The organism is Nocardiopsis sp. NPDC055879 (assembly GCF_053615935.1).
Genome location: NZ_JBSHCT010000014.1, coordinates 135,478 through 193,148 on the forward strand (window position 1 = coordinate 135,478; position 57,671 = coordinate 193,148).

General features: G+C 69.7%; 49 protein-coding genes (1 of these 49 running past the window's edge). 29 read left to right on the forward strand and 20 right to left on the reverse strand.

Features of this window, described 5'->3' with window-relative positions:
* Positions 1-151 precede the first annotated feature (151 nt).
* A complete protein-coding gene (locus ACWGKS_RS18385; protein ID WP_358506685.1) occupies positions 152-1,906 on the reverse strand; it encodes an N-acetylmuramoyl-L-alanine amidase in 1,755 nt (584 codons plus the stop codon).
* 158 nt (positions 1,907-2,064) lie between these two features.
* Between ACWGKS_RS18385 and ACWGKS_RS18390 the strand changes: the two genes are divergently transcribed.
* Both ACWGKS_RS18390 and ACWGKS_RS18395 read left to right on the forward strand, forming a co-directional pair.
* A complete protein-coding gene (locus tag ACWGKS_RS18390; RefSeq protein ID WP_358506683.1) occupies positions 2,065-3,567 on the forward strand; it encodes an NAD(P)H-hydrate dehydratase in 1,503 nt (500 codons plus the stop codon).
* Between the two features lie 122 nt (positions 3,568-3,689).
* Complete coding sequence (locus tag ACWGKS_RS18395) at positions 3,690-4,532, forward strand: hypothetical protein (protein WP_452523286.1); 843 nt, start codon at positions 3,690-3,692, stop codon at positions 4,530-4,532.
* A 7-nt stretch (positions 4,533-4,539) separates the two neighbouring features.
* On the opposite strand, the gene ACWGKS_RS18400 is transcribed toward ACWGKS_RS18395, so the two are convergent.
* A complete protein-coding gene (locus ACWGKS_RS18400) occupies positions 4,540-5,025 on the reverse strand; it encodes an NUDIX domain-containing protein (protein ID WP_452523288.1) in 486 nt (161 codons plus the stop codon).
* Complete coding sequence (locus tag ACWGKS_RS18405; RefSeq protein ID WP_452523290.1) at positions 5,022-5,669, reverse strand: TetR/AcrR family transcriptional regulator; 648 nt, start codon at positions 5,667-5,669, stop codon at positions 5,022-5,024. Before ACWGKS_RS18405 ends, ACWGKS_RS18400 begins: the two co-directional genes overlap by 4 nt.
* A 92-nt stretch (positions 5,670-5,761) precedes the next feature.
* Between ACWGKS_RS18405 and ACWGKS_RS18410 the strand changes: the two genes are divergently transcribed.
* The 3 genes from ACWGKS_RS18410 to ACWGKS_RS18420 are packed head-to-tail and all read left to right on the forward strand — an operon-like array spanning position 5,762 to position 10,365.
* Positions 5,762-6,814, forward strand: coding sequence for a hypothetical protein (locus ACWGKS_RS18410; protein WP_452523292.1), 1,053 nt, complete (start codon positions 5,762-5,764; stop codon positions 6,812-6,814).
* A complete protein-coding gene (locus ACWGKS_RS18415) occupies positions 6,811-8,157 on the forward strand; it encodes an isoprenylcysteine carboxylmethyltransferase family protein (protein ID WP_452523294.1) in 1,347 nt (448 codons plus the stop codon). The genes ACWGKS_RS18410 and ACWGKS_RS18415 overlap by 4 nt, the downstream gene beginning before the upstream one ends.
* 27 nt (positions 8,158-8,184) lie before the next feature.
* Positions 8,185-10,365 carry a PrsW family intramembrane metalloprotease gene (locus ACWGKS_RS18420; protein WP_358506665.1) on the forward strand — a complete coding sequence of 727 codons (2,181 nt, stop codon included), beginning with the start codon at positions 8,185-8,187 and terminating at the stop codon, positions 10,363-10,365.
* Between the two features lie 17 nt (positions 10,366-10,382).
* Here ACWGKS_RS18420 and ACWGKS_RS18425 read toward each other — a convergent pair whose 3' ends face one another.
* Genes ACWGKS_RS18425 through ACWGKS_RS18435 form a run of 3 tightly spaced genes read right to left on the reverse strand, consistent with a single transcriptional unit; the run spans position 10,383 to position 13,155 of the window.
* Positions 10,383-10,643, reverse strand: a complete 261-nt coding sequence (locus ACWGKS_RS18425; protein ID WP_358506662.1) for a type II toxin-antitoxin system RelE family toxin — start codon at positions 10,641-10,643, stop codon at positions 10,383-10,385.
* Positions 10,640-10,777: a hypothetical protein gene (locus tag ACWGKS_RS18430; protein WP_358506659.1), complete on the reverse strand. Its 138-nt coding sequence runs from the start codon at positions 10,775-10,777 to the stop codon at positions 10,640-10,642. The genes ACWGKS_RS18425 and ACWGKS_RS18430 overlap by 4 nt, the downstream gene beginning before the upstream one ends.
* Before the next feature lie 26 nt (positions 10,778-10,803).
* Entirely contained in the window at positions 10,804-13,155 is a 2,352-nt protein-coding gene (locus ACWGKS_RS18435; RefSeq protein ID WP_452523297.1) for a molybdopterin-dependent oxidoreductase, read from the reverse strand.
* 153 nt (positions 13,156-13,308) lie between these two features.
* Between ACWGKS_RS18435 and ACWGKS_RS18440 the strand changes: the two genes are divergently transcribed.
* From ACWGKS_RS18440 to ACWGKS_RS18450, 3 genes are all read left to right on the forward strand, one after another.
* Complete coding sequence (locus ACWGKS_RS18440; protein ID WP_358506653.1) at positions 13,309-14,256, forward strand: HpcH/HpaI aldolase/citrate lyase family protein; 948 nt, start codon at positions 13,309-13,311, stop codon at positions 14,254-14,256.
* A gap of 82 nt (positions 14,257-14,338) precedes the next feature.
* Positions 14,339-15,034: a response regulator transcription factor gene (locus ACWGKS_RS18445; RefSeq protein ID WP_358506650.1), complete on the forward strand. Its 696-nt coding sequence runs from the start codon at positions 14,339-14,341 to the stop codon at positions 15,032-15,034.
* A 7-nt stretch (positions 15,035-15,041) separates the two neighbouring features.
* Complete coding sequence (locus ACWGKS_RS18450; RefSeq protein WP_452523299.1) at positions 15,042-16,592, forward strand: sensor histidine kinase; 1,551 nt, start codon at positions 15,042-15,044, stop codon at positions 16,590-16,592.
* On the opposite strand, the gene ACWGKS_RS18455 is transcribed toward ACWGKS_RS18450, so the two are convergent.
* Positions 16,541-17,815: a glycosyltransferase gene (locus ACWGKS_RS18455; RefSeq protein WP_452456340.1), complete on the reverse strand. Its 1,275-nt coding sequence runs from the start codon at positions 17,813-17,815 to the stop codon at positions 16,541-16,543. The two genes, ACWGKS_RS18450 and ACWGKS_RS18455, sit on opposite strands and share 52 nt — an antisense overlap.
* 343 nt (positions 17,816-18,158) lie before the next feature.
* Entirely contained in the window at positions 18,159-19,916 is a 1,758-nt protein-coding gene (locus ACWGKS_RS18460; RefSeq protein WP_452523300.1) for a S1C family serine protease, read from the reverse strand.
* 218 nt (positions 19,917-20,134) lie between these two features.
* Here ACWGKS_RS18460 and ACWGKS_RS18465 point away from each other — a divergent pair, with 218 nt between their 5' ends.
* On the forward strand, positions 20,135-20,740 hold the full coding sequence (locus ACWGKS_RS18465) for a response regulator transcription factor (protein ID WP_358506641.1): 606 nt from the start codon (positions 20,135-20,137) through the stop codon (positions 20,738-20,740).
* Between the two features lie 10 nt (positions 20,741-20,750).
* Here ACWGKS_RS18465 and ACWGKS_RS18470 read toward each other — a convergent pair whose 3' ends face one another.
* Positions 20,751-22,916, reverse strand: a complete 2,166-nt coding sequence (locus ACWGKS_RS18470) for a SpoIIE family protein phosphatase (RefSeq protein ID WP_358506849.1) — start codon at positions 22,914-22,916, stop codon at positions 20,751-20,753.
* A 380-nt stretch (positions 22,917-23,296) separates the two neighbouring features.
* Between ACWGKS_RS18470 and ACWGKS_RS18475 the strand changes: the two genes are divergently transcribed.
* Both ACWGKS_RS18475 and ACWGKS_RS18480 read left to right on the forward strand, forming a co-directional pair.
* Entirely contained in the window at positions 23,297-27,664 is a 4,368-nt protein-coding gene (locus tag ACWGKS_RS18475) for a HAMP domain-containing protein (RefSeq protein ID WP_452523302.1), read from the forward strand.
* Positions 27,665-27,670: 6 nt separating this feature from the next.
* Entirely contained in the window at positions 27,671-28,312 is a 642-nt protein-coding gene (locus ACWGKS_RS18480; RefSeq protein WP_067598031.1) for a response regulator, read from the forward strand.
* A 21-nt stretch (positions 28,313-28,333) separates the two neighbouring features.
* On the opposite strand, the gene ACWGKS_RS18485 is transcribed toward ACWGKS_RS18480, so the two are convergent.
* Positions 28,334-29,494: a PAS domain-containing protein gene (locus tag ACWGKS_RS18485; RefSeq protein WP_358506631.1), complete on the reverse strand. Its 1,161-nt coding sequence runs from the start codon at positions 29,492-29,494 to the stop codon at positions 28,334-28,336.
* Positions 29,495-29,622: 128 nt separating this feature from the next.
* Here ACWGKS_RS18485 and ACWGKS_RS18490 point away from each other — a divergent pair, with 128 nt between their 5' ends.
* Both ACWGKS_RS18490 and ACWGKS_RS18495 read left to right on the forward strand, forming a co-directional pair.
* Positions 29,623-30,393, forward strand: a complete 771-nt coding sequence (locus ACWGKS_RS18490) for an ANTAR domain-containing response regulator (RefSeq protein WP_452523305.1) — start codon at positions 29,623-29,625, stop codon at positions 30,391-30,393.
* A gap of 198 nt (positions 30,394-30,591) precedes the next feature.
* Positions 30,592-30,936 (forward strand): STAS domain-containing protein, encoded by a 345-nt coding sequence (locus ACWGKS_RS18495; protein ID WP_358506625.1) that lies wholly within the window; start codon positions 30,592-30,594, stop codon positions 30,934-30,936.
* A 15-nt stretch (positions 30,937-30,951) separates the two neighbouring features.
* Here ACWGKS_RS18495 and ACWGKS_RS18500 read toward each other — a convergent pair whose 3' ends face one another.
* Together ACWGKS_RS18500 and ACWGKS_RS18505 are read right to left on the reverse strand one after the other, a co-directional pair.
* Positions 30,952-31,938, reverse strand: a complete 987-nt coding sequence (locus ACWGKS_RS18500) for an anti-sigma factor RsbA family regulatory protein (RefSeq protein ID WP_358506622.1) — start codon at positions 31,936-31,938, stop codon at positions 30,952-30,954.
* 17 nt (positions 31,939-31,955) lie between these two features.
* Complete coding sequence (locus ACWGKS_RS18505) at positions 31,956-33,230, reverse strand: glycosyltransferase (RefSeq protein ID WP_358506619.1); 1,275 nt, start codon at positions 33,228-33,230, stop codon at positions 31,956-31,958.
* 844 nt (positions 33,231-34,074) lie between these two features.
* Between ACWGKS_RS18505 and ACWGKS_RS18510 the strand changes: the two genes are divergently transcribed.
* Positions 34,075-34,836: a PP2C family protein-serine/threonine phosphatase gene (locus ACWGKS_RS18510; RefSeq protein WP_358506616.1), complete on the forward strand. Its 762-nt coding sequence runs from the start codon at positions 34,075-34,077 to the stop codon at positions 34,834-34,836.
* A gap of 63 nt (positions 34,837-34,899) precedes the next feature.
* Here ACWGKS_RS18510 and ACWGKS_RS18515 read toward each other — a convergent pair whose 3' ends face one another.
* The 3 genes from ACWGKS_RS18515 to ACWGKS_RS18525 all read right to left on the reverse strand — a co-directional run bounded on the left by ACWGKS_RS18515 (position 34,900) and on the right by ACWGKS_RS18525 (position 36,564).
* Positions 34,900-35,517: a copper resistance CopC family protein gene (locus ACWGKS_RS18515; RefSeq protein ID WP_358506614.1), complete on the reverse strand. Its 618-nt coding sequence runs from the start codon at positions 35,515-35,517 to the stop codon at positions 34,900-34,902.
* A 66-nt stretch (positions 35,518-35,583) separates the two neighbouring features.
* Complete coding sequence (locus ACWGKS_RS18520) at positions 35,584-36,168, reverse strand: copper resistance protein (protein WP_452523308.1); 585 nt, start codon at positions 36,166-36,168, stop codon at positions 35,584-35,586.
* A 132-nt stretch (positions 36,169-36,300) separates the two neighbouring features.
* Complete coding sequence (locus ACWGKS_RS18525) at positions 36,301-36,564, reverse strand: WhiB family transcriptional regulator (protein WP_067608003.1); 264 nt, start codon at positions 36,562-36,564, stop codon at positions 36,301-36,303.
* A gap of 790 nt (positions 36,565-37,354) precedes the next feature.
* On the opposite strand from ACWGKS_RS18525, the gene ectA reads away from it, so the two are divergent.
* From ectA to ACWGKS_RS18585, 12 genes are all read left to right on the forward strand, one after another.
* Entirely contained in the window at positions 37,355-37,864 is a 510-nt protein-coding gene (gene ectA, locus ACWGKS_RS18530; RefSeq protein ID WP_358506847.1) for a diaminobutyrate acetyltransferase, read from the forward strand.
* 93 nt (positions 37,865-37,957) lie between these two features.
* Positions 37,958-39,226 carry a diaminobutyrate--2-oxoglutarate transaminase gene (ectB, locus tag ACWGKS_RS18535; protein WP_358506608.1) on the forward strand — a complete coding sequence of 423 codons (1,269 nt, stop codon included), beginning with the start codon at positions 37,958-37,960 and terminating at the stop codon, positions 39,224-39,226.
* 116 nt (positions 39,227-39,342) lie between these two features.
* Entirely contained in the window at positions 39,343-39,738 is a 396-nt protein-coding gene (locus tag ACWGKS_RS18540) for an ectoine synthase (protein WP_067607943.1), read from the forward strand.
* Positions 39,739-40,201: 463 nt separating this feature from the next.
* Positions 40,202-41,053 (forward strand): ectoine/hydroxyectoine ABC transporter substrate-binding protein EhuB, encoded by an 852-nt coding sequence (ehuB, locus tag ACWGKS_RS18545; RefSeq protein WP_358506605.1) that lies wholly within the window; start codon positions 40,202-40,204, stop codon positions 41,051-41,053.
* Positions 41,054-41,068: 15 nt separating this feature from the next.
* Positions 41,069-41,797, forward strand: a complete 729-nt coding sequence (ehuC, locus tag ACWGKS_RS18550) for an ectoine/hydroxyectoine ABC transporter permease subunit EhuC (RefSeq protein ID WP_358506845.1) — start codon at positions 41,069-41,071, stop codon at positions 41,795-41,797.
* Between the two features lie 32 nt (positions 41,798-41,829).
* Positions 41,830-42,435: an ectoine/hydroxyectoine ABC transporter permease subunit EhuD gene (gene ehuD / locus ACWGKS_RS18555; RefSeq protein WP_358506843.1), complete on the forward strand. Its 606-nt coding sequence runs from the start codon at positions 41,830-41,832 to the stop codon at positions 42,433-42,435.
* Positions 42,422-43,267, forward strand: a complete 846-nt coding sequence (gene ehuA, locus ACWGKS_RS18560; RefSeq protein WP_358506602.1) for an ectoine/hydroxyectoine ABC transporter ATP-binding protein EhuA — start codon at positions 42,422-42,424, stop codon at positions 43,265-43,267. The genes ehuD and ehuA overlap by 14 nt, the downstream gene beginning before the upstream one ends.
* Positions 43,268-43,458: 191 nt before the next feature.
* Positions 43,459-44,367, forward strand: coding sequence for a CPBP family intramembrane glutamic endopeptidase (locus ACWGKS_RS18565; protein WP_358506599.1), 909 nt, complete (start codon positions 43,459-43,461; stop codon positions 44,365-44,367).
* A gap of 170 nt (positions 44,368-44,537) precedes the next feature.
* Positions 44,538-46,574: an RNA degradosome polyphosphate kinase gene (locus ACWGKS_RS18570; protein ID WP_452523322.1), complete on the forward strand. Its 2,037-nt coding sequence runs from the start codon at positions 44,538-44,540 to the stop codon at positions 46,572-46,574.
* Positions 46,571-47,488: an NUDIX hydrolase gene (locus tag ACWGKS_RS18575; protein ID WP_358506596.1), complete on the forward strand. Its 918-nt coding sequence runs from the start codon at positions 46,571-46,573 to the stop codon at positions 47,486-47,488. The genes ACWGKS_RS18570 and ACWGKS_RS18575 overlap by 4 nt, the downstream gene beginning before the upstream one ends.
* Positions 47,489-47,500: 12 nt before the next feature.
* Positions 47,501-47,938: an SRPBCC family protein gene (locus ACWGKS_RS18580; protein WP_358506593.1), complete on the forward strand. Its 438-nt coding sequence runs from the start codon at positions 47,501-47,503 to the stop codon at positions 47,936-47,938.
* Positions 47,939-48,096: 158 nt separating this feature from the next.
* Positions 48,097-48,786, forward strand: coding sequence for a M50 family metallopeptidase (locus tag ACWGKS_RS18585; protein WP_358506840.1), 690 nt, complete (start codon positions 48,097-48,099; stop codon positions 48,784-48,786).
* 69 nt (positions 48,787-48,855) lie between these two features.
* Here the strand turns inward: ACWGKS_RS18585 and ACWGKS_RS18590 are convergent, their stop codons facing one another.
* The 3 genes from ACWGKS_RS18590 to ACWGKS_RS18600 form a co-directional block, all read right to left on the reverse strand.
* Complete coding sequence (locus ACWGKS_RS18590; RefSeq protein ID WP_358506590.1) at positions 48,856-49,209, reverse strand: STAS domain-containing protein; 354 nt, start codon at positions 49,207-49,209, stop codon at positions 48,856-48,858.
* Between the two features lie 521 nt (positions 49,210-49,730).
* Entirely contained in the window at positions 49,731-51,980 is a 2,250-nt protein-coding gene (locus ACWGKS_RS18595; protein WP_452456336.1) for a hypothetical protein, read from the reverse strand.
* A 91-nt stretch (positions 51,981-52,071) separates the two neighbouring features.
* Complete coding sequence (locus ACWGKS_RS18600; RefSeq protein WP_358506587.1) at positions 52,072-53,187, reverse strand: CaiB/BaiF CoA transferase family protein; 1,116 nt, start codon at positions 53,185-53,187, stop codon at positions 52,072-52,074.
* A gap of 160 nt (positions 53,188-53,347) precedes the next feature.
* On the opposite strand from ACWGKS_RS18600, the gene ACWGKS_RS18605 reads away from it, so the two are divergent.
* Both ACWGKS_RS18605 and rsmA read left to right on the forward strand, forming a co-directional pair.
* Complete coding sequence (locus ACWGKS_RS18605; RefSeq protein WP_452523313.1) at positions 53,348-54,508, forward strand: ubiquitin-like domain-containing protein; 1,161 nt, start codon at positions 53,348-53,350, stop codon at positions 54,506-54,508.
* Between the two features lie 33 nt (positions 54,509-54,541).
* A complete protein-coding gene (gene rsmA, locus ACWGKS_RS18610) occupies positions 54,542-55,453 on the forward strand; it encodes a 16S rRNA (adenine(1518)-N(6)/adenine(1519)-N(6))-dimethyltransferase RsmA (protein WP_358516063.1) in 912 nt (303 codons plus the stop codon).
* On the opposite strand, the gene ACWGKS_RS18615 is transcribed toward rsmA, so the two are convergent.
* The gene (locus ACWGKS_RS18615; protein ID WP_358516061.1) at positions 55,423-55,659 is read right to left on the reverse strand and encodes a hypothetical protein; all 237 of its coding nucleotides are present in this window, start codon (positions 55,657-55,659) and stop codon (positions 55,423-55,425) included. The two genes, rsmA and ACWGKS_RS18615, sit on opposite strands and share 31 nt — an antisense overlap.
* Positions 55,640-57,031: a PspC domain-containing protein gene (locus tag ACWGKS_RS18620; protein WP_358516059.1), complete on the reverse strand. Its 1,392-nt coding sequence runs from the start codon at positions 57,029-57,031 to the stop codon at positions 55,640-55,642. Before ACWGKS_RS18620 ends, ACWGKS_RS18615 begins: the two co-directional genes overlap by 20 nt.
* Positions 57,032-57,219: 188 nt before the next feature.
* Here ACWGKS_RS18620 and ACWGKS_RS18625 point away from each other — a divergent pair, with 188 nt between their 5' ends.
* Positions 57,220-57,671, forward strand: partial view of an ATP-binding protein gene (locus tag ACWGKS_RS18625; protein WP_358516057.1) — the beginning only. The gene runs 751 nt beyond the window's last position; 452 of the gene's 1,203 nt are visible here — the first part of the coding sequence; it begins with the start codon at positions 57,220-57,222; its stop codon lies off the right edge, out of view.

The following is a 57,671-nucleotide window of genomic DNA, read 5'->3' on the forward strand; positions in this document are numbered from 1 at the left end:
GTTCGTGGACGGTGTCGTTCTCCCGGGGGGGGGTGGACGGGCGCCCGGGCAGGTCGGGCGGGCCCGGGGGGGGCCGGGGGGGGAACCGGCATGGCGGCGCCCCGGGGGGCGGGCCGGGGGCGACGCCATGGTCGAAGAAGTCGGTGCCGGGTCAGCGGGGCCAGTAGAAGACGTCGGTGGTCGCCGAGACCACCTGCGCCGTACTGTCACCGAACTGCGCCAGCCGGACGCGGACCCGTCGACCCTCCGCCAGGTTGCCCTTCCACGAGTAGGTGAAGTGGCCTTGGCCACTCTTGTGCATGGGGCTGTGCTGGGGGCGGTTGCGGGCGATCTTCCAGCCGCCGTCACCGTCGGACTCGTACTCGGTGGCGCGGATCTGCACCTCGGCGCCGGGGGTGACGCCCTCCAGGACCACCCCGACGGAGATGTCGTAGTGGGCGCCGTCGGTCTCCTCGACCCCCACGAGCGAGTAGAACTCGCCGGTCTCGCCGTCGTGCCGCCGGTCGAACGCCAGACTCACCCAGTCGCCGGGCTCCATGGACTGGGCGTCGTCCTTCTCGAACCTGCGGTGTCGGGGCATGTCGTCGTCTCCCTCTGTGTCGTCGGGGTCCTTGGCGAAGGTGCCGTCCTGTACGAGCTTGTAGGCCTTGTCTCCGGGGCAGGACGTGGAGATGAAGTCGCGGTGCCCCGAGACACTGCCCGCGATGGAGGTGTCGGGCTCCATGAGCCACTGCCGAAGGGCCCGGACGGCGTTGATCTGCTCGGGGGTGATGGGGTCCTTGGGGCCGGTGGCGAGCGTGCACGAGTAGTGGCTGGTGTTGCCGCCGGGCTGGGCGGCCTGGGCGCGGTACAGCCCTCGCCCCTCGATCACGTACCCGTGCGGGCAGGCCATGAAGGAGTTCCCGGTGAAGTACACCGTTCCCTTTCGACGGGCCAGCCACGTCCCGTCGGGGGTGGTGGGACACCAGACGGGACCGTCGTGGTCCTCCCGGGTGACGGTGACGTCCTCGGGGGCGAAGCGGTCCCGGTCGAGCAGGTCCACCCGGTTCGCGTCCCCTCCTTCGTGCCGGACGGCCGCCCTCCCGGCGAGGACGGCGGCGAACAACAAGGATTCGGCCACCGCAGGTGAGGGAGCGAGCAGCATGCCCGTCCCCTCACCGCCGCTACCGGAGGCGGACCGCAGGAACAGGTCGAGTTGCGGGCCGGTCAGGGCGGACAGGAACCCGTGCGAGGGCACCCCGTCCGGGGCGTGTTCGGTGATCTCCTCGGGGAGGGGGTCGTCGTGGCCGTCACCCGTGCGCGGTTCTCCGGCTACGCAGGCGCGCGCGAGCCGTTCCACCAGGGCATCGGGCCACTTGGCTTCGGTGGGTGGCGCCTGGCAGGGCGCGGACAGCGTGATCAGGTCCCCCGCACGCAGGGTCGCGCTGGTCGCCCACGCCCGCTCGGGTTCGCCGGCGGCGGAGGGGCGTTCGACCGGCCAGCGGTGTCGGCCGGTGGTGAGGGAGGAGTGGCCGAACCCCTCCATCCGGAGCAGCTCGCGAGGCATGGCGGGGAAGACGTTGACCGCGGTCAGCGGCTGCCAACGGGAGGTGCCACTCGTGTGGTCGAGGGTGAGGACGAGGTCGCCCATGGCGATCTCGCGGAAGGTCCGCCACCCGTTCTCGGTGAGGATCTCGGTCTCGGCGTCGACGCAGTACCCGATGTCGGCCCAGCCGCGGGAGGGGCCGGTGTGGAAGTCGCGGGTGCTGCGCCAGTAGGACAGGCAGGCGGAGTGGTCCTTGCCCGCCAGGTTCTGGTCGGCTGAGTCGTAGTGGATGACCAGGCCGGAACGGGGGTTGGCCTGGTCGGCCGGGGACGAACCCCAGCCCAGATCGGACCTGGACACGTATTTGCTCGGTCGAGGCATACCTCCATTGTCCCCATTAACGGCTTCTCTACGTGGTGAACCCGTAACAACGGGCGATATGTGCCAAAAGTCGATCGCTAGTGGGTGTGGTGGGACGGGTGTTATCCGGCTCCGGTGCGTCACGATGAGAGATCCGACCCGTCCCTCGGAGGTGCCCGGTGCTTTCAGCCCACAACGTCGACGCCGTCCGCGAGGCCGAACAGACGCTCATGGACCGTCTGCCCGAAGGCGTCCTCATGCGTCGCGCCGCCACCGGGCTGGCCGTGCACTGCTCCCGGGCGCTGCCCCGGGTGTACGGCTCCCGCGTCACCCTCCTGGTGGGCGGCGGCGACAACGGCGGCGACGCCCTGTACGCGGGGGCGGACCTGGCCGCCCGGGGTTCCCACGTGCGCGCGGTGGCCGCCGGGTCCCGACTCCACCCGGGCGGTGCGACCGCGCTGCGGCGCGCGGGCGGTCGCGTCCTGACCGTGGCGAAGGAGGGGACCCTCTCCGACGACGTGCAGACCGCGCTCTTCGACACCGACCTGATCGTCGACGGGCTCGTCGGCATCGGCGGGCGCGGGGGTCTGCGCGAACCCCACGGCGCGTTGGCCGCCCTGGCCGTGAACTCGCCGGCCCCGGTGCTCGCGGTGGACCTGCCCAGCGGTGTGGACGCCGACACTGGTGAGGTCGCCGGGCCCGCGATCGCCGCCGACGCCACGATCACCTTCGGCACGTACAAGCCGGGGCTGTTCGTCGACCCCGGCGCCGAACGGGCCGGGAGCGTCCACCTCGTCGACATCGGACTCGGACCGGAACTGCCCGGCTCCGACCTCCTCCGTCCACAGGCTGTGGACATCGCGCGGCTGTTGCCCACGCCGGGGGCGGAGTCCGACAAGTACCGCCGGGGCGTGCTCGCGGTGCGCGCCGGCTCCGACCGCTTTCCGGGCGCCGCCGTCCTGTGCGTGGGCGGGGCACTGCGCACAGGCGTGGGGATGGTCCGGTACGGCGGCGGGGAACAGGTGCTCTCCCAGGTGATCTCCCGCTGGCCGGAGACGGTCGGCGAGCGCCTGGACCCGGGAAGCGACGCCGACCTGGGCCCGGGGCGCGTCGCGGCCGTCGTGGTCGGCTCCGGGCGAGGCACCGACCCCACCGAGGTGGACGAGGTGAAGGCGTTGCTGGAGAGCGATCGGCCGGTGCTGCTCGACGCGGACGCCCTAACGTTGGTCGGCGCCGAGGAACACCTCGCCGAACTGGTCCGAGACCGTTCGGCGCACACCCTGCTGACCCCGCACGCGGGTGAGCTGGCGCGGCTGTTGCCCGACGCCGAACGTTCCGACATCGAGGCGCGCCGGCTGGAACACGTGTCGCGCGCGGCGTCGCGGTATCGGGCGACCGTGCTGTTGAAGGGTTCGACGACGCTGATCGCCCACCCGGGCGCACCGGTCGTCGCCAACCCGACGGGGACCCCGCTGCTCGCGACGGCGGGTTCGGGGGACGTGCTCTCGGGGATGGCCGGCGCGTTCCTGGCGTCGGGGCAGCACCCGCAGGAGGCCGCCCTGTGCGCCGCCTACCTGCACGGACGCGCGGCCGTGTTGGCGCGGGACGGCGCCCCGATCAGCACCTCGGACCTGTTGGACGCGCTCCCCCTCGCCCTGAGGGAGGTCCTGGAACAGAAGTGACCGCGGGGCCGGGCTTGCCGGGATCGTCCGCTGTTGTCCTGGACGTGACCCGGGATCCCTAAGGTGGGTGGCCGAAGGATCCCCCACCGGCACGGCAGTGCCCCGACCGGACAGGTCTCCCCGTGTCCTGGACCCTCCCCGTGGTGCTGTTCCTGTTCTGGGCCGTCGTCATCGCGATGGCGCTGCGCTCCGAACACCGGCGTTTCGTCGCGGCCAGAGTGCGCGTCCACGGCCCACCGCCGACCCGGGGCGATCTGCTGCGGGTGGCGTTCCTGCCCCACTCCCGGATGCGCTGGTGGGGCACGATCAGCGGACTCTTCTGCCTGTTCACCTTGTCGATAGTGACCGCTGTCGAATTCCACCACGAGGGGATACTCGCCCTGCTCTATGGGTTGGTCGGACTCGGTGGACAGACGGGGGAGGGGCGGGCGCTGCGGTCCGGGAACGGGCCGGACGGTCGCCGTGACCCGGCACGGTTCCACCCGGTGCCGGAGAGCGGAACCCTGTGGAACCCGGGGCGGGCATTCCTGGGAATCGTCATCGCGACGGTCGTATTCGGCATGACGCTGTGGTGTCTACCGAATCCGCTGTCGTCGGAGTCGCTTCACCCGGGGTGGTCGCTCGTCGCGTTCCTCGCCGCCCTGACCGTCGCGATCCTGGGCGTTTACGCGCTGCACCTGTCCCTGTCCCGGGTGCGATTGGTGGGCACGTGGATCCAGGTGGTACACCGAATCCACGTGACCTCCGTCCCCGTCGAAGCGCTGGACAGGGTCGAGGGCCGGCGGCTGCGCCTGAGGGATGGGACGGTCATCCACACCGGGGTCGACCTGGACGCCGAGCGGGTGTCCCGGTTCGCCGCCCGGCGGGCACCGGAAGGGGAACCCCGCGAGATCGAACGCAGGCGGGACATCCTGGGTGACCTGGCGCTCATCTGGGCGGGCCTCTTCGTTGCCCTGCCTCTCTGATCTTCGGTCAGGTGAGGGCGCGGGCGGCGGCCAGACCCTTCTGGACGATGTCGGCGATGAAGTAGTCGCCGGGGTCGCGTGCGTCGTGCAGCAGGTGCACCTTGGACTCGTCCACCCACATGAACTCGGTGTGCTTTCCGACCTCCAGGGTGGGACGGTTCAGGTCGCCCTCGACGCGGACCAGGTAGTCGATCTCGCGGCGGACGAGCCCGTCACCCGGGTCCCAGTCCAGGAGGCACAGCTCGGCGAGCACCTCGCTCAACCGCCATCCGGTCTCCTCGTGGACCTCGCGGGTCAGGGCGTCGAGCATGCCCTCGCCCTCCTCCACGTGCCCGCCGACCACGTCCCAACAGTGCGGGAACACCTTGCGGGTGGCCGACCTGCGCTGGGCGAAGACGTTGCCCCGCTCGTCGATGATCGCGGCCGCGGCCACCCAACGGTGACCATCGGCGGTGTCGGGGAATTCGATCCCCTCGGCGACGCGAACGCTCACTCGTGCTCCTTCTTCTCGGCGCGCCTGGGCAGGCGCAGGGTCAGTAGTCGGGCGCGGGGCGCCAGGGTTCCGGCCAGCTCGAACACGGCTTCACTGCGGGAGTGGTCCTCGTCGAGCACGGAGAACAGGTTGACCCCCAAGTAGTAGGTGATCGCGGCGTGGGCGACCTCCCGCGCGGGCAGCAACCGTCCCAGGGGGGAACCGCCCACCACACGCTCCCACTGCCCGGCGATGAAGTCGATCCATGGTTCCGAACGCCGTCGGATCTCCTCGCGCAGCTCGGGTTTGCCGACGGCGGCGGCTACCAGCTGGGTGAACTCCGTGATGTAGCCGCGCTCCAGGTCGGTCCGATAGATCCTGGTGGCGACCTCCACCAGTTCTTCGAGCGTGCGGGCGTTCGACGCGAGCTCTTCGTACATGGTCATGCGCTCGGCGCTGGAGCGATCCAACGCGGCCAGGAGCAGTTGGTCGACCCCGCCGTAGTGGTAGAAGACCAGGGCCGAGTTGGCCTCGGCGCGCGTGGCGATGGCCCGGGCCGAGGCCCCGGAGTACCCCTCTTCGCGCAGGACCTCTCCCGCCGCCGTGAGCAGGCGTTCCTTGGTCTCCTCGCTGCTTCTGCGGCCTCCGCCGCCACCTTTGGCCATGACCCTCCCTTTCGACGAGCTTCATCATACGGTTTAATCAAGTGATTAAATCGAGTGATTCAATCAGTTGGACAACCGAGAGGAGCTCCCCCATGCCGGAACCGCACGAGCCCGACGACCACCCCTCCGACGAGGAGACCGCCGCACGCTACGCCGCCGGCCATCGCGCCGTCCCCGGAACCCCGCCCAGCACGTGGTTCGAGGGGGAGGAGCGCGTGCCCGCACGCAGACCCTCCACCGCCCGCTGGATCCTCGCGGGGATCTTTGCGCTGGGCGTCTTCCCCCTCCTGGTGCTCCTACGGGTGACGAGCCTCGGTGGCCTGGACCAGACCGCCCTGTTCTACGTCGGTCTCCCCGTCGTCCTCGCCCTGATCGTGGTGCTCTCGGCCCGCCCTCAGAGCGCCGTCGGGGTGGCCATGGCCATCACCACCGTCATGCTGCTGCTCTCCGGTCCACTGCTCGGGGAAGGTCTGGTCTGCCTGGTCATCGCGGCCCCGCTGATCTACGGGCTGGTCGCCCTGATCACCTGGCTGGGCGTCGCCGTGTCCGGCCGGGATCGGTACGGCCCACATGCCTTCGTCGCCGTCCCGGTCCTGTTCGCCCTCACCCTGGAGGGGGTCACCGGGCTGTCCCTGCTGCCGAGGGACGACACCGGCACGGGTTCGGCCCTGGTCGACGCGACCCCCGAACAGGTGGCCGCCGCACTCGCCGCCCCGCCCGCCTATGAGGCCCCCGAGGCGTTCTTCCTGAGCGCGGTCCCCTTCCCCGAACCGGTCGAGGCGGTGGGGGAGGGCCTGGAGGTGGGCGAGGGCCGCCTGATCCACTTCACCCCGCGCACCACCCTGGCCCTGGACGACGAACCCACCCCGCGCACCATGGAGTTGGAGGTCACCGAGAGCCGGATCGACGACGATGGCGGTCGCGTGGTCTTCGACGTCACCGAGGACACCACCCTCGCCCGTTGGCTGGACCTGCGCACCGCCACCGCAATCTGGGAACGGGAGGGTGACGACACCAGGCTGACCTGGGAGTTCGACTACTCCCGCACCTACGACCCCTCCTGGTACTTCGGCCCGATCCAGGCCTACGCCACCGACCTGGCCGCCGCCTACCTCGCCGACACCTTCGCGGAGGCCGCCCGGTGACCCCCGAACTCCCCGCCCTGCTCGTGCGCGGCCTGGGCCTGTTCCTACCGCTCGCGGCGCTGATCGCGCTGTGCCTGTGGCGTGCCCCGACCCACCGCGAGACGGCGTCGATAATCGTGGCCTCCGCCTGGGCCCTGCTCACCCTCATCCCGCTGAACCTGTACGCGGTGCGTGCCGGCTGGTGGTCCTTCCACGCTGAAGGCGCCGTGTGGCAGGGACTGCCGGTGGACCTGACGCTGGCGTGGGTCCTGTTGTGGGGCGCCCTGCCCGCGCTGCTGCTGCGCCTGCTCCCCGTCCCCCTGATCACCGGGCTGCTGGTCTGGCTGGACATGATCCTCATGCCGCTCGCGGAACCCGTGGTGGTGCTGGGGTCGTGGTGGTTGCTCGGTGAGATCCTGGGCGCGGCGCTGTGCCTGATCCCCGCTTCGCTGCTGGCCTACTGGACCCGGCACAAGCAACTGCTCACCGCGCGGATGTGGGCCCAGTCGCTGCTCGCGTTCGGGCTGACGGTGGTCCTGCCGGTCTGCGTGTCGGCCGCTCTGGTCCGGATCGAGCCGCCCACGCCCGAGACCGCGTCCGTCCTGGTCCAACTGCTGGCCCTGGCCTGCCTGCCCGGGCTGGCCGCCGCCCGGGAGTTCGCCGCCGTGGGACGTGGCACCCCGTTGCCCTACGACCCACCCGAACGCCTGGTCACCAGCGGCCCCTACGCCTACGTGCGCAACCCGATGCAGCTCTCCATGGCGCTGGTGTACCTGGTGCTCGGCCTGCTGCATCCCGCGCTGATGATCGGAGCGGTGATCTGCTTCGCCTACGGGGCAGGGTTCGCCTCCTGGCACGAGGGCGGCCGGCTCCGCGCGGACCTCGGCTCCGCCTGGGCCGGTTACCGGGCCGGTGTGCGCCCCTGGCTGCCCCGATGGCGCCCCTGGTCGGGGCGGACCAAGGGCACCCTGTACGTGGCGATGGACTGCGGAATGTGCCGCGGGGTGGGCAATTGGGTGGCGGCCCGTCGACCCACGGCGCTGCGCATGCGCCCGGCCGCGGACCACCCGGAGGTGTTGTACCGGCTCACCTACGAAACCGCCGACGGCGCGCGCTGGAGCGGCCTCGCGGCGTTGGCCCGGGCGATGGAACATCTGCACCTGGGGTGGGCCCTGACCGGTTGGGCCCTGTCCCTGCCGGTGGTGCGGCACTTCCTGCAACTGTGCGCGGACGCCTTCGGAGCCGGACCACGCCCTTCGCGCGAGGGACCCACCGCGCATGGTCCGACCGAACCCTTCGCCGTTATGCTCGTGCCTGGCCGCCCCCGTACCGGACCACCGCCGGACTCCGGCGGCCCCACGTGATCCCCACCCCCCGGTACGAGGACACCCATGCAAGAACAGGCCATGCTCGCGCGCGATCTCGTGCTGCGCGTCTGTGCCGGACCGACCGAGTTCGACCCGCAGTGGGTCCGGGCCGGAGGCAAGGTCACCACGCCCTTCTCGGTGCCCCGGGACCGCAACCTCATCCGTGGGATCGTCGACGCGGGCCGGGCCCTGGGCGTGGAACGGCTCCTGGTCTGCCGTACCCGGGGCGAGTTCTCCTACGAACCGGTCACCGAGGTGCCGCCGCACACCGAGACCCTCGTCGACCTCATCCGGGGTTGGGGGAACGAACCCACCGACTTCCTCGTCTGCGTGGAGGACTTCTCCGCCGCCGTCCTGGTCGCCGCCAACGAACTCACCATCGCCTCCGGACCGGCCGACTTCGTCCGCGAGATCGTGGGCTCCGACATCCCCGGTGTGCGGGAGGAGTTCGCGGCCAAGGCGCAGCGCACCAAGCGCCCCGAGCTCTTGAACGCCGCCCAGCGGTACCACTGCATCGAACCCGGCGCCCGGCACGCACGGAATCGCGGGCCCGGTCCCGACCCGCACGAACGTCTGTCGCGGCGGGCCGAGCGCGCCCGCGTGCGATCCCCTCGGGCCGTACGCTCACTGCGCGCGGCGCGCGGCGGCTGGAACTGGCTCATGGTCGTGCTGCTGTTGGTGGCGCCGCTGAGCGCACCGGAGCTCGGGCCGGCCCTGCCCGCCCTGCTCCTGACCTTCGTCCTGCTGTTCCAACTGGCGTTCCTGGCGCGTTCGCGCACCGTGTCCTTCGCGACCCTGGCGCGCATGGTGGCCCTCGGGGCGCTCCTGCTGTGGCCGGTGGCCCTGCTGGAGGGGGCGATCGTGGGGCTGGTCGGTCTGGAACCGTACGACGCCCTCGGCTACACCTACGTGGCGGTCACCGTCGAGGAAGTGGCGAAGCTGTCGCCGCTGTTGGTCGTCGCCTTCCTGGCCCGTCGACGCACTCGTCGCCTGGCCTCCGTCGACTTCCTGCTGTTGGGCGCCGCCTCGGGGGCCGGGTTCCAGCTGGCCGAGCGGCTGTTCACCGAGTTCTCCGTGCCGAACACGGGCTCCACGGGCCTGTTCCTGCCCGGGGGCAGCACCATCTCCGGACCCGAGGGCGAGGTGCTGGCGATCTTCTCCGGGCACGCCGTCGTCACCGGGCTGATCGCCGGTGCCCTGGGCCTGGCCATCGTGGGGCGTCGACGTTACGGGAACTGGACGTGGCTGCTGCCGCTCCTGGCCGCCGGGCTCGTGTATCTGGAGCACCTGCACTTCAACGCGCTGCTGGCCGCCGCCACCCTGGACCCGGTCTCGACCTTCCTGCACCGCGTGCTGGGCGGCGGCGCGCTCACTCCGTGGCTGTTGTTGCTGGTCCTGGTGTTCGCGGTGGGCATGGACCACCGGCTGATCGCCTCCGCCGCCGAGACCACGCCCCCGCTGCCGGGTCGGGCTCCGCTGGCCCGGCTGCGCCGGTGGGCGCATGGACGTTCGATCTCCACGCGGGTGCGGGTGCCCGCCGACATCGCCCCGACGTTCCGGCGCACGGCCCTGGTCGGAGCGGATCTGCCGATCACCCTGGCCACCACCGTGACCGCCATCGTGCACGAGTTCGCCGCCGCCACCCGGGCCGCCCGGCGTGGTCCGGGCGCGCTCTGCGACACCCTGCGCTTCCTGCGCCGACGCCGGGCCAACGCCATGGGGGAGGCCCGGTCCCAGGGGCGGCCGTGGCGCCGTCACCCCTCCCAGGAGGAACTGGCCGGCCAGGCCCGTGAGCTGTCCTACCGTCTGGGGCTGGCGGGTACCGCCACCGGAGCCGTCGCCGTGGCGGCCGCCGCCCTGGCGGTCCTGGCCGGTGCGATGCAGTGGGGTGCCTGGAGCGCGCCGGGCCAGGCCGAACCCGCGTACGCGGTGGCGGCCTTGGACCACCTGCAGAACTGGCTGGCCCGCGCCGGCACCGGCGGGATGGTGTGGACCGCCCTGGTCGGTGTGGCCGTGCTCAGTCTGCTGTCCATGGGGAACGCGGTGCCCTACGCGCATCCCCGGATGCGCGAGTTCCTGCGCGCCCCCACCGCCAACACCGGTGTGATCCTCGGGATGCTGGCCCCCGGACAGGTGGGTTACGCGCTACCGGCCCTGGTCGGTCTGGTGCTGCCCCGCCGCGCCGACCGCCTCCTCACCCGCTGACCGCCCACGACCCGAACTTAGGCTCGGTAGGCGTCTCTGCGGTGGCGGATCGAGTGGATCTCGATCAGGTCCTTGTCCGGTCGGATCCGATAGATGACCCGGTAGGTTCCCCGCCTGGCGGCGTGCAGACCGGTAAAGGGGTCTTCGAAGGGCTTCCCCACACGCCAAGGGTTGTCCTTCAAAGGGCCGGAGATGAACTCATGGGCGGCGGACGCGACGGATTCCGGGAGCTCTTCCGTCAGTGCCCGCCGCGCGGGACTTTTGTAAGCGACCCTCACGCGGCGGAGCCCCTGTCCAAACGATGGCGCATCAGAGCGGCCATGTCCTCCTCGGTGGTGAACTCCTCGGAATCGATCGACTCGGCCAGGTCCGCTCGGGCTTCGGGATCGGAGAGGATACTCAACGTTTCCATCAGTGACTCGTACTGGGCCACGGACATCATGACGACGGCGGGCCGACGTCGGTGACGCCCACCGGAGGCTGGAAGACCCGGACCGGGGGCGGGTCGCCCTCGTAGGGCTCCACCCGGACCCTGATCAACTGCCCCGTGCAGCCCTGTCCCAGCGACGAGGTCCCCTCGTCCCGGGCCAGCGCGTTGGGGTTGCCGTGCACGCAGGTCACGTCCGCACCCGACGGGTCGTACCAAACGCCGGTGGACAGCTGCACCACGCCGGGGCGCGGAGCGTCGTCGACCACCACCCCGGCCAGACAGGAACCGCTCGGCCCCGTCACCCGCACCACGTCGCCCTCGGCGACCCCCGCGGCCTCGGCGTCCTCGGGGCGCATCCGCAGCGGAGCCCTGCCGTGGACCTTCTGCGAGGCGCTGTACCGTCCCATGTCCTGCTGGCTGTGGAAACGCTCGCGCGGCTGGTTGGCCACCAGCACCAGCGGCCACCCCGTCCCGTCCTCACCCGTGTCGGTCACGGCCGGCCCCGGCAGCCACACCGGGTGACCAGGGCAGTCCTCGTAGCCGAACGACGCGATGGTCTCCGAGTACAGCTCGATGCGCCCGCTCGGTGTCCGCAGCGGCCTGCCCTCGGGGTCCTCCCGGAAGTCGCCCATGAGCGTCTCGTCCTCGACCCGGCCCGGAATCTCGATCCGGCCCCGCTCCCAGAACCCGTCGAAGTCGGGGACCTCCAGGTCGCGGCGGGCCAGCATGGAACGCCACCGTTGGTAGGCCAGGCGCATCCACTCGCCGGAGGTGCGCCCCTCGGTGAACTCCTCCCGCACACCCAGTCGCTCGGCCAGGTCGGTGTAGGTGTCGTACTCGTCGCGTGCCCGCCCGTGTGGTGAGACCACCCGCGGCATCGCCCGCAATGCCAGGTCGCCCTGGCTGGCCGCCATGTCGTCGCGCTCCAACACGGTGGTCGCCGGGATGACGATGTCGGCGTGCCGGGCCGTGGCCGTCCAGTGCGTCTCGTGCACCACCACGGTCTCCGGCCGACCGAACGCCCGGGTCAGCCGGTTCAGGTCCTGGTGGTGGTGGAAGGGATTGCCGCCCGCCCAGTACACGAGCCGGATGTCGGGGAAGTGCTTGCGCTCTCCGTCGTAGTCGTAGGGCTCGCCCGGGTGCAACAGCATGTCCGAGACCTTGGCCACCGGGATCAGCGAGTCCACCGCGTTCGTGCCCTGTGGAAACCGAGGCAGCCCCACCGGGGTCGCGCCACCGCCGTAGTTGCCCATCGAGCCGTACCCCGAAGCGAACCCGCCGCCGGGCAGCCCCACCTGTCCCAGGCAGCACGCCAACGCGAGCCCCGCCCACAGCGGCTGTTCGCCGTACCTGGCGCGCTGCACCGACCAGCCCACGTTGATCAGGGTGCGCTTCTGCGCCATCCGGTGCGCCAACGCTCGAACGTCCTCGGCGGGCACCCCGCTCACCCGCTGCGCCCATTCGGGGGAACGCTCCACCCCGCCCGGCGCACCGTACTCGTCGCGCTCGCCCATCACGTAGGCGCGCAGCCGGTCGGCGCCGACGGTGTACCGGTCCAGGAACGCGGTGTCGGCCGACCCCTCGTCGAACAGGACGTGCATGAGCGCCAGCAGCACGGCGGTGTCGGTCCCGGGCTCCAGCGACATCCACGTGCACTTGAGGTCGGCGGAGGTGTCGTCGCGCAAGGGGGACACCGACACGAACTCCACACCGGCGTCCGAGGCCGCGCGCATCGCCGGACCCGCCGTCTGCGCCGCCCGCCCGCCGGAGGCGATCCAGGTGTTGGACACCCGCAGCCCACCGAAGCTCACCAGGAGTTCGGTGTGCTCGCGGATCCGTTCCCAGGACGGTGCGCGATGCAGCAGCCGGTTGGCGGCCGGAACGCCGATGATCCTCGGGAACAGCACCTCCACGGCCCCGTGGCTGTAGGTGGTGCGCGACCGCGTGTACCCGCCGATGGTGTTGAGGAACCGGTGCAGCTGGCTCTGCGCGTGGTGGATCCGCCCCGCGCTGCCCCACCCGTAGGAGCCGCCGAAGATCGCGGCGTTGCCGTGGCGGGTGCGTACCCGGTCCAGTTCGCCGGCGAGCAGGTCCAAAACCCTGGACCACTCCACCTCCACGTACTCGTCGTCGGGGTCGCCGCGTCGCGCGTCCGGGCCCGGGCCGTTCTCCAACCAACGGCGTCGCACCGCCGGCCGGGCCACCCGGGTGCGGTGGTGTTGGGCGTCCGGTGTGTTGGCCATCAGCGGGGACGGAGCGGGATCACGAGGATCGGGGTGCACCCCCACCACTCGGTCGTTCTCCACATCGACCCGGTAGGCACCCCAATGGGTACTGGTCGGGTACGGCTGCACGGCCATGTCGCATTCCCCCGTGTGATCCCCGGACCCGCCCTCACCGGGCCCGGCCACACTCTACGCATCACACGGTGCGATGATGAGGCCCGCGGGCCCGTACGGGATCCGTCTCACACCACGGGCCGCAGCGCACGGACGGAACGGGGAGGACACGCCATGGCAGAACCGAGGTCGCGACGGTCGGTGCTCGCGGTACCGGGGTCCAACCCCCGGTTCGTCGAGAAGGCGCGGGGGCTGGACGTCGACGCCTTCTTCCTCGACCTGGAGGACGCGGTCGCGCCCCTGGAGAAGGAGACGGCGCGCGCCACCGTGGTCGAGGCGCTCACCGAAGGTGGATGGGACGGCAAGGTCCGCTCCGTGCGGGTCAACGACATCTCCACCGAATGGGCCTACCGCGACGTCATCACCGTGGTCGAGAACGCCGGCGCGCATTTGGACACCCTGGTCCTGCCCAAGGTGACCGCCGCCCGCGACGTCCACTGGCTCGACACGCTGCTCACCCAGATCGAACGCGCCGTGCGCCTGCCCATCGGTCGGATCGGTATCGAGGCGCAGATCGAGGACGCCAAGGGCCTGGTGAACGTGGACGAGATCGCGGCCGCCTCCCCACGGTTGGAGAGCCTCGTCTACGGGCCCGCCGACTTCATGGCCTCCCTCAACATGAAGAGCCTCGTGGTCGGTGAGCAGCCGCCCGGGTACGACACCGGCGACGCCTACCACCACGTTCTCATGCGCATCCTGGTGGCCGCTCGGGCCAACGGGGTCCAGGCCATCGACGGTCCCTACCTGCAAATTCGTGACGTGGACGCGTTCCGCCGCGCCGCCGGGCGCACCTCCGCGCTCGGTTTCGACGGCAAGTGGGTGCTGCACCCGCTCCAGGTGACGGCCGCCAACGAGGTGTTCGCTCCCTCCCAGGAGGACTACGACCACGCCGAACTCATCCTCGACGCCTACGAGCACGCCACCACCGTGGACCGGCGCGGCGCCGTCATGCTGGGCGAGGAGATGCTCGACGAGGCCTCTCGGAAGATGGCGCTGGTGGTGGCCGGCAAGGGCCGCGCCGCCGGGCTGGAGCGCACCCGCGTCTTCGACCCGAACGCCTGACCAGGGCACTCGACCAGGACACCACACCCCGTTCCCGATCGCTTCTTACCGCTCTCTCACCCTGGTGCGAGAGCATGGGGGCATGGAAAGCACCGCCACCGTCCTGGTCGCCGACGACGACCGTGCCATCAGGGAGTCCCTGGAACGCGCCCTCCAACTGGAGGGGTACACGGTGCGCACCGTCGCCGACGGAGTCCAGGCCCTGGCCGCGGTCCACGCGGAACCCGTCGACCTGCTGGTCCTGGACGTCATGATGCCCGGTGTCGACGGCCTCGGGGTGGCCCGCGTACTTCGGGCCGAGCACGATCGCACGCCCATCCTCATGCTCACCGCGCGGGTCGAGACGCCCGATCGGGTGGCGGGCCTGGACGCCGGTGCCGACGACTACCTCGCCAAACCCTTCGAACTCGACGAACTCCTGGCGCGGCTGCGTGCCCTGCTGCGCCGTGCCGCTCCCGTGCCGGAGGGGGCCGACGACGAGGCGCCCCTTCGGGTGGGTGAACTGCGCCTGGACGCCCGCGCCCGGCGCGTGTGGCGCGGCGAACGCGAGGTGGAACTGTCCAAGACCGAGTTCGACCTGCTCGAACTGCTCATGCGCAACTCCGGCATCGTCCTGGACCACGCCACCATCTACGACCGCATCTGGGGTTACGACTTCGGACCGGAGTCGAAGAACCTGGCGGTCTACATCAGCTATCTGCGGCGCAAGTTGGAGGATGGCGGACCGCCGCTGATCCAGACGGTCCGAGGTGTCGGATACACGCTGCGCCAGGGGTGATCCAAGGGTGTCCGTTCCCCACAGGGAGTCCGTTCCGGAGTCACGCGTCCAAGAGGCGAGGCGGCGCAGCGTCCTGCTCAACCCGGACGACTGGCGACTGGGAACCCGCTTCGCGGTGATGTTCGCGGCGGTCGCCGCCGTCACCATCGCCCTGATCGGCATGCTCGCCTACGGCACCGCCGCCTCGCTCATCCGCGCCGACGCCGAGGGCGAGTTCGACGACGCGTTGCAGAACCTGTCCCGCCAACTGATCGTGTCCGCGCAGGAGAGCGAGGACGTACAGGAGAACCGGCTCTCCTTCCTGGCCCCGGGCAGCCTGGACGCGCAGATCCTGGGCCCCGACGGAAGCTGGGCGCGACTGCTCGCCAACCAGCACGAGATCTCCTCCTTCCACCCCACCTCCGAGGACTTGGAGCTCGCTCGGGCCGACGAACCCGGGGTGATCAGTCAGCGGGAGCTCCAGGTCCAGGACCAGGCGTATCGGGTCGGCACCGTTTCGTTGGGCGAGGGACGCGGCGCCGTCCAACTCCTCCAACAACTGTCCCCGATCGAACAGATGATCGGCCGATTGGCCACGCAGATCCTGTGGGTGGGCCTGTTCGTCGCCCTGTGCGCGGCCTCGGTCGGCTGGCTGGCGGGACACCGCGTCACCGGCCGGCTGGTCCGCCTGACCGAGGCCGCCGAGTACGTCAGTTCCACCGGCCGACTCGACCCGGTCACCACCACGCGCAACGGTCGCGGCAACGGGGGAGCCACCGACCGAGGCGCCGGTGGTCCGGGCGTGGGCCCCGAGGAACCCGGACACGACGAGGTCGGCCGTCTCACCAGCGCCTTCAACGGCATGCTCGCCCGGTTGGCCCGTTCCAAGGACGAACAGCGCCGCCTGGTGCAGGACGCCGCGCACGAACTGCGCACCCCGCTCACCAGCCTGCGCACCAACGTGCAGGTCCTGGGCCGGGTGGAACGGCTCGGCCCGGACGCGCGTCAACGGCTCTTCGACGACCTCCAAGGCGAGACCAAGGAGCTCACCGCCCTGGTCAACGAACTGGTCGGGTTGGCCACCGGCGACCACGAGGACGAGACCCGCAGCGCGGTGGCGCTCGCAGGGCTCGCCGAGCGCGTCGCCACCCGGACCCGACGCCGGACCGGCCGCGAGATCCTCGTCGATGCCGACGACAGTCTCGTTTGGGGCCGTCCCGGCGCCCTGGAACGGGCGATGTCCAACCCCGTGGAGAACTCGGCCAAGTTCGACCCCGACGGCGACGGGCCCATCGAGATCCGCGTCCGCGAGGGCGTGGTGGAGGTCCTGGACCGGGGCCCGGGCGTGGACCCCGACGAGATCCGCCACCTCTTCGAACGCTTCTACCGGGCCACCGTCGCCCGTGGCCTGCCCGGCTCCGGGCTGGGTCTGTCCATGGTGCACGAGATCGCCCGTGACCACGGGGGAGAGGTGTTCGCCCGAAACCGGGAGGGCGGCGGCACCGTCATCGGGTTCGCCCTGCCGCCCTACCGGCCGCCGGAGAACGAGGCGAGTGCCCCGACCGACGCGTCCACGTAGATGTGCGCGAAGCGGTCCAGCGAATCCTCCAACCGGTGCCGTGACGCCATGAGCCGGCTGTGCGCGCCCATGCGCGGCCGTTCCCGCTCGGTGGCCAGCACCGTTTCCACCCTGTCGGCGAGCGCGTCGGGATCGCCCGGCTCGTACAAGTAGCCGTTGCGGCCCTCCTCCACGAGGTGGGGCAGGGCCATCGCGTCGGCCGCCACCACGGGCAGCCCACTGGCCATGGCCTCCAACGTGGCGATGCTCTGCAACTCGGCGATGCCCGCGATGGTGAACACGTCCGCGCACCGGTAGACGTTCGGGAGGTCCTCGTGCGCGACGAAGCCGAGGAACCGGACCCGGCCGGCGACCCCTTCGGCCCGGGCCAGTTCCTCCGCCCTCTCGCGGTGCGCGCCCTGACCGGCCAGCACCAGCTGGACGTCGGAGGTGCGGGCCACCGCGCGCACCAGTTCGTCGACGCGCTTCTCCTCGTCCAGACGACCCACGAACAGCATCGTCGGACGGTCGGGCAGCCCGAATCGGGCGCGCAGCCGCAGACGTTCGGCGACGACGGAACCCTCCGGTGGCGGTCGGAAGCGGTCCAGGTCGATCCCGCAGGAGACCGCCTCCACCGGATGGATGAACCCCTGTTCGCGTAGCAGCCGGGCCGCGGTCGGCGTCGGTGTGGTCACGTGCTCGACCCGGCCCAGGATCCGGTTCAGGTCCCACCAGGCCAGGCGTGCGGCGTACGGGCGTAGGGACCACGGCATTCGCAGGTGGTCGAAGAGGTTCTCGGGCATGAAGTGGTTGGTGGCCACCACCGGCACGCCGTGGTCGTGTGCGGCGCCGGCCAGCATCCGGCCGACGAGGAAGTGGTTCTGGATGTGCACGGCGTCCGGCCGCAACCGGTCCAGGAGCCGGTTCAGGTGGCCGCGTACACCCGCGGGCAGGGCCAGCCGGACGCTCTCGTGCGCCAAGGAGGGCATGGACCGCAGCCGATGCTCCACCACCCCGTGCCGCTCCACCACGTGCGGCCGCCCGGTGGGCGAGGGGCATAGCAGGTGCACCTCGACACCGCGTTCGGTCAGCCCCCGGGCGAGCCGGGCGGTGAAGTAGGCGGCGCCGTTGACGTCCGGGGGGTAGGTATCGGTACCGATGAGGACCCTGGTCCGGCGGCGTCCACCTCCGGAAGGGGCCGGACGCGTCGCCGCGGGCGGGTGGGGTGCGAAGGACGTGGACATACCGGATTCTCCTGGGGCTGCGCGCGGCCTGCCGTGGTGATCACGAGTGTGGGCCATCCGTATGGCCCGTCGCCGACCTTGCGGTGAACACGGGGGCGATCCCGAAAGTGGCACACGGTCCACGGAACGATACTCTCCGTGTTCACTTCTGTCTCTCAGTTCCCAGGCGTGTGTTCAGGTCATGGCCCGTACCCGATGGCGCGGCCGGCGGTACCGCGACCACCACGAAGGGGCGGTCCGGCGACAGCCGGACCGCCCCTTCGCTTCAGGGTCGGTTTCCCGTCGACCCATGGTCCCGCCGGAGCGACGCCCCCGTCGGCCTCTGGCGGAACCAAGTCCTTCCCTAGTCCTCTTCCTCCTCGACCTCCTCGGTCGCGGACGCGGCGCTCTGCTCGCCCAGGGTGACCGTCACGTCCTCCGGGGTGTCCTCGCCCTTGGGCACCACGCCCAGGGTCACCTCGTCTCCGGGAGCCCGGGCCCGGATCTGCGCGATGAGCTGGTCGGGGGAGTCGACGGCCTCATCGTCCAGCGACACCACCACGTCGCCGGTGGACAGACCGGCGTCGGCGGCGGCCCCGCCGTCGGTGACCTCCATGATCTCCGCGCCACCACTCCGGCTCGGGGCGATGGTCGCCTGGATGGCCGGGTAGCTGGCGCTGCCCTCCTCCACCAGTTGTTCGGCGATCGGCCGGACCTGGTTGATCGGGATGGCGAAGCCCAGACCCACCGAACCGCTCTCCTGGGAGAGCCCGGCGATGGCCGTGTTGACCCCGACCACCTCGCCGGCCATGTTCACCAACGGGCCGCCGGAGTTACCGGGGTTGATCGCCGCGTCCGTCTGGATCGCGTTGATCACCGTGGAGGTCTGGCCGCCACCGCTCTCGGTGGCTCCGGTGTTCACCGGCCGGTTGAGCGCGCTGACCACACCGGTCGTGACCGTGCCGGACAGGCCCAGCGGGGAACCGATGGCGACCACGTCGCCGCCCACGCCGACCTGGTCGGAGTCGCCCAGGGTGGCCGGAGTGAGGTCGTCTCGACCCTCGGCCTGGATCACCGCGATGTCGGACACCGGGTCCACACCGAGGACTTCGGCCTCCGTGGCGCTGCCGTCGTTGAATCGGACCTGTAGGGGCCCGTTCTGGGCCTCCGCCACCACGTGCGCGTTGGTGAGGATCTGTCCGTCCGACGACAGGATCACGCCACTGCCGCCGCCCGAACCGGTCTGGATGGAGACCACGCTCGGCAGGACCTGTTCGGCGACCTCGCCGACGGCACCCTCGGTGGCGGTGCTTCCCTGCTCACCGTCGAGCGCGCTGATGGGGTCCGCCTCGGGCAGCAGGTAGGCGGTGCCCAGCGCGGCCGTGGGTCCGATGACCAGGCTGGTGACCAGGGCGGTCACCGCGGCGATTCCCACGATCTTGCCGGTGCCGCGCTTCTTGCGCTCGGACTCCGGGGGCGGGCCGAAGTGCGGTTGCCCGAACGGTCCCGGGTGCCGGGGCCCACCAGGGTGACCACCGGCCCCGAAGGCGGCGGTCTGGTGCGGCGGGCCGGCCGGGCCGGGCTGCCCCGGTGCGGCGAAGCCCCCGGTGTGCGGTCCGGCGCCGTAGTGGCCCTGCGGCGGCTGCTGTGGGTACGGCTGTTGCTGGTGCGGCTGAGGCGGAGGCATGCCGGGTCCGGGGGGTGGTCCCCCCTGGTGCGGTCCGGTGTGCGGTCCCTGCCCGTGGAAGGCGTAGGAACCATGGCCGGTGCCCTGGGGATCGGTCGCCCACCGGGGTCCCGACTCCTCGGGCGGGGAGAAGCGAGGTGCGCTCGAAGGCTCGGCCTCGGAAGCCTCGGAAGCCTCGGAAGCCTCGGAGGCCGCGGGGACTTCGGGGGCCGCCGGGGTTTCGTGAGCGGAGGGGGTCTCGGAGGCCGCAGCGGCCTCCAGCGCCTCGGAGGTCTCCGGCGCGGTCTCGTTCACCGGGGCGGGGCCGCCCGCGGTGGCGCTCTGGTCCCGGTCTTCGGAGGCGAAGGAGTCCTGGACGGGGTGGTCCTCGGCGCCGGCGGCGTGCTCGGTACCCGCGCCGGGCTCGTGGCCGTCGTTGGTTTCGTGGGGCTGCAACTCATCCTCCGTCAGATGGGACGATGTACTGACAAGCTTCATCATGTGGTGCGTGGGTTAAAAGAGGGTGAGAGCCCGCTACAGCGCGGTTTCGAGTTCTCCCGAGCCGTGACCGAGCGTCCTCGTACTCGGCCGCCTCCGTACCGAATGATCCACAATGTCCGGAACGATACCGTGCTCGCGATCCCTGACGACGCGGGCGACTGGGAAGGTCCCCCGTGATCAATCTGGTTCTCGCCGACGATGAACACCTGGTCCGTGGGGCCATCGCCGCGCTGCTCGGCCTGGAGGACGACATCGAGGTCGTCGCCGAGGTCGGCCGGGGCGACCAGGTGACCGACCTGGTCCTCGAACACGACGCGAACATCGCCGTACTGGACATCGAGATGCCCGGCGCCACCGGCCTGGAGACCGCCGCGGAGCTCAAGGAACGCGCCCCCGGCTGCGGGGTCGTCATCCTCACCAGCTTCGGGCGCCCCGGCTACCTGCGCCGAGCCCTGTCCGCGGGGGCCCGCGGGTTCCTGGCCAAGGACGCACCGGTCGAGCAGCTCGCCGGCGCCATCCGCAAGGTCCACGAGGGCGGACGTTACATCGACACCGACCTGGCCGCCGCCGCGATGGTCGGCGGGGAGAGCCCCCTGACCGACCGGGAGGGCGAGGTGCTGCGAGCCGCCGCCGACGGGGCCACCGTCGCGGCGATCGCCAAGAAGCTCCACCTCACCGAGGGCACCGTTCGCAACTACCTGTCGAACGCCATCGGCAAGACCGGCGCCGAGAACCGCATGGCGGCCATCCGAACCGCCCAGGACATGGGCTGGCTCTGAGCCCCACCGGTCACAGGAACCGCAGCACCAACATGGCGGTGTCGTCGGCGTTGCCGCCCGGGGCGTACTCCTCCAGTTCGCGCTCGATCCGGCTGATCACCGCTTGGGCGGTCAGCCCGGCGGCGTGCGAGAAGATCTCCTCCAACCCCTCGTCGCCGAGCATGTCGTTGCCACTGCGTCGCTCGGTGACGCCGTCGGTCACCGCCAGCACCACCTCGCCCGGGTGGATGTCCACGCTCTCGGTGGTGAAGCCGACGTCCTCGAACGCGCCCAGCAACGGCTGGGAGCTGCCGAACGTCTCCACCCGCCCCTTCTGGTTCAGTCGCATCGGAAGCGGGTGCCCGGCCGAGACCATGCGCACGCGCATGCCGCCGGTTCCGTCGGTGGCCGGGGTCATCTCCCCGTAGAGCATGGTGAGGAACCGGGTCGAGGTGTTCTCGTCCAGGATCGCCATGTTCAACCGCTGCATGATGTGCGCCGGGGTGAATCCCTCCCGGGCCAGGGCGCGCAGCGTGTGCCGGGCCAGACCCGTGACGGCGGCGGCCTCCGGGCCGGTGCCGCACACGTCGCCGATCGCGAAGCACCACCGGCCGCTGGCGGAGAACACGTCGTAGAAGTCGCCGCCCACCTCGCTGCGTTCGTCCGAGGGCCGGTAGTACACCGCGTGGTCGACCCCCGGGATCACCGGCTCCTTGTCCTTGGGCGGCAGCAGGCTGCGCTGCAGGGCGGTGCTCATCGATGTGTGCCGCTCGTGCAGGCGGGCGTTCTCCATCGCCGAGGCGACCCGACGGCTCAGGTCGTCGGCGACGTCCGCCTCCTCACGGGTGAAGTCGTCGCTCTCGTTCTTGCCGATGGTCATCCGACCCAGCTCCCGGCCGTGCGCGATCAGCGGGATGCTGATCGCGGGCCCTCGGGCGGGTACACGTGACCACTGCTCCTCCAGCCCTTCGGCGGCCAACTCCTGCGGGGTCCACAGGGGCTGCGGTTCACGCTGTTCCCGCGGTGGCAACGAGGTGAGCAGGGAACGCAGGATGTCGTTGAGGTTCTCGTCGCTGTGCACCACGTGGGTGAGCTTGGAGATTCCCAGTTCGTTGGTGGTGTGGATGGCGCACCAACGGCCCAGGCGCGAGGTGATGAGCTGCGCGGCCAGGGCGCCGGTCATCTTCTCGTCGAGGGTGCCGGCGAGCAGGTCGCTGGCCTCGGCGAGGAAGCTCAGCGAGGCGCGACGGCTCAACTCGACCTCGGCCAACCGGGCACGCTCGACCGGCAGCGCGATGAGGTCCGCGCCCTCCTGGAGTCGTTTGGCCGCCGCCGGACCGAAGTGGCGTGCCCGGGTGGAGGCGACCGCCAACAGGCCGGTCACCCGACCGTCGACGATCATCGGTGCCGTCACCAGTGACCGCATTCCGGCACGGGCCAGCGCGCCGCGACCGGCTCGGGCGATCATCAGGTCGTCGTTGATCACCGGTCCGGGCTCGGGCGCCGCGGACGGGAAGATCTCCTCGGTGCGCACCCGGAGCGGGCGCCAGTGCGCCCCACCGGTCAGCCCGACCGCGGTACGCACCTCCCACATGGTCTCGTCGGAGGTCGTCAACGCGATGTAGGCGGCGTCACCGCCCAACGTCGACGTGGAGTACTCCACCGTGCGTTCCAGTAGTTGCGGCAGGGTCAGGCGCGAACCCAACGCCGAGTCCAGCGCCGACCACGCGGGTGGGCGCGCGGGACGGACGGTGCCCCGACGCACCGGCGGCGACTCCAGGGACGGCGTCCCGTCGTTCTTGTCCTCTATGCGGAACCACACGGCCTTGTCGTTACGCCCGTAGCTCACGCCCCAACTGGAGGCGATGGCCGAGGCCAACGCCAGTCCCAGGCCACCGCTGCGCTGCTCCTCGGTCGAGGGGGAGGTGTCCACGGCGAGTGGACCCGCCTGCGGGACCGCCCTCTCGGGGGCCGAGTCGGTGACCATCACCTCCGTCGACCCCTCCGAGCGGCGGACGGTGACCTCCAACGCGGAGTCCGCGTGGATGACGGCATTGGTGACCAGTTCGCTGACGAGCAGGATGATGTCGTCGAACGGGTCGGGCAGACCCCAACCGAGCAGGGTGTCGTGCACGAACTCTCGGGCGGCCGCCGCCGTCTCGGGAGCGGGGGGGAACTCCCGTCGAGCTACCTTCAACGCGTCTTGTACTACCAAGCCGTCGGTGTCCTTCGTCACTGGGCGCGAATGCCGGTGCCGGCAACTGCAACGATACGCGGGTTCCACGAAGCCATGGCCGGGCCCCGCCTCACCGGGATCGTGGACGCGAGTTCGTCGACCCACCTGTGCGAAATCTCGGGGCCGGTTAGTGTAAGACGACACATCCGCTTCTTTCGGGTGGTAACTCGCGACGATAGCGTGACGGGGTGTCACCGAGGCGCGCGGCCACGCGCGCGCTCCCCGTGTCCCGTGCCCCGACCTGGTACGGGGCCGGCCCACCGTGCGGTGGGCCGAGTCGGGCCGTCCCCGGCAGGCGGAGGTCGATGACCGAGGTGGCGTGCGGGATAGAGGAGGGGTACATGCCCGAGGCGGTCAAGGAAGTGGCCGACGACCAGCTCGACGAGATTCTCAGCGCTCTGTACCGGATGCGCGACGGCGACTTCAGTGTTCGACTCCGATCGCGCGGCAGTGGCAGGCTCAAGGAGATCACCTCGGTCTTCAACGAGGTCGTCGACCACAGCGAACAGCTCAGCTCGGAACTCCAGAGGGTCGGCGACGTCGTCCGTGAGGAGGGCCGGCTCAACGAGAGGGTCATCGTCCACCCGGCGCGGGGCGCCTGGGGCAACAGCGCCCGGGCGCTGAACATGCTGCTGGACGAGGTCGCCGAACCCGTCACCGACGTGGCCCGGGTCTTGGACTCGGTCGCCGAGGGCGAGCTGAACCGACGGGCCTCCACCGAGTCCCGCAGCGGCGAACTCCGCGGTGACCTGCTGCGTCTGGCCACCACGGTGAACCGGATGGCCGACCAGATGAGCGGCTTCACCCAGGAGGTCACCCGTGTGGCCCGTGAGGTGGGCACCGAGGGCAAGCTGGGCGGCAGCGCCAAGGTCGAGGGTGTCTCCGGTGCCTGGCGCGAGGTCACCGAGTCGGTCAACCAGATGGCCTCCCGCCTCACCCTGCAGGTCCGCGACATCTCCACCGTCACCACCGCGGTCGCCCGCGGTGACCTGACCAAGAAGATCACCATCGACGTCCAGGGCGAGATGCTGGAGCTGAAGGACACCATCAACACGATGGTGGACCAGCTCTCCACGTTCGCCGACGAGGTCACCCGCGTGGCCCGTGAGGTGGGCACCGAGGGCAAGTTGGGCGGTCGCGCCAACGTGCGCGGGGTCCAGGGCACTTGGAAAGACCTGACCGACAACGTCAACTCGATGGCGGACAACCTCACCAACCAGGTCCGCGACATCTCGAAGGTGACCACCGCGGTCGCCAGGGGCGACCTGACGCGCAAGGTCGAGGTGGACGTCCAAGGCGAGATGCTCGCCCTGAAGAACACCGTGAACACCATGGTGGACCAGCTCGACTCCCTCGCCGACGAGGTCACGCGTGTGGCCCGTGAGGTGGGCACCGAGGGCAAGTTGGGTGGTCGTGCCAGCGTCAAGGGCGTGTCGGGCATCTGGAAGGACCTGACCGACAACGTCAACTCGATGGCCAACAGCCTCACCTACCAGGTCCGCAACATCTCGCAGGTCACGACCGCGGTCGCCCGCGGCGACCTGGGCAAGAAGATCACCGTCGACGCCCAGGGCGAGATGTTGGAGATGAAGGACACCATCAACACGATGGTGGACCAGCTCTCCACGTTCGCCGACGAGGTCACGCGTGTGGCCCGCGAGGTGGGCACCGAGGGCAAACTGGCCGGACAGGCCCACGTGCGCGACGTATCCGGGGTCTGGAAGGACCTCACCGACAACGTCAACTCCATGGCCAACAACCTCACCTACCAGGTGCGGCAGATCTCCATGGTGACGCGGGCGGTGGCCGCCGGCGACCTGACCAAGCAGGTCACGGTCAACGCCAAGGGCGAGATGCTGGAGTTGAAGCAGACCATCAACGTGATGGTGGACCAGCTCTCCGCCTTCGCCGACGAGGTCACCCGTGTGGCCCGTGAGGTGGGCACCGAGGGCAAGTTGGGCGGTCGCGCCAGCGTCAAGGGCGTCTCCGGCATCTGGAACGACCTCACCGAGAACGTCAACTCGATGTCGCACAACCTGACCACTCAGGTGCGCAACATCTCCGAGGTGACGACCGCGGTCGCCGCCGGTGACCTAACCAAGAAGATCGACGTCAACGCCCAAGGCGAGATCCTCGAAGTGAAGACCACGGTGAACACCATGGTCGACCAACTGTCGGCCTTCGCCACGGAGGTCACGCGTGTGGCCCACGAGGTGGGCAGCCTGGGTCAGTTGGGCGGTCAGGCCAAGGTCGAGGGCGTCACCGGAACGTGGAAGCAGCTCACCGACAGCGTCAACGAGCTGGCCGGCAACCTCACCACTCAGGTGCGCGCCATCGCCGGAGTCGCCAACGCCGTCGCCAAGGGCGACCTGACCCGCAACATCCAGGTCGACACCCGCGGCGAGATGGAGGAGCTCAAGGCCAACATCAACCTGATGGTGTCCAACCTGCGCGAGACCACCTCGGTGCAGCGCGACGCCGACTGGCTCAAGTCCAACCTCGCCCGCATCTCCGGACACATCCAGGGACACCGGGACCTCGACGAGCTGGCCCGCCTCATCATGAACGAGGTCACGCCGCTCATCGGAGCCCAGCACGGCGCCTGCTACCTGCCCGAGGACCAGGACCACGAGGGCGTCTTCCGGCTCTACGCGGGCTTCGGCTTCCAGCCCACCGAAAAGCGGCGACGCATCGTCAAGGGCCAGGGGCTGGTGGGTGAGGCGCTCGCCCAACAGACCGAACAGCACGTCAGCAACATCCCGGCCGGGTACATCAACATCGAGTCGGGGCTCGGCGACGCCGTCCCCAACCACCTGTACATCGTCCCGATCGTCACCGAGGGACGTTCCCTGGGCGTCGTGGAGTTCGCCTCCTTCGAGGAGTTCCGCGAGATCCACAAGAACTTCCTGCGCCAGCTGGTCTCGCTGCTGGGCACCACGATCAACACGATCCTGGCCAACAACCGCACCGAGCTGCTGCTCGAACAGTCCCAGCAGCTCACCAGCCAGCTGCGCGAACGCTCCAACGAACTCCAGCGCCAGCAGGAGGAGCTGCGCGGCATGAACGCGGAGCTGCGGCAGAAGGCCACCCAGCTGGCCAACCAGAATCGCGCGATCGAGCTGCAGAACCAGCAGATCCAGCGTTCCCGGAACGCGTTGGAGGAGCGCGCGCACCAGCTGCAGGTCTCCTCCAAGTACAAGTCCGAGTTCCTGGCGAACATGTCGCACGAGCTGCGCACGCCACTCAACAGCCTGCTCATCCTGGCCCGCCTGCTCGCCGACAACGCCGAGCAGAACCTCACGCCCAAGCAGGTCGAGTTCGCCCAGACCATCCACAAGGCCGGCAGCGACCTGCTGCTGCTCATCGACGAGATCCTCGACCTGTCGAAGGTGGAGGCGGGCCGCGCCGAGGTGCAGCCCAGCGAGGTGTCCATCGCCCAGCTCGTCGACTACGTGGAGGCCACCTTCCGGCCGGTCACCGGCGAACAGGGGCTGGCCTTCGCGGTGGACGTCTCCCCGGACATCCCCGAGACCCTGTGGACCGACGAGCAGCGGCTCCAGCAGATCCTGCGCAACCTGCTCTCCAACGCCGTCAAGTTCACCTCGCAGGGCGAGGTGCGGCTGCTCATCGAACCGGCCTGGGCGCTGGAGGACGCCGACCTCGACATGTTCGTCGAGAACGAAGAGGTCATCGCCTTCACGGTCGCCGACACCGGCATCGGCATCGCCGAGGACAAGCTCCAGGTGATCTTCGAGGCCTTCCACCAGGGTGACGGCGGGACCTCGCGACGATTCGGCGGCACCGGTCTGGGGTTGTCCATCAGCCGCAACTTCGCCCGTCTGCTCGGCGGCGAGATCCGGGTGCAGAGCATCACCGGCCGGGGCTCCACCTTCACCCTGCTGCTGCCGGTGCGCCTGCCCGAGGACGCAGCGGAGGTCGTGGATCAGCCCCCGGCCCTGACCACGCCCATCGAGCTGGAACAGGGACCGGGTTCCCTCGAACCGATCGGCGACGACGAACTCGATCTGCCCGACGAGGACTTCGACGCCGTGGTGGCGGCCCTGACCGATTCGAGTGAGCCTGAGGAACCGCTGCCCATGGTGCAGGTCCTCAAGAACGCCGAACCCGAGGAACAGGGCAGGGAGGAACAGGTCGAGGCCCGCCCCGACCCCGAGCGCCGGGCGATCCTGGCCGGCCAGCGCGTGCTCATCGTCGACGACGACGTGCGCAACGTGTTCGCACTGACCAGCGCCCTGGAAGCACAGGGACTGGAGGTCCTGTACGCCGACAACGGCCACTCCGGCATCGAGAAGCTGGAGGCCAACGAGGACATCTCACTGGTCCTGATGGACGTGATGATGCCGGAACTGGACGGTAACCAGACCACCCAGCGCATCCGGGAGATGCCCCAGTTCGCCGACCTGCCGATCATCTCGCTGACCGCCAAGGCCATGCAGGGCGACCGGGAGCGCAGTCTGGCGGCCGGTGCCACCGACTACGTCACCAAACCGGTCGACCTGGACCACCTGTTGGACGTGATGCGTCGTTGGCTCACCGCCGACCCGGAGGAGACCCGGGCGGGCGCCGCGGCCGACGATCGCTCCGGTGACACGAACGGTTCCGCCGGCGTGCACAATGGCGACACAGGCCACGACGACGCCGGGGCGACCGGCGATGACGGCAACACCCCACCGCACGACTCGGAGTAAGAAGCAGTGACTCAGAAGGCCAACATCCTTCTCGTCGACGACCGGGACGAGAACCTCATCGCGCTGGAGGCGGCCCTCACCTCCCTCGACCAGAACCTGGTGCGGGCCAACTCCGGCGAGGAGGCGCTGAAGCACCTTCTGGGTACGGACTTCGCCGTGATCCTGCTCGACGTGATCATGCCGGGCATGGATGGTTTCGAGACCGCCGCGCACATCAAGCAGCGGGAGAAGACCAAGGACGTGCCGATCATCTTCCTGACCGCTCAGGAAGTCGATCGGCACCAGGTGTTCCGCGGTTACTCCTCCCGCGCGGTGGACTTCCTCATCAAGCCGTTCGACCCGTGGGTGCTGCGCTCCAAGGTCGAGGTGTTCGTCGAACTGCACCAGCTCAAGGCGCAGATGCGCGAACAGGCCCGCTCGCTGCAACGGGTGCTCGGCCAGGAGAGCGGCGAACCCGGTAAGGCGCTCGTGGAGCAGCTCGCTCAACGTTCCCGTCAGGTCCAGTCGGACCTGGCCGACCTGCGCGAGCACATCGTGGGCAACTACCAGGAGATCGACCAGCCGCTGGTGGACGCCGTCCGTCGGGTGGACCGTTCGGCCTCCCGGCTGTCCACCCTCGTGGACACCCTGCACGGCCCCGAGGACTGACCGTGTTCGCCTCGTGGCCGATCAGAGTCGTCGGGGCGGCAGGGCCAGCCCGATGTGCTCGCCGATCTCCTCGATCAGGCCGAGGTCGGCCAGGCGGAAGCTGCCCCGGTTGCTGCGTCGGATCAGGGTGAGCGCGCCCCGCACACCCCGGCTGCCGCGCAGTGGAACCGAAAGCAGCGAACCGGCGCCCAACACCGCCAGGACGGGAGCGCCCGCGCCCATCTGACCCAGCACCGTCTCGTCCTCGATCAGTGGGAACAGCAGCGACTGACCGCGACCGAGCACCTCTCCGGGGATGTCGGAGTCGCTCGGGGATAGCGCGGCCAGCTCGTCGCGTTGACCCTCCGGGGCGTCGGCCGGGCCGACGACGGCGGCGCGGCGCGCCACCTGGGGGTCCTCGGGCAGGTCGCAGACGTCGATGATCACCCAGTCCGCGTAGGAGTCGGCCAGCAGGTCCGCGGCGTCGGTGAGGGCCAACGCCCTGGTCGGTGTGGTGCCGCGCAACAGCAGGCGGGTCATCCGGGTCAGCACGTCCAGGCGGCGGGCGGCGAGCACGACCACCTGGTCCTCCACCTCCGGCTCCAACGGCGAGGGCCCGTCCTCGTCGGCGCCGTTCATCGGTGGTGACATGGCCACCAGGACCAGGGGGTGGGCCTCTGTGGGCAGTTCCAACCGGGTCAGGGTCAGGTGCACGTCCTCGGCCCACCCGCGCTGCGCCAGCCGCGACTCCAAGGACGCGGGGCCGTCACCGCGCAGCACCGAGGCCAGCCACGACTGCATCGCCGCCCGCTTGCGCAGGTCGACGAAGTGGGCGAAGGGCTTACCGGTGACGTAGCCGGGGGCACCGCCCAGTTGCTCGGCGCCGGCGTTGTTGATCCGACGGATGTAGCCGTCGTGGTCCAGCAACACCACGGGCACACTGAGTTCGTTGAACATCGAGCGCAGCAGGACACGGTCGTTGTCGTCGCCGCTGCGACGGGGTTCGGCGGGTCCGCTGAGCGAGCGGACCAGTTCACCGCCGGCGTCGCCGAGCAGGCGTTCGGCGTACTCCAGCTCGGCGAGGGCGGCCTCAGCGGTACCCCCGGCGTCATCGGGGTAGGTGGTATGCGTGTTGCGCAACGCCGAGACTCGTTCGCTCAGCGCGTTGATCTCGCGTTGCAGATCGGCGAGGTTGTCCGACACGCTCACGGTCTCCCGGTGGTCTTCGAGGGCGGGTGAGGACTTGCCGGAACGCTCCGGCGTCCGGTCGAGGCTTTTTCGAAGGTTACCGTTGGTACGGGAGAGGGGCACGAGTCGAGGAGGTTCGCACGGTGTGGATCGAACACCTCGCCCGTGACATCGGCGCGCTCGGGCAGGAGGAGAACACCACTCCCGAACGAGCGTTGGACCAGATGAGTCGGGCCGCGGCGCTGAGCGTCCCCGGTTGTTCGGCGGCGCTCGTGGTGCTGTGGCGCGAGGTGGTCGGCCCGGACGGTTCCCGACGCCACGTGGTCACCGACTACGGGGCCTCCCACTCCGACCTGTCCGAGGCCCTGGAACACCAGTACACGACCGACCAGGGACCCACGGTCGAGGCGGTCCGCGAGATGAGCCAGGTCCGGGTGTCCGACGTGCTGCGCGAACAGCGCTGGCCCCGGTACACGAGTATGGCCGTCCAGTGCGGCGACCGTTCCTCCATCACCCAGCCCAGCGCCCTGCCCGGGGACGGCGACGAGGACCGGGTGCTGACCTTCGGGGTGCACTCCGGCCGCGCGGACGCCTTCGACAAGGGGGTCGGCCCCGAACTCACCGCGCTGTTGGCCGAGCACTCGGCGATGGCCCTGCACACGGCCTTCCGGCAGACGGACGCCGCCCGGGAGTCCGCGCACATGCGTCGGGCCATGTCGGCGCGTACGGTGATCGACCAGGCCAAGGGGATCATCATGCACGCCCGGGGCTGCGACGCCGACGCCGCCTTCGTGGCCCTGCGGGAGGTCGCCCAGCGCAACCGCAAAAGGGTGGTGGACGTGGCCCGGGACCTCGTCGCGCAGAACACGGGTCCGCAACCGCGGATGCGTCGCGATGGTGCGGACGGCCGGTGAACCGAGACCGCGCGAATGCGCGATGAACATGGTGGGATCCCGGTGAAAGACCTGGCAACAAGACCATGGTGAGTCCGGAGCGTGACCGGAACGCGTCATGATGAGGGTTCGGGACCGTCGTGGCGTGCGACGGCGCTCGGCCCGCCCCACGGCGGGGCCGGAACCCACCCGGCGCAGTGAACGACAAGGAGACCGACCGTGACGTCAGACATCTCGATTCGCCGCGAGGATGGCGTCGCCGTCGTGACACCCGTCGGTGAGATGGACGCGGTCACGTCCCCGGCACTGGCCCAGGCGTTGGACGAGGTCCTCGGCGACACCCCCAAGGGGGTGGTGGTGGACCTGGCCAAGGTCGGGTTCTGTGACTCCCGCTGCATCGGAGTGCTGGTCGCGGCGTTCCGCCAGGCCCGTGACCTGGACGTCGGATTCGTCGTCACCGAGCCACAGCAGCAGGTCAACCGGTTGTTCGTGATAGCGGGGATCGACCAGGTCATCCCGATAGGCGCCAGCACCGGCGACGCGGTCTCCGAACTCGGCGGCTGAACCGGCGCCCGGGGGTCACCGTTCTCGTGGACCGACCGGCGTGGTGCGCGCGTCCTCACCGGTCTCCGCCTCCTCGCCGCCCTCCCCGCCGGTGACGGGGTCCACGAAGTGCAACCGCACCAGCGAACCCGACTCGTCCCCGCAGATCTCCATGAAGTCGCAGATCTGCCGGGTGATCCACAGCCCGTACCCGCGGGGGCGCAGGCCGTCGGCGGGACGATACCCCGTCAAGGGGTCGTAGAGCCCGCCGCGTTCGTCGAAGACGTCGCAGACCCAGCGGTCCGGGCCACGCCACATCTGGACGGTCCCCTTGCCCGCCCCGTGCTCCAGCACGTTGGCCGCGAGTTCGTTCACCGCCACCACCAGGGCGTCCACCCGGTCCCGTGGCAGGCGCAGGGCGCCCGCCAGGGAGCCGAGGTCGTCCCGCAGCCGCGGCAGGGACTGCTCGATCTCCAGACGGTGCACCGGGCCCGTCACCGGTAGCGGCTCCGGCGCCGGGCGCCGACGGCCGAACGCCGCGGTGCCCAGGTAGGCCGGGTTGGCGTACGGTCCCTCGTCGCCCACCAGGACGGGGTGGGTGGCCAGGACGGCCGAACGCGCGCCCGGGGGCAGGCCCCGATCGTCGTGGACGCACAGCAGGCGCATGCGCATCGGCGCGAGCGCGGTGCTCAGCACCGACTCCAACCGGTGCCACTCGCGGTTCTCCATCGTGCCGTCCGTGGGCACGGGTGGTTGGCCCACCACCGTGACCGAGTCGTGCGCCAGGGACATGCGGTGCAGGGCCGCCAGCGTGCGCCCTGGGGCCTCGTAGAGGGTGTCACGGTCGACGACGTGCACCCGACCGCGCTCCTGGGGGGCGAGCCCATCCAGAAGCGCGGCCGGATCCGCTACGGCCAGGACGGTGTGGCCGTCTTCGCGTACCGCGGTGCGAAGTCGTTTCCGTGTCACCTCGTGGAACCGTCTCTCCCTGCGGTAGAGCAGTCCCTGGTGTTCGAAGGTCATCGGTGGGGGTGGACCGCTCAGTGGGAGGAACCGGACAGGAGCAGCTCCGTCTCGTCCTCGTCGGAGTGGTCGCGTTCGGTCTGCTGCGGACGGGAGCGTTCGTAGGCCAGCTCGGTCTCCACCGCGATGCGCTGCCAGGTGAAGCGGGAGCGGGCGCGGTCGACCGCGGCGATCCCGTAGGCGCTGCTCATGGTGGGCGTGTTGAGGACCGCGCGGACCGACCGGGCGACCTCGTCGGGACGGCCGAAGCGCATGAGCACGCCGCTCGTACGGTGCAGTACCGCGCCGGGGACGGCGCCCGTGGCGGTGGCCACGACCGGCAGGCCACAGGACATGGCCTCCAGGACGGCGCCGCCGTAGGGGTCGTAGGAGGCCGCGGAGACGTACACGTCGGCCGAACGCAGCAGGCGGGGCAGTTCCTTGCGCTCCACCGGGCCGGTCAGGTGCACGCGGTCGTCCACGCCGGCCTCCTTCGCCAGGAGTTCGACGCGGCGGGCGTTCTCGTCGAGGGCGACCGTGCGGTCGTCGGCGGTGGACACCAGCAACAGCTCGGCCTCGGGCAACCGGACCATCGCCTCGACCAGACGTTCGGCGCCACCGGCCTCGGTCAGGGAGGTCACCGAGATGAGGCGGGAACGCTCCTCGCGGCGGGAGTTCCAGGGCTCCGCGGAGGCGCTGCCCTCGACGCTGAAGTGGTCGGAGTCCACACCGAACGGCACGACGCTCACGTGGTGACGCGGCACGCCCAGGCGGGCCAGTTCACCCTGCTGGTCGGTGGAGTTGACCAGGACCCGGTCGGCACGGGAGGCCAGGATCGTCTCCATCCGGGCCCGGTCCGGTCGATGGGTGAGGCCGGAACGCTGCTCGCTGGCGTTGAGGGAGTGGAAGGTCTGGACGATGGGGACGCCGCTCTGGTCCTTCTCACTGTGCGCCTGGGCGTGCAGGGCGGCGAGACCGCTGGTCCAGCCGATGGCGTGCAGGACGTCGGGGGTGTCCTCGTCGAGGACGGCGGCCAGCGCGGTCCCGAAGGCGCCGGTGTGCTCGGCGTGGTCGGTCTCGTCGAGGACACGGGCGGGACCGGCGTCGAGGTGGGCGACGGAGACGCCGCGGGCCATCCGCGTGCGGCCCTCGGGCTGCTCGGGGTCGCTGCGGCGGACGTAGACGGTCACCTTGTGACCGCGCTTGGCGAGCTGCCGGGAGACGGCGCACACGTGCAGGCTCACCGGGCAGGCCGGTTCACCGCGGTGCGCGGGGAGGGGGTTGGCGTGTTCGGCGACCATGGCGATCTTCACTGGGCTGAACTCCTTGGACACCGCCGTGGTGTCCGTCGTGGTTGGTCCCGGGGGGACTCCGGAGCGGGGAGTCGGAATCCTTCCGGGGTAGGGGTCGGGCCGCCGTGCCCTATGGCCACCGGTGCTTTCACATGGGGGTGAAAACCACCGGACGCCGTCGAGCACGGATCGGCGTCGGGTCTTCAGGGGAACGCGGTGGGCGCGGGTCCGGGCCCCGTGGCCGAGGAGGGCCGGGCAGCACGAAGAGCCGCGCGCACGGAGTGCGAACGGTGCCGTGGTTCACAAGAGGGAGGGTGAAGGGAGCGACGCATGACAGACCACACCAAACGACCTTGGAGAGAGGTTGAGCGCCACCGGGCGTACCTGTGTTCGAGGCTCGCGCGCGGGGCGGAGGTCGTGTGTGTCTGCGTCTTAGACACCCAACGGACTCCATTGTGCCAGACCCTCGGCAGGCCGACAACGTGCTCTTGCTCCCGTCGGGCGCCCGAAACCTGGTGGAACGACCGGTTCCGGTCGCCCAAGGTCCTTCCGAAACAGGGCCCTGGGCTGCTGCTTCGTCGAACCTCCCGATCGGCACTGTCGGTCGGACCTGAGCAACGCTAGTGTCGGACCGGAACCGGGTCGGGACGACTCAGTGGCCCCCCAGCCCCCCGTCTCCACACTTTTGGCGGTACAAAGGCGGACGGGAACTGCGCTTCCGAGCGTTTTCCGCCATGATGTACACGGATTTTGAGCGACCTCCGTTTCGGTACGGTGACAGAATCCAGACGTTGAACGGGACTCGATCAAGGTCCGGCGGCTGCCGGGCAACCGGCCAAGGCCGACGAAACGGGAGGAAGGGCGTATGGGTGTCGCTGGTGGGGAAGTCATTGTCACGGCCCTCACGCACCGGGGCGCTATTCGCCCCGCCAACGAGGACTCCGTGGTCATGGGTGCTCTCACCGTCGCCAGTGCGAACATGACCTCCCCGGTCCGCTGCGTACTGCCGGTGGCCGAACCGGTCATCCTCGCGGTGGCGGACGGTATCGGTGGCCAGGCCGCCGGTGAGATCGCCTCGGAGCACGCCGTGCACCGCATGGCCGAGATGGGCCCTCGGCTCAACAACCCCGAGGAGGTGGCCCAACTCCTCACCCACATCGATGAGGAGATCAAGGACCACGCCTCCCAACACCCGGAGTTCTCCGGGATGGGCACCACGGTCGCCGGGGTCCTGCTCAACAACGACGGCAACTTCTGGTTCAACGTGGGCGACTCGCGGACCTACCGTCTGGAGGGTCGACATCTGCGTCAACTCTCCGAGGACGACTCCCCGGCCCTGCCACCCTCCGAGGACGGTCGCCCCGTCACCACGAACTTCATCACCCAATCCTTGGGCGGCAGCTCCGGCGGCTCGATGGTCCCGCACGTGGGCCGTGACGAGTCCGCGGACCCCAGCGCCTGGCTCATGTGCAGCGACGGGCTCTCCGACCTGGTGCTGCTGGAGGAGATGGAACGCATCATCGCGGAGGCCGGCAGCGACGAGGCCGCCGTGCACGCCCTTTGGCAGGCGGCCATGGGGGCGGGCGGCAAGGACAACATCAGCATCCTCCTCGCCCGGCGCCGCTGAGGCGCACGAACCGACGACGAAGGGGCTCGCACGCCGACGCGTACGAGCCCCTTCGAGTGTCTTCTACCGGTTCTCGCCGGCACCGGGGCGCTTGCGCATGCGCACCACCAGGACCGCGATCAGGCCGATGACGGCGAGGGCGGCGATGCCGCCGACCAACAGCAGCGTGGTGGGCGACGAGCCCTCGGCGGCGGGCTCCTCGGCGGCGGCCGGGGACTCCTCGACCTCCTCGGCCGCGGGCTCCTCGGCTTCGGCGGGCTCCTCCTCGGCCGGCTCCTCCGGGGCCGCCTCGGCGACGGCCTCGTCGGTCACCGAGAAGGCGATCGTGTCCTGGATCGGGTGACCGTCGGAGGAGACGACGCGGTAGGCGATGCTGTACTCGCCCGCCTCGTCCAGCGGGGCCAGCCCCACGGACACCTCGGTGTCGCTGAAGGCGAGCGCGCCGTCCTCGTACTGGGTCTCACCGTCGGGACCGGTCACGACGATCGCGCTGCCCTCGCCACCTTCCATCGGCGCGTTGTTGAAGGTCAGCACGACCTCTTCGGGGACGGTCTCCAGGGTGGCGCCGTCCTCCGGGTCGGAGCCGGTGAGCACGTCATGGGCGAGGGCGGGGGAGGGGGCCAATAGCAGGGCCACCGCGGCGAGGGGGGTGATCAGGGCTGCGGTACGGGTTTTCGACATGGGTCTTCTCTCTCGGGCCGTTCGGATGCGATTCGGGGTTGCCCCGTGGCGTCGGGTACCGGGGTACTACGACGACAGGAGGAGGGGCGCGGGTGAACCGGGAGGCCCGCGGGGCCCGTGCGAGGTGAACGCGGATGGAGAGGGCGCGATGATCGGGAACGCGACGTGCGCGCGCCCGGGCACGCGGAATGGGAGGCCGTGGGCGCGCAGGGGCCGTGGCAGGGCCCGGGATACGGTGGCGCCGAGGAACCACAGCGCGGACTCGCCGTGTGCGAGAAGCGCGGCGGCGAGCAGAGCGGCCCACAGATGTGCGAACAACATGCCCGGGGTGAGGCCGAGTGTGTGGGTGAGCAGCCCGTGACCGCCAGGGCCGGCGCCCGCGGAATGGAGTTCGGGACCCGCCGCCATTTGTAGGACCATGTGCAGGACGACCTGTACGAGGGCCATGACGGTGAAGATGTCGCCGAAGCCCCGCATGATCCTGGTGAAGCGCCACAGGAGGCCGACCAGGAACGCCGTGGTCAGGAGGAAGCCCCCGACCCCGGCGGGTGTGTCCGACCAGAGGTTGTGCCCGCCCCAGGCGAGCCCTGTGCACGCCACGGCGAGGAGTGCCGTGCGCGTGAGCCGAAGGGTGCCGTGAGCGGGTCGCACGATTACCGAACCTAGGCCGTGCCCCCGAGGGTCGCAAGACCCACGAGGGGCGGGAGATATGGGGCCGGACACAGGGGAGCCGCCGAACGCGCGTGGCATCCGGCGGCTCCACCCGTTTCCGAGGGACGGGCCCTAGACGGCCGGTGCGAGTTCGCGGCGCATGTAGCGACGCTCCTCGGGGGTGGTCCCACCCCAGACTCCATGAGCCTCTCCGGCACGTAGCGCCCACCGCAGGCATTCCGGGCGAACAGTACAGCTGCGGCAGACGGCGAGGGCCTGTTCCGTGTCGACGCGACCGATCCCGGTGCTGCTCACCGGAAAGAAGATCTCAGGGTCGTACGAGCGGCAGTTACCCTGCTCGACCCAGTCCTCACTGTCGTGATACAGGCGGTTCACGGACGCCTCCGATCCCTGGTCGTTGATCCCCACCGCCGGTGTGGCCGTGGTGAGGTGGGCGAAGTTCGTGTCGTGCGACCCGACCAGGGGCTCTTGACCCGGGCAGGCTGCGACGAAGCGTTGCGACCAATTGTAGTACTACATGAGGTCGTACTACACAGAGTCTGCTCCAAAATCCGCGAATGATCAAGGACGTTCGTCCTTGCCGGGGTCTTGCGGCCACGGGGACACCAGGCGAGCGGGGCGAACGGTGGGAGACGTCGATCGGCGTGTCGCCTGCGCAGTGGGGGTTTCCGCCTGTGTGCAGGGGTCCCCGAGAAGGTGGGCGCGTACTGTGTGAGGTGTGCCGCAGGCCTTTCGGGACGTTATGTCGCGAGGTTCCCACCGAATTGATGTGACTTAACGCACGCTTAATATTGCCTGTTCAGGCTCTATGTTTGACCCCGAGGCATGTGTTCCGCTCGCCGGGAGGCGGGGGGTCGCCCCGCGAGATCCGGGGCCCGCGTGGTCGTCGAATCCCCTGATGGGAGGGGCGTGACCAGGGTTTTCGGTCGGGTTCGCGCCCCACCCGAAAGCGCAGGTCAGGTCGTCTTCATGCTGCTAAATAGACGAGTCATACCCGTTCATGATCAGCTCAAACATCTGCGCGGAATCTCGCTGAAACTTCTTTGAACTTCGTTCGCTAAATTCGGTCGACGTGCCACAACAACGAACGAACCTCCAAGCACGCGACCGAAACGACGACGGGGCCCAGGGTCACCGGACCGCCGAGGGCGCGGGCCACGAGGGCGTGCGCTTGACGCACCCCTCCCCGGAGGACGGGCCGCACATGTGGCGGTTGGCCGGCGAGACGGGGATGGACGTGAACTCCCCGTACGCCTACACGCTGTGGTGCCGGGACTTCGCCGCGACGAGCGTCGTGGCGAGGGACACCGACGGCCGGGTGGCGGCCTACGTCACCGGTTACGTCCGTCCTGACAGCCCGGACACCTACTTCCTCTGGCAGGTCGCCGTCGACTCCGCGTATCGCGGACAGCGGCTGGCCCGCCGGATGCTCGACTTCATCGGCGACACGTTCGCCGATCAGGGTGTGCGTTACCTCGAAGCGACCGTCACCCCGGACAACGCCGCTTCTCGTGCCCTATTTGCGTCATTTGCCCGTAATTGGGGTACTGAGGACGTGTGGAGCCCTCTGTTCACCGAGGAGCACTTCCCGTCGGGTGGCGACGAGTCCCACGAACCCGAGGACCTCGTGCGTATCGGCCCCATCGGGCCTACGAGCGACAACCCAGACGACTGACCGTCCGCAACGGATCGAACGCGATCCTGTCCCACACCCCTCGTCTAAGCCATGAGCCCACGAAGTTGGGGAAAGGAACCAAGGAACATCACGATGGAGACCTTCCAACGCCTCGAATCCGAAGTCCGCGGATACTGCCGTAACTGGCCGGTCGTCTTCGACAAGGCGGTCGGAGCTCACGTATACGACGAGAGTGGCAAGCCCTACCTGGACTTCTTCGCGGGAGCCGGTTCGCTGAACTACGGGCACAACAACCCGGAGCTGAAGAAGCCGCTCATCGACTACCTCATGGACGACCGCATCGTCCACAGCCTCGACGCGTACAGCGTGGCCAAACGGGAGTTCCTCAAAACCTTCGAGGACGTCATCCTCAAACCCAAGGGGCTGGACTACAAGGTCCAGTTCCCCGGCCCCGCCGGCAACAACGCGGTCGAGGCCGCACTGAAGCTGGCCCGTAAGTACACCGGTCGCCAGACCATCATCAACTTCACCAACGGCTTCCACGGCATGACCCTGGGCGCCCTGGCCGTCACCGGTAACTCCATGAAGCGCGGTGGCGCCGGCGTTCCGCTGGACCACGTGGCGACCATGCCGTTCGACAACTACCTCGACGGCAAGACCCCGGACTTCCTGTGGCTGCGCGCCCTGCTCGACGACAGCGGCAGCGGCCTGGACGCCCCGGCCGCCGTGATCGTGGAGTCCATCCAGGGTGAGGGCGGCATCAACGCCGCCAGCGCCGAGTGGCTCCGCGGGCTGTCCGCCCTGTGCAAGGAATACGGCATCCTGCTGATCTTGGACGACATCCAGATGGGCTGTGGCCGTACCGGAGAGTTCTTCAGCTTCGAAGAGGCCGGCATCGTCCCGGACATCGTCACCCTGTCCAAGTCCATCAGCGGCTACGGCCTGCCGATGGCGCTCACGCTGTTCAAGCGCGAGCTGGACGTGTGGGAGCCCGGGGAGCACAACGGCACCTTCCGTGGTTTCAACCCGGCCATGGTCACCGGTACCGAGGCCCTGCGCCGCTACTGGAGCGACGACTCCTTCGCCCAGGCCACCCTGGCCAAGGGCGCCATGGTCGAGGCCCGCCTGTCCGAGATGGCCGCCGAGCACGCCGACTTCGGCGCGCACGTCCGTGGTCGCGGTCTGGCCCGCGGTCTGGCCTTCGACGCCGAGGGTGATATCGCCAAGAAGGTCGCGGCCGAGTCCTTCGAGCGCGGCCTGCTCCTGGAGACCTCCGGCCCCGAGGACGAGGTCGCCAAGCTCCTGCCGCCGCTGACCATGACGGACGAGGAGCTCACCGCCGGCCTGGACATCATGGCCGACGCCGCCCGGGCCGCCGTCAAGGGCGCCAAGACGGCCTGAACCGGAGGCCCCGAGCGAACACGGGCCGGTCGACGTTTCCCGACGGGGGCGTCGACCGGCCCCGTACCGTGTAACCAGCGCATATTCACGCGCCCCAGAACGTTAAGGAGACCCAAGTGATCGTTCGCAGCATGGACGAGGTCAACGACACCGACGCCGACATCAAGACCGAGAACTGGCGGAGTCGTCGGATCGTCCTGGCCAAGGAGAAGGTCGGGTTCTCCTTCCACGAGACCATCCTTTACGCGGGCACCGAGTCGACTTTCTGGTACGCCAACCACATCGAGCTCGTGCACTGCATCGAGGGTGAGGCGGAGCTGACCAACGAGGACACCGGCGAGAAGCACATCATCACGCCGGGCACCCTCTACCTGCTCAACGGCCACGAGAAGCACACGGTCCGCCCCAAGACCGACTTCCGCGTGCTGTGCGTGTTCAACCCGCCCGTCACCGGGCGTGAGGTCCACGACGAGAACGGCGTCTACCCGCTGGTCGTGGAGGAGGACGCCTGATAGGCGTCGCGTAAGACCGCATCGAGGGGCGGGGGCCGGTTTCGGCCCCCGCCCCTCGTCGTTCCGAGGGTAGGAAGCCCAGGGTGACGGGCATAAGAACCCATAGTCACCCCGCACAGGTGACCGGCCTGACTAGGGCTAACGGTCCGGTCACCCGATGTTCCGCAGCTCATAACCAGTGCATAACGGACTAAACATGTTCAGTTACTGCAGGGCGGGCCAGGGGAGAAGAGACTCCGTACCAGCGCCGTACTCCCGTGTACCCGGCTGACGGCCTGGTTCGCGGGCCAGACCCGCGGTATCAGCCACTTGAGGCGATCCACCATCCGAATGTGCGGTGTCCCCGCCCTGTCCTTCGGCGGAGACTCCGCTCTCGAATTTTCGAGGAGCAGTCGTGAAGAATCAGGGACCAGCGCGTCGGCGGGGAACCTGGGGCCGCCGAGACGCACTCCGCTTGGGAGGCGTGGGGCTCGCAACGGCCGGTCTCGCGGCGTGCAGCCGGGTCGATGAGGGCGGCGCCGGCGGCGAGGGAGAGGGTTCCCTCCTGGAACGTCTCCGTGAGCAGGGCTTCGTAGCGGTCGGACTCGCCAACGAGATCCCCTTCGGCTTCGTCGACGACGCCGGTGACCCGGCGGGCCAGTCGCCGGCCGTGGCCCAGGCCGTCTTCGAGGAACTGGGCATCCCCGAGATCCAGGCCTCCCCGGTCAACTGGGACGGTCTCATCCCGGGCCTGAACGCCAACCGCTTCGACGTCCTCGCCGCCGGTGTGTTCATCACGCCCGAGCGCTGCGAGCAGGTCGCGTTCTCCGAACCGACCGCCACCTCCCCGGAGGCCTTCATGGTCGCCGCGGGCAACCCCGAGAACATCCAGCACTTCGAGGACTTCGCGGACAACCCGGACCTCATGCTCGCCGTGCTGAACGGCTCGGTGGAGCAGACCTACGCCGAGTACTTCGGGGTTCCCGAGGAGCAGATGGAGCTCATCGGCAACCAGACCGCCGGCTACGAGCTCCTGGAGAACGGCCGGGTGGACGCCGTCTCCATGCTGAGCGTGTCGCACCACTACCTGTTGCAGGAACGCGGCGGCGACTTCGACGTCAGCGAGCCCTTCTTCCCCGTCATGGACGGGAACGAGGAGAAGGGCTGGGGCGGCCTGTGCGTGCGACAGGACGAGACCGAACTCTTGGAGGAGATCAACCGCGTCATCGCCGAGTTCACCGAGAGCGGTCGCCTGCTCGAACTCGGCGAGGAGTGGGGCTTCACCGAGGACGACCTGCCCGACGGTACGAGCACCGCCGAGCTCTGCGAGGGCTGATCCCCCTTGGAACAGATCAACTTCCTGGTCGAACGGTTGCCCAGGTTCCTGGACGGGGCCTGGATCACCGTTCAACTGACCATCGGCGGCGCCGCCCTGGCGTTCCTCCTCGCCATGGTCTTCGGAATCATGGGTTCGGTGGGGCATTGGCTACCGCGTGCCATCTCCACGGTCTACGTGGAGGTCTTCCGCGGGATCGCGGCCCTGGTGCTGATGTTCTGGATGGCGTACGCGCTGCCCATCGCCACCGGCTTCCAGTTGGAGGACAGGTTCGCGGCCATCCTGGCCTTGGGGCTGAACGTGGGCGCCTACGGCGCGGAGGTCGTGCGTTCGTCCATCAACGCGGTCCCCAAGTCGCAGGTCGAGGCGACCGTCTCGCTCAACTTCAACTGGTTCCAGCGAATGCGCCTGGTCGTGCTCCCACAGGCCTGGGCCCAGATGCTGCCGACCTTCGGCAACCTGATCATCGAGCTGATGAAGGCCACGGCCGTGGCCTACCTCATCGGTGTCGCCGACCTGGCCGCGGTCGCCCAGCAGCTGCGAGAGGCCACGGGTGAGACCGTCGTCGCCTACAGCGGCGCACTCATCCTCTACTACCTGATCGCGCAGGTGCTCATCTTCGGTATGCGACTGCTCGAACGCCGCGCCAACCGGAAGCTGGGACGGCTGCCGTCCGGCGGCCAGGGGATCCTCTCCATGTTGCGACCGCCCACGATCGGAACCAAGGTGGGGGTGGCCAAGTGAACCTCTGGGATCTCGAGTGGATCATCGACGTCATGCCCGACCTGCTCGGTGGCCTGTGGGTCACGGTGCAGATCACGGTCGTCGCCTACCTGATGGCCCTCGCTCTGGGCCTGGTCATCGCGATCGCTCGTCGAGTGCCGGTCTTCGGATCGATCCTGCACTTCGTCATGGAGTTCATCCGTACGACACCGCTGGTCATGCAGCTGGTGTTCGTCTTCCTGTTGGCGCCCTCGACGGTTTCCGGCATGACCGTGGGCATCCTGGTCCTGGGCGTGCACTACTCGGCCTACACGGCCGAGGTGTACCGGTCGGGGATCGAGGGGGTGTCCAAGGGCCAATGGGAGGCGGCGCGGGCGCTCAGCCTGCCGTCCCACCGGACCTGGGGCGCCATCGTCCTCCCACAGGCGATCCGCAAGGTCATCCCCGCACTGGGGAACTACCTCATCGCGATGTTCAAGGACACCCCCCTGCTGTTCGCCATCGGTGTGGCCGAGCTGCTCACCGAGGCCCAGCGCGTCGGTAGCGCCGACTTCCGTATCGTCGAGGCGTTCACGCTGGTCGGGTTCCTGTTCCTGGTCGTGAGCATCCCCTCCGCGATTTTGATTCGACGACTGGAGAAGCGATATGCCGCCGTCTGATACCCCCGAGAACACGATGGCACCGGGTGTCGATGGCGACGGTGCCGGCCTCGCCGCGGAGAACCTGATCGTCTTCGATCAGGTGGTGAAGCGGTTCGGCGACCTCACGGTCCTGGACCACCTCGACTTCGCGGTCGCCCCCGGTGAGCGCGTGACGCTCATCGGACCGAGCGGCTCGGGCAAGACCACCATCCTGCGGCTGCTGATGACGCTGGAGAAGGTCACCGAGGGCAACATCTGGGTCCATGGAGAGCCCTTCAGTCACATGCGCAAGGGCGCCGGAATGACCCGCGCGAGCGAGAAGTACCTGCGGGCCAAGCGCAAGCACATCGGCATGGTGTTCCAGCAGTTCAACCTGTTCCCCAACATGAGCGTTCGCAAGAACATCATGGAGGCGCCGGTCAACGTGCTCGGCCTGGGCAAGGACGAGGCGAGCCACCGCGCGGAGGAACTCCTGGACCTGGTGGGCCTGGGCGACAAGATCGACGCCCACCCGACCCAGCTGTCCGGTGGCCAGCAGCAGCGTGTGGCGATCGCCCGCGCGCTGGCGATGAGACCGGAGATCCTGCTCCTGGACGAGGTCACCTCTGCCCTGGACCCGGAGCTGGTCGCCGGTGTGCTCGACGTGCTGCGCGAGGTGGCCGAGACCACCGACATCACGATGCTGTGCGTGACCCACGAGATGGGCTTCGCCCGTGACGTCTCACACCGTGTCCTGATGTTCGACAAGGGACGGATCGCCGAGGAGGGCCACCCGGACCAGATCTTCGGGGACCCTCAGGAGGAGCGGACCAAGTCCTTCCTCAAGTCGGTCCTGGAGAACGGCCACTAGGTACCTCACCGGTTTCACGGGGAGCCGCCCGGACCATCACGATGGTCCGGGCGGCTCCCTTTTCCATGGTCACACGTGGTAACGACATACCGTAGTCATTAAGTCGCTTTTAGTTTTCCCCGGGGCAGAATGGTGGTTCTGAGGCAGGGGGGACTCTTGTGACCATAGTGCGAAGATGGGGGCTCACATGGATGATCGCGCTCGCGGTGATCCTCGTGGTCGGGCCGCTACTCGCCCATCCGGCCCTTCGGGGCCAGGTCTTCGACGAATCGTCCATCCTGTTACTGATCGCCTGGACGCCGATGCTGTTCGCCGGTCTCCTGTCCTGGGGCCTGGTCTGGTCGTTGGGACGGAGGGACGAGCTGGACCGGCGGGTGCGGGTCGCGATGGAGGGTCATCCGCTCGGCCGGGAGCTGGCCTGGCAGGCACTCCTCCTCGTCTGTTTCGTGCTGTCGATGGTGGTGCTCTCCGGGGTGCTCACCTTCTACGGCACGGAGACCGGAACCGCCCCGGACCTCGCGATGTCGGTGTCCCTGGTGTCCCGGTTGTTGTTCCTCTTCGCGCTCCCCCTGCTGATCATGGACCGCTCCGGCCTCACGGTGGAGGGCAAGGGGACCCTCATGCCCACGGTCGCGCTCAAGGTGAGCCAGCCCTGGCGCTGGCTGGGACTGATCCCGGTCCTCGCGGCGACGGTGGTGATCGGGTACCTGATGGTGCCCTACATCGGCCTGCCGGAGCCGTCGCTCACCCTGTACGCCATGCTGCTCGCGTTCACCTTCATCGCGGTCTGCGAGGAGATCTTCTTCCGCGGGATGATGCAGACCCGGTTGGAGATCCTCCTGGGGCGCTGGGGCGGCATCATCGCCACGTCCGTGGTGTTCGCTCTGACCTACGCGCTGATCCAGCCCTATGACGCGGTGTCCCAGCTCACCGGGACGGACCTGATGCATGACACGGGTATGTCCATGCTGACCTACGCCACCGCGAGCATGCTCTACGGCTACCTGTGGGCCTGCTACCGCAACACCTGGATCAACGTCCTGTTGCGCGTGGCGATCTTCGTGCTCATCCTGCCGCCCGACCTGGACGTCGGCATCTGAATCGCACGTATGGGTACAGATGATGCATAGGGGCCTCATTGCGGTCATTTCCCTCTCATGGGGATGTCACCGCGTGGTCATGAAAGAGGGGGAGTCTGCCACCTGTGAGCACGGAAACAGCGCCGACACCCGCGGAGACCGGCATCGCGGAACCGTCCCCCGACAGATTCATGGACCGTGAGGAAGGGTGGCTCCGCTTCAACCAGCGGGTCCTCGAACTCGCCGAGGACGAGGACATCCCCCTGTTGGAACGGGCGCGGTTCCTCTCCATCTTCTCCAGCAACCTCGACGAGTTCTTCATGGTGCGCGTCGCCGGGCTCAAACGACGCCTGGCCACCGGCCTCTCGGTGCCCTCCGCCAGCGGGCACCACCCCAAGGTCCTGCTGGAGCGGATCTCCCTGTTCACACACGAACTCGTGTCACGACAGACCGCCTGCTTCAAGGAGAGCGTCGCCCCTGCCCTGGCACAGGAGGGCATCGGCATCGTCCGCTGGAACGAGCTGGCCGACGACGAACGCGAGTACCTGCACGGATACTTCCATCGCTCCATCTACCCCTTGGTGACGCCCTTCGCCGTCGACTCGGCGCACCCGTTCCCCTACATCTCCGGTCGCTCACTGAACCTCGCCGTCACCGTCCGGGACCCCGGCGACGACCGGCGCATGTTCGCCCGGGTCAAGGTGCCCGCCTCCCTACCGCGCTTCATCGAACTCACCGAGCACGGGGGCGGCCGCTACGTCCCGGTCGAGGACATCATCGCCGCCCACCTGCCCCGGCTGTTCGAGGGCGTCGAGGTGGTCGAACACCACGCCTTCCGTGTCACCCGCAACGCCGACCTGGAGGTCGACGAGGACGAGACCGACGACCTCGTCCAGTCCCTGGAGAACGAACTCCTGCGTCGCCGCTTCGGGCCCCTCGTACGACTGGAGGTGGAGGAGAGCATCAGCGACGCGGTCCTGACCATCCTCACCGACGAGCTCGGCGCCGAGGACGAGGAGATCTACCGGGTGTCCGGGCCCCTCAACCTCTCCGGGCTCTCCCAGATCGCGGACGCCGACCGACCCGACCTGAGCTACCAACCGATGGTCTCGGTCGAACCGCGCGCGCTGACCTCCGGGGACCTGTTCGCCTCCGTCCTCGAACGCGAGATCGTCGTCCACCACCCCTACGAGTCCTTCGCCACCACCACCGAGCGCTTCCTCGCGCTGGCCGCGACCGACCCGAAGGTCGTGGCGATCAAACAGACCCTGTACCGCACCAGCGGGGACTCCCCCATCGTGGAGTCGCTCATCGAGGCGGCCAGCGAGGGCAAGGAGGTCGTGGTCCTGGTGGAGGTCAAGGCCCGCTTCGACGAGCAGAACAACATCCAGTGGGCCCGCAAGCTGGAGGAGGCGGGCTGCCACGTGGTCTACGGCGTGATCGGCCTCAAGACCCACTGCAAGCTCTCCATGGTCATCCGCCAGGACGACGAAGGCCTGCTGCGCCGCTACTGCCACATCGGCACCGGCAACTACAACCCGAGCACCGCCCGCGTGTACGAGGACCTGGGCCTGTTCAGCGCCGCGGCGGAGGTGGGCGAGGACGTCAGCGACCTGTTCAACAGCCTCACCGGGTTCTCCCGCAAACAGCGCTACCGGAGGCTCATGGTGGCGCCGTCCGGGCTGCGCTCCGGCCTGCTCCGACAGATCGACACCGAGATCGCCAACGCGGAGAAGGGCGAGCCCGCGCGCATCCGCATCAAGGTCAACTCGTTGGTGGACGAAGAGATCATCGACGCCCTCTACAAGGCCTCCCAAGCGGGGGTCGACGTGGACCTGTGGGTGCGCGGCAGTTGCGTCCTGCGCCCCGGTGTGCCCGGGCTGTCGGAGAACATCCGGGTCCGCAGCGTCCTGGGCCGGTTCCTGGAACACTCCCGGGTGTTCGTCTTCGCCAACGGTTGGCGACCCCAGGTGTGGATCGGCAGCGCCGACCTGATGCCGCGCAACCTCGACCGTCGGGTGGAGGCGCTGGTGCGAGTCGCCGACCCCGAACAGTGCGGGCGCCTGGTCGCCCTGATGGACCTGGCGATGGCCGACACCACCTCCACCTGGCACATGCGACCCGACGGGACGTGGGATCGTGCCACCCACGACGAGGAGGGCCGGCGGCTCAACGACCTCCAGGAGGTCCTTCGCGGCGACCGTCACCTGCGGACGGTGGAGGCGTGAACCCGGGCGGCTACCTGGAACCCATCCGGGCCGGCGGTGCCGTCCTGTGGCGTGACGGCGCGAACGACCGTGAGGTCGTACTCATCCGTCGTCCGAACCGCGGCGACTGGACCTTGCCCAAGGGCAAGCTGAAGAACGGCGAGCACCCCATCGGTGGGGCGGTCCGCGAGGTCGAGGAGGAGACCGGTCTGGTCCCCGTGCTCGGTCGCCGGCTGCCGACGCAGCGCTACTTCAAGGACGGTTGGCCCAAACGGGTGGAGTGGTGGGCGGCGACCCCCCGAAACCCGGGCGGGGAGGTCGACTACGAACCCAACGAGGAGATCGAGCGCGTCGAATGGGTGCCGGTGGAGCGGGCCCGCGAACGGCTCACCTACGCACACGACGCCAAGGTCATCGACGACTTCCGGGCCGGCCCCGCCCGGACCTTCCCCATCGTCCTGTTGCGGCACCTGTCCGCGGGGGACAAGCGCTCCTGGGACGGCGGCGACCTGCTGCGTCCACTCGACGAGAGGGGGCGTGCCGACGCCATGTCGCTGCCCCGGGTTCTCGGCGCCTACGGGAACCTGCGCGCGTTGTCGTCGTCGGCGGCACGGTGTACCGAGTCGCTGTTGCCGTACACGGTCGAGTGTGACGCGGGAATGCGCACCGAACCCGCCTTCACGGTGGGCGGGGGCGGCCGGGAGCACGAGGTCGCGCGGGCCCGGGAGGCGTTCGCGCGCGTCCTCGACGAGGGGCTTCCCACAGTGGTGTGCACCCACGGGGAGTTGGTCCCGGAGCTGTTGACCGAGGCGCTCACCCGGTTCGACGCGCCGTTGTCCCAGCAGCGAGGGCTGCGCAAGGGGTCGTTCTGGGTGCTGCACGTGTCCGTCGACGGTGCCCTGGCCGCGGTGGAACGTCACCATGTGCGGGAATGACATGATGCGTGCATGGCTGAACACATGGTGGCGCGGAGCGTCGTGGTCGATGCTCCGGCCAAGAGGATCTTCGATCTGCTCGCCGACCCCGATCGGCACCCCGAACTCGACGGGTCCGGCACGGTGCGCGGGGCGGTCTTCGGGCCGGACCGGCTGGAGTCGGGCTCGGAGTTCGGCATGGACATGCGGATGATGGGGTTGCCCTACCGGATGACCAACCGGGTGGTGGAGTTCGAGGAGGACCGACTCATCGCCTGGAAGCACGTGGGCTCGCACCGCTGGCGCTACGAGCTGGAGGAGGTGGACCCGGGACGGACCCTCGTCACGGAGACCTTCGACTACACGCGGGGACAGACGCTCTTCTACGTCCTGTCCGGGGCCCCGGCCCGCAACGCCCGTGGGATCGAGGAGACCCTGGTCCGTCTCAAACGGGTCGCCGAGCAGGCCTGAGGAGCACGTCCCCGATGGCCCACGAAATGACCTAAAGTTCGGCAAGGGCCCGCGAATCCCCTCGCCCCCCGGCCACCGAGGCGTCGGCAAGTGCGGGTTCGTTGACGACGGTCGATGTGGAAGTCGGGAGACCAGTGGGTGCAACGAGCTTCGGTGACGTGTGGCAGGACGTGTTGTCCGTCCAGTCCGACCCGGAACAGTGGATCATCGTCACGGCGGCCGCCATCGCCCTGGCGGCCGTCTTGCTCGGTCCGCCATGGCGGGTGGCGCGTAACGTCGTCACCATCGCGCACGAGGGCGGACACGCGCTCGTGGCGCTGATCAGCGGCCGCCAGTTGACGGGAATCCGCCTGCACTCCGACACCTCCGGGGTGACGGTCTCCCGAGGCAAGCCCACCGGCATCGGCATGATCTTCACGGTGTTCGCCGGCTACGTCGCTCCCACCGTCATCGGTCTCCTCGGCATCCTCATGCTGATGTCGGGCCGCATCACCGCGCTGCTGTGGCTGAGCATCGTCGTGCTCGCCGCCATGCTGCTGATGATCCGCAACCTCTACGGCGTGATCTCCATCGTGGTGACCGGCGCAGTGGTCTTCGGCATCAGCTGGTTCACCCCGCACGAGGTCCAGGCGGCCTTCGCCTACCTGTTCATCTGGTTCCTGCTCTTCGCGGGCGTGCGTCCCGTCATCGAGCTACAGAGCCAGCGGATGCGTCAGCCCTCCCCGCACTCCGACGCCGACCAGCTCGCCCGGCTCACGGGTCTGCCGGGCACCCTGTGGGTGATGGTGTTCCTGCTGGTGAACATCGCGGTCACCGCCCTGGGCGTGTGGATGCTCCTGTTCCAGTGACGTCCGGGCATGGCAAGGGGCCCCGCGGCCGGGTTCGCGGGGCCTTCTCTACGTGAAGGGGCGCCTCCGTCAGGCGGTCTGCGGCGCGGCGAGCGCCTGTGAGACCGAGTCGAACACCGGGATTCGGGTGTCCAGGGACGTGATGCGCAGGGTCTGCCGGACCCGTGACGGGGCGGCGGCGATCACCAGCAACGCCCGTTGTTCCTTGGCGAACTTGTGCGAGCGGATGAGGACGCGCAGACCACTGGAGTCGATGAAACGCAGGTCGGTGCAGTCCAGCACGACGCGGCCGAACGGCTGCGTGGTCAGGGCCCCCGTGGCGGCGTCCTGGAAGCGGGCCTCGGTGGCCATGTCGATCTCCCCGTCCAGGGCCAGGACAAGTCCGGACTCGTGGAGGGTGGAAGCGATGGTCAGGTCGGGCATTGCGACTCCGGCGTACTCGGGCCCAGCCCGATGGGTCGGCGAGGCGGACCACAAACCGTCCCACCCGGGACGTGTGGCGACCGGTGCGTTGGTTGCGTTACCGCGTGAGCCAAGCTGATGGTTCATCAAGTTCCTTGCGTGATACCCCGGACCGGATGCCGGGGGAGGAAACGCCTTTCTCGCCAGGTTTGCTCGGAAAAGCACGGCACTCCTGGAACGCCCGGGTCGGGCCCGAAAGTTCCTGAAGCGATGCTTGCCATCGGCGACGACGGATGATCAAGGGCTGTGAGGATCGGTGTTCGACGGACCCGGGGTCGACGGGGTACGTCATGGACCGAAATCGATACGGCCCTCTGGTCTGAAACCCACCGGTGTCGACGGTCATTCCCCGGCGTACCGCGTCGAGGTCGACGGCCGGCCCGGAGCCTGGCGTGGGCCCCACTCCCCGGGGCCGCGGTGCCTGCTGGGATCTCGGTTCACCGGGGTCGTTACAGCCACGGACCTTACCACAGGGTCGTGGCCTATTCGTGACGTGAGTGACGCATGCCCGTGCCTGTGTGGTTTGCCTTTCTTGGGTCCGATGGTGTAGGGGGTGAGTCCTGATCCCGTTGTTGGAGTGCCCAAACGCAGGCCGAAAGGGTCAACGGAACCGCGATGGTCAGCGCCAGCGCCGGAATCGCCACCCCCGAATCGTTGGCCGCGAAGCCCACCAGAGCCGTCACGAGGGACCCGGTGAGCCCCGCCCGGAGCGTCGGAGCGTACTCGTAGGCCCGTTGGAGCGCTCCGATCCGCCATCTCGTTGGCCGGTTGAGGACAAGGAAAAGGAACGCCAGGGCCCCCGCCGACAACAGGGTGAGTTGCCAGTTGCCCAGAGTGCCCAGCATCGCGCCCAGCTTGCGGGCGAGCACGGTCCCCGCCTCCCCGTTCAGCACCTGATCGGCGAAAGCGCCGAAGTGGCTGCGGTCCGCGGCCGGACGCAGGTGGTCCACCCAGGCCAACAGGGTGATCACCATCACCGCCGTCACCCCCGCCACGGCGAGTCGCGGCACGGTGACGCGCATCCCCGCGATCATCATCGAGGTCACCGCCAGACCCGGGATCAGCGCGACCACCCCGCCGAAGTCGGTGCCCAGGCCCGGCCACCCGATGACGAGCACCGAAGCGGTCCCGATCGCCAGGGTCGTGGCCACCGCCGCCCGCCGTCGGCCCCGAACGATGAGGGCGTGCGAGATCCCGGTCACCGCCATGAGCATGCCGGTGGCGAAGGTCGCGAACGCGATGTTGCCGATCCCGTAGAACCGGCCGCCCACGATGGGGGAGTACCCGGTGGGCGAGTTCATCTGCAGATGCGCGCCGAAGCACAGGTCCACGAACAGCACCAGAGTGGTCGCGCCCGCCACCACCGTCATCGGGCCGAGCGCGGTGTGCCGCCACGGCCCCGCCATGGCCACCGCCACCACCAAGGCGTCCGCCACCAGGACCGACAGCAACAGGGCCGGTGAAGGCAACGGCACGGACCACCACGGGACGAGGTTGGCCAGATAACTCGCCACGGGGAAGGCCGCGCCCGCCAACGCCACCGTCCGGGTGAGCGACAGCACCAGAGCACGCTTGTCCCTCTGCCCGTGGGAGTACCGGTGCAGGGCGTAGGCGGCCGCCGCGTAGATCAACAGTTGCAGGGCGACCAGGCCGCTGAAGAACCCCGGGATGGCGGCCCCCACCACCACCGCCGCCGTGTCGAGGTCCACCAACCGGTCCAGGGCCGCCTCCGCCGACGCGGGACGTTCGCTCAACCGCCAGACCCGGCCGCCCGTGGGCTCCTGCGGCCGCATCCCCAACGCGTGGAGAACGGTCACGGTGGTGTCGGTGAGGGCCACCAGGCCGGGCCTTCGGGTCGAATCCGAGACCAGGTACGCGGAAGGGCCCGCCGGTCCGTGCTCGGTCATGTGCCCGGTCACCGCCGCGGTGAGTCGGGACGGCCCCGCGTCCATGGACACACCCATGACCATCAGCGAGGCGCCGGTGGGCAGGGCGCCCGTCAACGCCGCGAGCCGGGTGTCGAGGGTCTCCAGCGCCTCCGCGCGAGCCTCCTCGGATACGTCCTCGGGCCGCATCTCCTCCCGGCCGTCCTCCAAGGTGGCCGGGCCCGGGTAGAGGTGGGCGAGTTGGGGCAGCTCCACCACGGCCAGGGACACCCCGTCGAGCCGTTCGGGGGTCACCTCGCGCGCCGACTCCAGGTAGTGGTCGACCCGCCCCGAGGCGTCGGCGGCGCCCAGCGCGGCGCCGGGGCCGGCGGCCAGGGTCGGTCCGCCGTGGTCGCGCACCGTCTGCCCGAGCAGGCCCACGGGGGCGGCGAAGGACGAGTCCCGGTTCGCCGCCACGAGTTCGGCGTGGCCGGGAACGACGGCGCCGGAACCGTCCGACAGTGGTTCGGGCGGAGACTCGCAGGTCGTGAACCGCTCCCGCTCCGCCGAGGCGCGCTGCCCCGCCGACACCGACAGCCAGCCGTCGACGGGGCAGGTGCGGGAGGTGGCGGTGCGGATCGACACGTTGCCGATGGCCCCGTCCTCGGCCAACGCCCACAGAGCGGGAGTGTGCTCGGGGGTGACGTCCTCCCAGAGCAGCCCGGGGACCCCGACCAGGACCACCGGGGGAGTGTCCGTGTCGGCGAACGCGGGCGCGGGCGCCATGCCCAGGAGGGCCGCCAGGGCGATGAGGAACGCGCCCAGGTGCCCTCCCCAACGTGGGCCGGGTCCGGGACTCGGTGCCATGGCGGCCCCCTGATCGCGCGTTCGCCCTGTCGGTCGCGCTCACCCTAGTGATCGGGGAAGCGGGTGGAGGGAAAGCGGCGATTCCGGGATCTCAGGGTCGCTCCCGTGGGAGTCGGTCCTCGACGCCCCATCGCTTCAGGGCCTCGTCGGTGTCGGGGAGCGGCCTGCCGCGGGTGACCTCGCCGGGCGTGCGGTCGAATCGGGGCGCGGGGCCGGCGACGACCCGGTCGCCCTGGCGGGTGAGTGCCCCGCGGGCCCGCACGTGCGGGTGGTCGGGGGCCTCCGCCAGGGACAGGATCGGCATGACGCAGGCGTCGGTGCCCTCGAACACCGCACCCCACTCGTCCCGGGTGCGGGTGCGCAGCACCTCGGCGAACCGGGACCGCAACCGCGGCCACCCCCCGGTGTCCCACTGGTCGGGGAGGTCCTCCCCGACCAGGCCGGTCCCCTCCAGGAACGCGGCGTAGAACTGCGGTTCGATGCAGCCCACGGACACGTGGCGGCCGTCGGCGCACTCGTAGACGTCGTACCAGGGCGCCCCCGTGTCGAGGTAGTTGGTGCCGCGCTCGTCGCTCCAGAAGTCGCGCGAACGGTCCTCGTGCAGCATCGACATGAGCAGGGCACTGCCGTCCACCATCGCCGCGTCGACCACCTGACCGCGCCCGGAGGTCTGCCGTTCCACCAGCGCGGCGAGGATCCCGGTGACGGTGAACATGGTGCCGCCGGCGAAGTCGCCCAGGAGGTTGACCGGGGGGACCGGCGGGCCACCGGCGCGGCCGATGGAATGCAGGGCGCCGTTCACGGAGATGTAGTTCATGTCGTGCCCGGCGGTGTGGGCCAGCGGCCCTTCCTGGCCCCAGCCGGTGACGCGCGCGTACACCAGGCGCGGGTTCGATTCGAGGCAGTCGTCGGGGCCCAGCCCGCGACGTTCCATCACCCCGGGACGGAACCCCTCCAGGAGCACGTCGGCCCGGGAGACCAGGTCGCGGGCGAGCTTCAGGCCCTCCTCGGACTTGAGGTCGGCGCCGACCACCGTCCGGCCCTCGCTCATGTGCGGGCCGGGGGCGCCGGAGCGCAGGGCTTCGGTGGCCTGGGGGCGATCGACCCGGATGACGTCGGCTCCCAGGTCGGCGAGGAGCATGCCCGTCATCGGAGCCGGTCCGATACCGGTGAACTCGACGACGCGGATTCCGTTGAGAGGTCCCATGGGTGCCTTTCGGACGCGAGCAGTACTAGAACGACGTTCGGTTCATTGTGCAGGTCGGGCCTGCCCAGCGCCAGTCCCCATTTTCGGACGGTAATAAATCACTTACTCAGCGTGGTATTAATGTGATCCTGTCCCACCTCGAAAGAAGGGTGATGCACCCATGCCCGGCGGACGCAGCGCCAAGGGCCGAAGGCGCGCCCCACTCCCCGTCGTCCCCCGTCTCGTCGTGGCCGCGGTCGTCACCGGCGCGCTCACGCTCGCCCTCGCCGGCGGCGGCACCGCCCTGGCGACGGACCGCGGCGTCACCATCGACGTCGACGGTACGGAGACGATCGTCCACACCTTCGGCGGAACCGTCGCCGACGCTTTGGCGGAAGCGGGTGTGGAACTCGACGAGGACGACGCCGTGGCACCCTCCCTTGAGACACCCGTCGGCGCCGGAGACCACGTCATGGTCCGCTCCCCGAGACGGCTCACCGTGGAACTCGACGGCCACCGGGCCGAACACCGGGTCAACGCCGCCACCCTCCACGAGGGCCTGGACCAGATCGGCCTCGACCCCGAAGACGTCGAACTCTCCCGAGCGCACACCACCGCCATCCCCGCGGACGGCCTCACCATCACCGCCGAACGCGCGCCCCGCATGGTCGTCGTGTACGACACGATCCGCTCCGAGACCCGCACCACCGGGGGCACCGTTTCCGACGTCCTCGACGCGGCCGGGATCGAACCCGGAGAACACGACGTCGTCAGCCCCGAACCCGACGAGCCCGCAGAACCGGACATGGTCGTGCGCGTCCTGCCCGTCCTCGACGAACCCGAGACCGAAGAGGTCGTCATCGAGGCCGAGACCGTCGAACAGCGGGATCCCGACCGACCCGAGGGAGAACGCGAGGTCGTCACCGAACCCGAGGACGGCCTCAAGGAGGTCACCACCGCGACCGTCCTGCGCGAAGGCGAGGAGGTCGAACACGAACTCTCCGAAGAGATCGTCACCGAACCCGTGGAGGGCCTGGTGGAGGTCGGCGCCAAGGTGGAGGAGGACCCCGCCCCCGAGGCGAGCGGCGCCGCGGCCGGCCTCAACTGGTCCGGGCTCGCCCAGTGCGAGTCGGGCGGCGACCCCACGGCGGTCAACTCCGCGGGCGGCTACTACGGCCTCTACCAGTTCAGCGTCACCACCTGGGAATCGGTCGGCGGCAGCGGACTGCCCTCGGAGGCGAGCCCGGGCGAGCAGACCGGCCGGGCCCAGGCGCTCTACGACACCGTCGACGGGAACTGGCAGAGCCAGTGGCCACAGTGCGGGACACACCTCTTCGACTAGGGGGACGAGCGGGTGGGCGGTGGCCGGCAAGATGTGGGGGTGACACAGACACCCGCACCCGACCCCGCCGAGCACTCCCGCCTGCTCACCCCCGCCGACGTACGTGAGCTCGCCGAGCGGTTCGGCATCCGGCCCACCAAGACCCTGGGCCAGAACTTCGTCATCGACCACGGCACCGTCCGCCGCATCGTTCGTGTGGCGGGAGTCGGCGCCGACGACGTGGTCGTCGAGGTGGGACCGGGACTCGGATCCCTTACCCTCGCCCTCCTGCCGCACGTGCGACAGGTCACCGCCATCGAGATCGACCCGGCGCTCGCCGAGGCCCTGCCCGGCACCGTCGCCCTCCACGCGCCCGACCTCGCCGACCGGCTCACCGTCGTTCCCGGCGACGCCATGCGCATCACCGAGCTCCCCGGGCCCGAACCCACAGCGTTGGTGGCCAACCTGCCCTACAACGTGTCGGTGCCGGTCCTGCTGCACCTGCTCGAACTGCTGCCGTCCCTGCGGCGGGTGCTGGTCATGGTGCAGTCCGAGGTCGCCGACCGGATCACCGCGACCCCCGGCGGCCGTATCTACGGGGTGCCCTCCGCGAAGGTCGCCTGGTACGCCGCGGCCAAACGCGCCGGCGCGGTGGGCCGCAACGTGTTCTGGCCCGCGCCCAAGGTCGACTCCGGGCTGGTGGAACTCGTGCGCCGCCCCGCCCCCACCACCAAGGCGCGCCGCGAAGAGGTCTTCGCGGTGATCGACGCCGCCTTCGCGCAGCGCCGCAAGACCCTACGGGCGGCCCTGGCCGGCTGGGCCGGTTCCGCGCCCGCCGCCGAGGTGGCCCTGCGCGCCGCCGGCATCGACCCGAGGACGCGAGGCGAGTCCTTGGGGATCGAGGAGTTCGCGGCCATCGCGGAGCACCGCCCGGCTCAGTCCTCGGAGGCCTTGGCCGAGTCCTGAGTCTTCTGGGCACCCGACGGGTCCGGGCGCGAACGCAGCAGCGCCCGGGCCACCCCGGCGAGCCCCAGGCCCGCGAACAGTACCGGGACCAGCCACAGGGCGTTGAAGTCCCAGGACCCGCTGCCCTGCACGACGAACACGACCGCCAGGCCGAGGAAGAGCACCCCGGCGACCAGCGAGCCGCCGTCAATCCCGCGCTTGGTCATAGCGAACCTCCAGTACTCCGACCCTGGTGTCGGTCTTCACGTTCACCACGGGTACCTCCGCGGCCTCGGATCGCGGCAGCGGTCCGACAGGCTCGAACGACTCCTCGTACGTGAGGTCGTACCCGTGCCGGTCGTCGTCTCCCTCCTCCGGGGTGTGCACGGCCCCGAACGTCACGTGTCCCTCCAGTTCGACCCGCACGCCGTCGGGTATCAGCACGATCAACATCCCCTGATCGACACGGGCCGTGACGTCCACGCTCTGTCCGGGATCCAACCTTCCGTCGAGTCCGGACAGGTCGAGCGTCCCCTCGCCCAGACTCAACCGCGGGTCCGAGGACTCGGCCTCGGCGACCGACTCCGGCCGCCACACCTCCCCGCCGACCCGCCACTCGGTGACGTCGGTCATGGTGACCGTGAGCGTGCCCAGCACCGCCAGGGCTCCAAGGAACCCCAACCCGCGTGGGTTTCCCGCGAAGGTCCCGATCAGCGCGAACAGCCCGATCACCGTGGTGGCCGCGGCCATGAAGTAGATCCCGAGGTCCGGGCCGAACAACAGATCGACGCCGTTCACCTCGGAGTACGGCGCCCCCAGGTTCGGTGCGACGACCACCCATACGACCGCCATGATCACCACGGTCCACAACGCGAACGAGGCCAACGGCGACGAACGGGGCTCGCGCCGGCCCCGGCACCCTTGATCGCCGTCGTCGAACCCACCCTCGGAGCCGTCGTCCTCGTCCTCGTCCTCGTCCTCGTCGTCACCGTCGTCGCCGTCGCGGGAGGTGCGTTCCGAGACCACCGCCAGGTCCACCGGACCGTTCGGGGCCGACGCCCACGGCTGCGCCGGGTTGTAGTAGGCGGCGCTGGGCTGTGGTGCCGGCCCGGTCGGTGGCGGCTCCCGCTCGGCCAGGTCGGCGCGCAGTCCCAGCAACGAGGCCCGCAGGTCGACCCCCCGACTCCGTGCGGTCAACAACCCCAGCACCAGGGGGATCGCCAGGATCATCGTGCCCCAGCCGAACCCGCCCACCAGACTCATCGCGGTCGCCGCCATCAACCCCACGGCCAACAACTTGGGGACCGCACGCGAGGGGAAGGCCCGATCCAGCATCTGCTCGAAGGTGGCCGGCCCCCCTTGGGGATCGCGCATCAGCACCCACGCCGCGACGTACAGGAACAACCCCGTACCACCGGCGAACAGGGTCAACACGAACCCCGTCCGCCACAACACCGGGTCGACCCCCGTGTACGCGCCGAGCCCGGCGCACACACCGGCGAGCACCCGATGGTCGTCGTTGCGGCGCAGCTCCGGCCCCGGCTCCGGCGGAACCTCCGCGGCAGCCGGCGTGTCAGGGGCCTGACCGTCCGTCATCATCGCTCACCGCACCTTCCCATGGAACCATCGTCGCCTCTGACCCGTCCAAGAGGGAATCCGGGACGACCCTGATCCCACCCTGACCAGAGCACCCCACGGACCCCGGGTGCGTCCCCGATGTCGGCGCGCCGCGCACAAGGCATCCTGGAGGAGTACGCAGGGAATCGGACGAAAGCGGTGATCGGGCGGTGGCAACGACGGCCGTGGGAACTCCGCGGCTCACCCGCGCCGTCGAGGGACGGCTCCTCGGTGGAGTCGCCGTCGGCGTGGCCCGACACCTGGGCATCGACCCCGTCGTGGTCCGGCTCGCCTTCATGGCGCTGGGCGTCGGCGGCATCGGCCTCGCCGTGTACGCGGCCCTCTACTTCATCCTCCCCGAAGCGGAGGTCGAGGAGGGCACCGAACCGGCCGCCGACAACCGGCGCAAGGGCCGCGACATCTCGCAGATCGTCGCCTACGTCGGCCTGGCCGCCGCCTTCGGGATGCTCTTCCTCGTCTTCGGCGGAGTCTTCGACCCACTGCTGTGGTTCATCGTCTTCGGCGCGCTCGGCGCCACGATCCTGTGGCAGCAGGCCAACCCCGCCCAACGCGACGAGTGGATGACCAGCACCGTCAGCCGCGCCGGCCCCAAGGGCCTCAT

What these genes read in the sequence shown, in the direction of transcription:
- ACWGKS_RS18475 (WP_452523302.1), top strand. Translation starts at nt 23,297, where the DNA reads ATGCCCGAGGCGGTCAAGGAAGTGGCCGACGACCAGCTCGACGAGATT.
- ACWGKS_RS18445 (WP_358506650.1), top strand. Translation starts at nt 14,339, where the DNA reads ATGGAAAGCACCGCCACCGTCCTGGTCGCCGACGACGACCGTGCCATC.
- ACWGKS_RS18595 (WP_452456336.1), bottom strand. Translation starts at nt 51,980, where the DNA reads ATGGCACCGAGTCCCGGACCCGGCCCACGTTGGGGAGGGCACCTGGGC.
- ACWGKS_RS18440 (WP_358506653.1), top strand. Translation starts at nt 13,309, where the DNA reads ATGGCAGAACCGAGGTCGCGACGGTCGGTGCTCGCGGTACCGGGGTCC.
- ACWGKS_RS18430 (WP_358506659.1), bottom strand. Translation starts at nt 10,777, where the DNA reads ATGGAAACGTTGAGTATCCTCTCCGATCCCGAAGCCCGAGCGGACCTG.
- ACWGKS_RS18590 (WP_358506590.1), bottom strand. Translation starts at nt 49,209, where the DNA reads ATGCCCGACCTGACCATCGCTTCCACCCTCCACGAGTCCGGACTTGTC.
- ACWGKS_RS18455 (WP_452456340.1), bottom strand. Translation starts at nt 17,815, where the DNA reads ATGTCCACGTCCTTCGCACCCCACCCGCCCGCGGCGACGCGTCCGGCC.
- ACWGKS_RS18405 (WP_452523290.1), bottom strand. Translation starts at nt 5,669, where the DNA reads ATGGCCAAAGGTGGCGGCGGAGGCCGCAGAAGCAGCGAGGAGACCAAG.
- ACWGKS_RS18420 (WP_358506665.1), top strand. Translation starts at nt 8,185, where the DNA reads ATGCAAGAACAGGCCATGCTCGCGCGCGATCTCGTGCTGCGCGTCTGT.
- ACWGKS_RS18605 (WP_452523313.1), top strand. Translation starts at nt 53,348, where the DNA reads ATGCCCGGCGGACGCAGCGCCAAGGGCCGAAGGCGCGCCCCACTCCCC.
- ehuD (WP_358506843.1), top strand. Translation starts at nt 41,830, where the DNA reads ATGCCCGACCTGCTCGGTGGCCTGTGGGTCACGGTGCAGATCACGGTC.
- ACWGKS_RS18565 (WP_358506599.1), top strand. Translation starts at nt 43,459, where the DNA reads ATGATCGCGCTCGCGGTGATCCTCGTGGTCGGGCCGCTACTCGCCCAT.
- ACWGKS_RS18435 (WP_452523297.1), bottom strand. Translation starts at nt 13,155, where the DNA reads ATGGCCGTGCAGCCGTACCCGACCAGTACCCATTGGGGTGCCTACCGG.
- ACWGKS_RS18620 (WP_358516059.1), bottom strand. Translation starts at nt 57,031, where the DNA reads ATGATGACGGACGGTCAGGCCCCTGACACGCCGGCTGCCGCGGAGGTT.
- ACWGKS_RS18615 (WP_358516061.1), bottom strand. Translation starts at nt 55,659, where the DNA reads ATGACCAAGCGCGGGATTGACGGCGGCTCGCTGGTCGCCGGGGTGCTC.
- ACWGKS_RS18515 (WP_358506614.1), bottom strand. Translation starts at nt 35,517, where the DNA reads ATGTCGAAAACCCGTACCGCAGCCCTGATCACCCCCCTCGCCGCGGTG.
- ACWGKS_RS18600 (WP_358506587.1), bottom strand. Translation starts at nt 53,187, where the DNA reads ATGGGACCTCTCAACGGAATCCGCGTCGTCGAGTTCACCGGTATCGGA.
- ectB (WP_358506608.1), top strand. Translation starts at nt 37,958, where the DNA reads ATGGAGACCTTCCAACGCCTCGAATCCGAAGTCCGCGGATACTGCCGT.
- ACWGKS_RS18385 (WP_358506685.1), bottom strand. Translation starts at nt 1,906, where the DNA reads ATGCCTCGACCGAGCAAATACGTGTCCAGGTCCGATCTGGGCTGGGGT.
- ehuA (WP_358506602.1), top strand. Translation starts at nt 42,422, where the DNA reads ATGCCGCCGTCTGATACCCCCGAGAACACGATGGCACCGGGTGTCGAT.
- ACWGKS_RS18500 (WP_358506622.1), bottom strand. Translation starts at nt 31,938, where the DNA reads ATGACCTTCGAACACCAGGGACTGCTCTACCGCAGGGAGAGACGGTTC.
- ACWGKS_RS18580 (WP_358506593.1), top strand. Translation starts at nt 47,501, where the DNA reads ATGGCTGAACACATGGTGGCGCGGAGCGTCGTGGTCGATGCTCCGGCC.
- ACWGKS_RS18410 (WP_452523292.1), top strand. Translation starts at nt 5,762, where the DNA reads ATGCCGGAACCGCACGAGCCCGACGACCACCCCTCCGACGAGGAGACC.
- ACWGKS_RS18510 (WP_358506616.1), top strand. Translation starts at nt 34,075, where the DNA reads ATGGGTGTCGCTGGTGGGGAAGTCATTGTCACGGCCCTCACGCACCGG.
- ACWGKS_RS18570 (WP_452523322.1), top strand. Translation starts at nt 44,538, where the DNA reads ATGGACCGTGAGGAAGGGTGGCTCCGCTTCAACCAGCGGGTCCTCGAA.